Origin of the sequence: Microbacterium nanhaiense (assembly GCF_014646015.1) — a bacterium.
GTDB lineage: Bacteria > Actinomycetota > Actinomycetes > Actinomycetales > Microbacteriaceae > Microbacterium > Microbacterium nanhaiense.
On the sequence record NZ_BMMQ01000003.1, the window covers coordinates 396065 to 449377 of the forward strand.

The 53313-nt window shown below is 68.5% G+C and carries 44 protein-coding genes (1 of these 44 running past the window's edge); 23 read left to right on the forward strand and 21 right to left on the reverse strand.

The genetic code is table 11. The annotated features are described in order from the left end of the window. The 4 genes from IEX05_RS07495 to IEX05_RS07510 all read left to right on the forward strand — a co-directional run. Positions 1 to 1469: the 3' portion of a beta-galactosidase gene (locus tag IEX05_RS07495; RefSeq protein ID WP_188700737.1), read on the forward strand. 559 nt of this gene lie to the left of the window's left edge; 1469 of the gene's 2028 nt are visible here — the last part of the coding sequence; its start codon lies beyond the left edge, outside the window; its stop codon occupies positions 1467 to 1469. 92 nt (positions 1470 to 1561) lie between these two features. Further along, entirely contained in the window at positions 1562 to 2965 is a 1404-nt protein-coding gene (locus IEX05_RS07500) for a GH1 family beta-glucosidase (RefSeq protein WP_188700738.1), read from the forward strand. 80 nt (positions 2966 to 3045) lie between these two features. After that, entirely contained in the window at positions 3046 to 3819 is a 774-nt protein-coding gene (locus IEX05_RS07505; protein ID WP_188700739.1) for a sugar phosphate isomerase/epimerase family protein, read from the forward strand. Next, complete coding sequence (locus IEX05_RS07510) at positions 3816 to 4916, forward strand: Gfo/Idh/MocA family protein (RefSeq protein ID WP_188700740.1); 1101 nt, start codon at positions 3816 to 3818, stop codon at positions 4914 to 4916. Before IEX05_RS07505 ends, IEX05_RS07510 begins: the two co-directional genes overlap by 4 nt. Here IEX05_RS07510 and IEX05_RS07515 read toward each other — a convergent pair. Further along, positions 4904 to 5926 carry a LacI family DNA-binding transcriptional regulator gene (locus IEX05_RS07515; protein ID WP_188700741.1) on the reverse strand — a complete coding sequence of 341 codons (1023 nt, stop codon included), beginning with the start codon at positions 5924 to 5926 and terminating at the stop codon, positions 4904 to 4906. The two genes, IEX05_RS07510 and IEX05_RS07515, sit on opposite strands and share 13 nt — an antisense overlap. A gap of 159 nt (positions 5927 to 6085) precedes the next feature. Here IEX05_RS07515 and IEX05_RS07520 point away from each other — a divergent pair, with 159 nt between their 5' ends. The 5 genes from IEX05_RS07520 (at position 6086) to IEX05_RS07540 (ending at position 12682) form a co-directional block, all read left to right on the forward strand. Then, entirely contained in the window at positions 6086 to 7366 is a 1281-nt protein-coding gene (locus IEX05_RS07520; protein ID WP_188700742.1) for an ABC transporter substrate-binding protein, read from the forward strand. A 3-nt stretch (positions 7367 to 7369) separates the two neighbouring features. Next, positions 7370 to 8344 (forward strand): carbohydrate ABC transporter permease, encoded by a 975-nt coding sequence (locus tag IEX05_RS07525; protein ID WP_188700743.1) that lies wholly within the window; start codon positions 7370 to 7372, stop codon positions 8342 to 8344. After that, positions 8341 to 9207: a carbohydrate ABC transporter permease gene (locus IEX05_RS07530; protein WP_188700744.1), complete on the forward strand. Its 867-nt coding sequence runs from the start codon at positions 8341 to 8343 to the stop codon at positions 9205 to 9207. The genes IEX05_RS07525 and IEX05_RS07530 overlap by 4 nt, the downstream gene beginning before the upstream one ends. A 43-nt stretch (positions 9208 to 9250) precedes the next feature. Further along, positions 9251 to 11467, forward strand: coding sequence for a beta-xylosidase/alpha-l-arabinosidase (locus IEX05_RS07535; protein ID WP_188700812.1), 2217 nt, complete (start codon positions 9251 to 9253; stop codon positions 11465 to 11467). Positions 11468 to 11539: 72 nt separating this feature from the next. After that, positions 11540 to 12682, forward strand: coding sequence for an ROK family transcriptional regulator (locus tag IEX05_RS07540; protein WP_188700745.1), 1143 nt, complete (start codon positions 11540 to 11542; stop codon positions 12680 to 12682). An 80-nt stretch (positions 12683 to 12762) separates the two neighbouring features. On the opposite strand, the gene IEX05_RS07545 is transcribed toward IEX05_RS07540, so the two are convergent. Genes IEX05_RS07545 through IEX05_RS07565 form a run of 5 tightly spaced genes read right to left on the reverse strand, consistent with a single transcriptional unit; the run spans position 12763 to position 18147 of the window. Further along, positions 12763 to 13734 (reverse strand): serine hydrolase domain-containing protein, encoded by a 972-nt coding sequence (locus IEX05_RS07545; RefSeq protein WP_188700746.1) that lies wholly within the window; start codon positions 13732 to 13734, stop codon positions 12763 to 12765. Positions 13735 to 13765: 31 nt separating this feature from the next. Beyond that, on the reverse strand, positions 13766 to 14827 hold the full coding sequence (locus tag IEX05_RS07550; RefSeq protein ID WP_229661179.1) for a mandelate racemase/muconate lactonizing enzyme family protein: 1062 nt from the start codon (positions 14825 to 14827) through the stop codon (positions 13766 to 13768). Continuing rightward, entirely contained in the window at positions 14824 to 15726 is a 903-nt protein-coding gene (locus IEX05_RS07555) for an NAD-dependent epimerase/dehydratase family protein (protein WP_188700747.1), read from the reverse strand. Before IEX05_RS07555 ends, IEX05_RS07550 begins: the two co-directional genes overlap by 4 nt. Then, positions 15723 to 17069: a Gfo/Idh/MocA family protein gene (locus IEX05_RS07560; protein WP_188700748.1), complete on the reverse strand. Its 1347-nt coding sequence runs from the start codon at positions 17067 to 17069 to the stop codon at positions 15723 to 15725. The genes IEX05_RS07555 and IEX05_RS07560 overlap by 4 nt, the downstream gene beginning before the upstream one ends. A 19-nt stretch (positions 17070 to 17088) precedes the next feature. Continuing rightward, positions 17089 to 18147, reverse strand: a complete 1059-nt coding sequence (locus tag IEX05_RS07565) for a M24 family metallopeptidase (RefSeq protein ID WP_188700749.1) — start codon at positions 18145 to 18147, stop codon at positions 17089 to 17091. 86 nt (positions 18148 to 18233) lie between these two features. Between IEX05_RS07565 and IEX05_RS07570 the strand changes: the two genes are divergently transcribed. The 5 genes from IEX05_RS07570 to IEX05_RS07590 are packed head-to-tail and all read left to right on the forward strand — an operon-like array spanning position 18234 to position 24023. Continuing rightward, a complete protein-coding gene (locus IEX05_RS07570; protein WP_188700750.1) occupies positions 18234 to 19751 on the forward strand; it encodes a glycoside hydrolase family 43 protein in 1518 nt (505 codons plus the stop codon). 3 nt (positions 19752 to 19754) lie between these two features. Next, complete coding sequence (locus tag IEX05_RS07575; protein WP_188700751.1) at positions 19755 to 20759, forward strand: LacI family DNA-binding transcriptional regulator; 1005 nt, start codon at positions 19755 to 19757, stop codon at positions 20757 to 20759. Continuing rightward, positions 20756 to 21583 (forward strand): DUF6807 domain-containing protein, encoded by an 828-nt coding sequence (locus IEX05_RS07580; RefSeq protein ID WP_188700752.1) that lies wholly within the window; start codon positions 20756 to 20758, stop codon positions 21581 to 21583. Before IEX05_RS07575 ends, IEX05_RS07580 begins: the two co-directional genes overlap by 4 nt. Further along, positions 21580 to 22713 (forward strand): Gfo/Idh/MocA family protein, encoded by a 1134-nt coding sequence (locus IEX05_RS07585; RefSeq protein ID WP_188700753.1) that lies wholly within the window; start codon positions 21580 to 21582, stop codon positions 22711 to 22713. Before IEX05_RS07580 ends, IEX05_RS07585 begins: the two co-directional genes overlap by 4 nt. Next, positions 22710 to 24023 (forward strand): serine hydrolase domain-containing protein, encoded by a 1314-nt coding sequence (locus IEX05_RS07590; RefSeq protein ID WP_188700754.1) that lies wholly within the window; start codon positions 22710 to 22712, stop codon positions 24021 to 24023. The genes IEX05_RS07585 and IEX05_RS07590 overlap by 4 nt, the downstream gene beginning before the upstream one ends. Before the next feature lie 57 nt (positions 24024 to 24080). On the opposite strand, the gene IEX05_RS07595 is transcribed toward IEX05_RS07590, so the two are convergent. The 10 genes from IEX05_RS07595 to IEX05_RS07640 all read right to left on the reverse strand — a co-directional run bounded on the left by IEX05_RS07595 (position 24081) and on the right by IEX05_RS07640 (position 35892). Continuing rightward, entirely contained in the window at positions 24081 to 25010 is a 930-nt protein-coding gene (locus tag IEX05_RS07595; RefSeq protein ID WP_268237867.1) for a carbohydrate ABC transporter permease, read from the reverse strand. After that, positions 25007 to 25429, reverse strand: a complete 423-nt coding sequence (locus IEX05_RS07600) for a hypothetical protein (RefSeq protein WP_188700755.1) — start codon at positions 25427 to 25429, stop codon at positions 25007 to 25009. Before IEX05_RS07600 ends, IEX05_RS07595 begins: the two co-directional genes overlap by 4 nt. 25 nt (positions 25430 to 25454) lie before the next feature. Continuing rightward, positions 25455 to 26714 carry a glycoside hydrolase family 28 protein gene (locus IEX05_RS07605; RefSeq protein ID WP_188700756.1) on the reverse strand — a complete coding sequence of 420 codons (1260 nt, stop codon included), beginning with the start codon at positions 26712 to 26714 and terminating at the stop codon, positions 25455 to 25457. A gap of 31 nt (positions 26715 to 26745) precedes the next feature. Next, positions 26746 to 28269 (reverse strand): type 2 periplasmic-binding domain-containing protein, encoded by a 1524-nt coding sequence (locus IEX05_RS07610; RefSeq protein WP_188700757.1) that lies wholly within the window; start codon positions 28267 to 28269, stop codon positions 26746 to 26748. A 30-nt stretch (positions 28270 to 28299) separates the two neighbouring features. After that, positions 28300 to 29808, reverse strand: a complete 1509-nt coding sequence (locus tag IEX05_RS07615) for an extracellular solute-binding protein (protein ID WP_188700758.1) — start codon at positions 29806 to 29808, stop codon at positions 28300 to 28302. A 39-nt stretch (positions 29809 to 29847) separates the two neighbouring features. Continuing rightward, positions 29848 to 31353, reverse strand: a complete 1506-nt coding sequence (locus tag IEX05_RS07620; protein WP_188700759.1) for a type 2 periplasmic-binding domain-containing protein — start codon at positions 31351 to 31353, stop codon at positions 29848 to 29850. 17 nt (positions 31354 to 31370) lie between these two features. Then, on the reverse strand, positions 31371 to 32873 hold the full coding sequence (locus IEX05_RS07625) for an extracellular solute-binding protein (protein ID WP_188700760.1): 1503 nt from the start codon (positions 32871 to 32873) through the stop codon (positions 31371 to 31373). Further along, a complete protein-coding gene (locus IEX05_RS07630; protein ID WP_188700761.1) occupies positions 32870 to 33526 on the reverse strand; it encodes a YesL family protein in 657 nt (218 codons plus the stop codon). Before IEX05_RS07630 ends, IEX05_RS07625 begins: the two co-directional genes overlap by 4 nt. Next, positions 33526 to 34515, reverse strand: a complete 990-nt coding sequence (locus IEX05_RS07635; RefSeq protein WP_188700762.1) for an ABC transporter permease — start codon at positions 34513 to 34515, stop codon at positions 33526 to 33528. Before IEX05_RS07635 ends, IEX05_RS07630 begins: the two co-directional genes overlap by 1 nt. A gap of 171 nt (positions 34516 to 34686) precedes the next feature. Then, complete coding sequence (locus tag IEX05_RS07640) at positions 34687 to 35892, reverse strand: DUF1593 domain-containing protein (protein ID WP_188700763.1); 1206 nt, start codon at positions 35890 to 35892, stop codon at positions 34687 to 34689. 187 nt (positions 35893 to 36079) lie between these two features. Between IEX05_RS07640 and IEX05_RS07645 the strand changes: the two genes are divergently transcribed. Beyond that, complete coding sequence (locus tag IEX05_RS07645) at positions 36080 to 38170, forward strand: hypothetical protein (RefSeq protein ID WP_188700764.1); 2091 nt, start codon at positions 36080 to 36082, stop codon at positions 38168 to 38170. Between the two features lie 12 nt (positions 38171 to 38182). On the opposite strand, the gene IEX05_RS07650 is transcribed toward IEX05_RS07645, so the two are convergent. Further along, positions 38183 to 39157 carry an SDR family oxidoreductase gene (locus IEX05_RS07650; RefSeq protein WP_188700765.1) on the reverse strand — a complete coding sequence of 325 codons (975 nt, stop codon included), beginning with the start codon at positions 39155 to 39157 and terminating at the stop codon, positions 38183 to 38185. Positions 39158 to 39185: 28 nt separating this feature from the next. Beyond that, positions 39186 to 39776, reverse strand: a complete 591-nt coding sequence (locus IEX05_RS07655; protein WP_188700766.1) for an SGNH/GDSL hydrolase family protein — start codon at positions 39774 to 39776, stop codon at positions 39186 to 39188. A 196-nt stretch (positions 39777 to 39972) separates the two neighbouring features. On the opposite strand from IEX05_RS07655, the gene IEX05_RS07660 reads away from it, so the two are divergent. From IEX05_RS07660 to IEX05_RS07690, 7 genes are all read left to right on the forward strand, one after another. After that, positions 39973 to 40890, forward strand: coding sequence for a carbohydrate ABC transporter permease (locus tag IEX05_RS07660; RefSeq protein WP_188700767.1), 918 nt, complete (start codon positions 39973 to 39975; stop codon positions 40888 to 40890). Beyond that, entirely contained in the window at positions 40883 to 41785 is a 903-nt protein-coding gene (locus tag IEX05_RS07665) for a carbohydrate ABC transporter permease (RefSeq protein ID WP_188700768.1), read from the forward strand. The genes IEX05_RS07660 and IEX05_RS07665 overlap by 8 nt, the downstream gene beginning before the upstream one ends. Positions 41786 to 41822: 37 nt before the next feature. After that, entirely contained in the window at positions 41823 to 43130 is a 1308-nt protein-coding gene (locus tag IEX05_RS07670) for an ABC transporter substrate-binding protein (RefSeq protein ID WP_188700769.1), read from the forward strand. Positions 43131 to 43212: 82 nt separating this feature from the next. Then, positions 43213 to 44322 (forward strand): Gfo/Idh/MocA family protein, encoded by a 1110-nt coding sequence (locus IEX05_RS07675; protein WP_188700770.1) that lies wholly within the window; start codon positions 43213 to 43215, stop codon positions 44320 to 44322. Next, on the forward strand, positions 44319 to 45230 hold the full coding sequence (locus IEX05_RS07680; RefSeq protein WP_188700771.1) for a DUF6807 domain-containing protein: 912 nt from the start codon (positions 44319 to 44321) through the stop codon (positions 45228 to 45230). The genes IEX05_RS07675 and IEX05_RS07680 overlap by 4 nt, the downstream gene beginning before the upstream one ends. A gap of 2 nt (positions 45231 to 45232) precedes the next feature. Next, the gene (locus IEX05_RS07685; RefSeq protein WP_229661180.1) at positions 45233 to 45946 is read left to right on the forward strand and encodes a cupin domain-containing protein; all 714 of its coding nucleotides are present in this window, start codon (positions 45233 to 45235) and stop codon (positions 45944 to 45946) included. A gap of 1 nt (position 45947) precedes the next feature. Continuing rightward, on the forward strand, positions 45948 to 46973 hold the full coding sequence (locus IEX05_RS07690; RefSeq protein ID WP_188700772.1) for a LacI family DNA-binding transcriptional regulator: 1026 nt from the start codon (positions 45948 to 45950) through the stop codon (positions 46971 to 46973). Between the two features lie 217 nt (positions 46974 to 47190). Here IEX05_RS07690 and IEX05_RS07695 read toward each other — a convergent pair whose 3' ends face one another. The 3 genes from IEX05_RS07695 to IEX05_RS07705 are packed head-to-tail and all read right to left on the reverse strand — an operon-like array spanning position 47191 to position 52621. Further along, positions 47191 to 47826 carry a TetR/AcrR family transcriptional regulator gene (locus IEX05_RS07695; protein ID WP_188700773.1) on the reverse strand — a complete coding sequence of 212 codons (636 nt, stop codon included), beginning with the start codon at positions 47824 to 47826 and terminating at the stop codon, positions 47191 to 47193. Then, positions 47823 to 50018: a YhgE/Pip domain-containing protein gene (locus IEX05_RS07700; RefSeq protein WP_188700774.1), complete on the reverse strand. Its 2196-nt coding sequence runs from the start codon at positions 50016 to 50018 to the stop codon at positions 47823 to 47825. Before IEX05_RS07700 ends, IEX05_RS07695 begins: the two co-directional genes overlap by 4 nt. Continuing rightward, complete coding sequence (locus IEX05_RS07705; protein ID WP_188700775.1) at positions 50015 to 52621, reverse strand: YhgE/Pip domain-containing protein; 2607 nt, start codon at positions 52619 to 52621, stop codon at positions 50015 to 50017. Before IEX05_RS07705 ends, IEX05_RS07700 begins: the two co-directional genes overlap by 4 nt. A gap of 51 nt (positions 52622 to 52672) precedes the next feature. Here IEX05_RS07705 and IEX05_RS07710 point away from each other — a divergent pair, with 51 nt between their 5' ends. Next, positions 52673 to 53179, forward strand: coding sequence for a helix-turn-helix transcriptional regulator (locus IEX05_RS07710; RefSeq protein ID WP_188700776.1), 507 nt, complete (start codon positions 52673 to 52675; stop codon positions 53177 to 53179). The last annotated feature ends 134 nt before the right edge of the window (positions 53180 to 53313 follow it).

The following is a 53313-nucleotide window of genomic DNA, read 5'->3' on the forward strand; positions in this document are numbered from 1 at the left end:
CGCAGGGCTACGGCGCCTGGGAAGAGATCCTGCCGCCGCGTGACACGCAGTACCTGCACAACCCCGCGCAGTCGATCGACTTCCGGCGCTTCTGCTCCGACGAGATGCTCGCGGCCTATGGCGAGCAGCTCGCCGAGATCCGCGCGACGGGATCCACGGCGCCGGCAACGACGAACTTCATGCTGCCGACCTGGAATCACCTCGAGCAGTGGACGTGGTCGGACGCGCAGGACGTCGTGTCGATCGACCACTACCTCGACACCCGGGGTCCCGACGGCGAGGCCCACGTGGCCTATGGGGGAGACCTCACGCGTTCCTGGGGCGGCGGGCCGTGGCTCCTGATGGAGCAGAATGCGACGGGCATCAGCGCCGACGGCCGCTGGTACACGAAGTCGCCCGACCGCACGATCCGCAATTCTCTCGGCTACGTCGCGCGGGGATCCCAGAGCTCGCTGTTCTTCCAGTGGCGCCAGTCGGCAGGCGGCTCGGAGCAGTGGCACGGCGGTCTCGTGCCGCACGCCGGCGGATCCAGCCGCGCCTTCGCGACGATCGAGCGACTCGGTGGGATCCTCGAGTCGATCCGTGAGGTCGTCGATCCTCCCGCCGACGGCCGGCTCTCCGATGCCGAGGTCGGCATCCTGTGGCATGCCGACGGATGGTGGGCGCTCGAAACGCCGCAGATGCCGAACGACGCTCTGAGCTACTCCGACGAGGTGCGTTCGACGCACCGCGCCCTGTGGCGCTCCGGCATCGAGACCGACTTCGTTCGGCCGGGCGCGCCGATAACCCGTTATCGCGTGATCGTGGTGCCGTGCCTGTATCCGATGAGCGAGGAGACGGCCGCGTGGCTGCACGACTACGCCGCCTCGGGCGGAACCGTCGTCGTCAGCTATCTCTCCGGCGTCTCGGATGAGAACCTGCGGATCGTCGGCGGGGGCTTCCCCGGCCGCTTGCGCGACCTGCTCGGAGCCAGCAGCGAACAGATCGACGTGCTGGGACCGGGCGAGGTCGTCGACCTCGGCGACGGACTCGCGGGCACCGAGTGGAGCGAGCTGATCCACCTGCGTGGCGCTGAGGCGCTGCACGTGTACCGGAACGGGTCGATCGCCGGTCTCCCGGCGATCACGTCGAACACCGTCGGCGCGGGGCGCGCGATCTACGTGTCCACCAAGCTCGATCAGGCCTCCCGCGACCGCTTCTTCGCCGACATCGTGGCACGGGAAGGGCTGAGCGAAACGGCCCCCGGTGCCGTCGCCTCAGGCATCGAGGCCGTGCGGCGCAGGGGGCGGAGCGCCGACTACCTGTTCCTCCTGCACTACGGCGACGAGCGCGTCGTCGTCGAGGGCGAGGGTGTCGACCTCGTGTCGGGGACCGACATCGCCTCGGGTCTTGAGCTTGGCGCGGGCGAGGTCGCCGTGATTCGGGTCGATCGCGGCCGCACCGCACGGATCCGAGGGCGCCGCGCATGACGGCGGCCGCGTCCAGGGTGTGCGTCGCCCGCGAACCCCATAGAATGTAAGCGCTTCCGGAAACCTTCCGGCCGGATCACTGGAGACCCGACATGACCGACTACCGCACCGTCCCGCTCGACTTCCCGCGTGAATTCCTCATCGGATCCGCGACCGCTTCCTACCAGGTGGAGGGGGCCGCCCACGAAGACGGGCGCACCCCCTCCATCTGGGACACCTACTCGCACACCCCCGGGCGCGTGTGGAACGGCGACACGGGCGACATCGCCTGCGACCACTATCACCGGCTGGAGGAAGACCTCGACCTCATCGCGAGCCTCGGCCTCGAGGCCTACCGCTTCTCCATCTCGTGGTCGCGCGTGTTCCCGAACGCGGGCAGTGCGATGAACCCCAAGGGCATCGACTTCTATGCGCGGCTCGTCGACGGCCTGCGTGCGCGCGGTATCAGCCCGGTCGCGACCCTGTACCACTGGGATCTGCCGCAGGAACTCGAAGATGCCGGCGGCTGGGCCAACCGCGATACCTCCTATCGCTTCATGGAGTACGCCGCGCGTACCGTGGAGAAACTTGGCGACCGCGTCGACACATGGACGACCTTCAACGAGCCGTGGTGCTCCGCGTATCTCGGTTACGGATCCGGCGCGCACGCGCCCGGCCGCACGAGCGGTGCCGACGCGCTCGCCGCCGTGCACTACCTGAACCTCGCGCACGGTCTCGCGGTTCCGGAGATTCGGCGCGAGGCCACGAACGACCCCGACGTATCGGTCACCCTGAACTTCCACGTCGCTCGGGGCGAGCGCGAGGCCGCCCGGCGCGTCGAGGCGCTCGCAAACCGCGCGTTCACGAGCCCCATGCTGCTCGGCCGCTACGACGACGACCTCCTGGAGTTCACGAGCAGCGTCACGGACTGGTCGTTCGTACGGCCCGGCGACCTCGAGCAGATCCACCAGCCGCTCGATGTGCTCGGCGTCAATTACTACTCGACGGTCACGGTGCGCATGTGGGACGGGGCGGGCGAGAAGGTCCGCAACGACGGGCACAAGGACGTCGGCGGTTCGCCGTGGCCGGGGCTCGACGACGTGGAGTTCCTGCCGCAGGACGGGCCCTTCACCGACATGGGATGGAACATCGCGCCGGACGGTCTCGAGGAGCTCCTGCTGTCGCTGAAGGAGCAGTTCCCCGAGCAGCCGCTCATGATCACCGAGAACGGCGCGGCGTTCCCCGACCGGGTGACGGAGGACGACGAGGGCCGGCACGTGCACGACGAGCTGCGCACCGACTACCTCGCGCGCCATTTCGGCGCCGCCCGCCGTGCCATGGACCAGGGCGTCGACCTGCGCGGGTACCTCGTGTGGTCGTTGCTCGACAACTTCGAATGGGGTTACGGCTATTCGAAGCGTTTCGGAATCGTCCGCGTCGAATACGACACCGGCGAGCGCCTGCCGAAGGACAGCGCGTACTGGGTGCGCGAGCAGATCCAGCGCAAGAACGGCTGACGCGCAACTTTTGATTGTTAGGCGGTAAAAGCCTCTCTAGGATGAGAGCACCGCATTCCACCTCGATGAAGAGAGAGACCATGCCCGGAACACCGTCGATTGCGCTGCAGCTCTATTCCGTTCGCGAGGCCGCGGGGGAGGACCTTGCCTCGACGCTCGCGCGCGTCGCCGAGATCGGCTTCACACAGATCGAGCTGTACAACCTCGTCGGCTGGCGCGCAGAGCTCGCGAAGCACCTGGCAGACAACGGACTGACTGCGCCGACGGCTCACGCGCCGCTGTCGAACGCGAACGCCGAGGAGGCGTTCGAGGCCGCCGCCGAGCTCGGGGTGAAGACCCTCATCGACCCGATGATCGCGCCCGAGCGTTGGACGAGCCTCGACGACATCGCCCTCAACGCGGAGCAGCTCGCCGGCCACGCCGAACTCGCCCGTTCCTACGGCCTGGGCTTCGGCTACCACAACCACTTCTGGGAGGTGGAGAACACCTTCGGCGGGCGGACGGCGCTCGAGATCCTCGCAGAGCAGCTCCCGGCCGAGGCGACGCTCGAGGTCGACGCCTATTGGGCCGCGGTCGGCGGTGCCGACGTGGCCGGCCTGCTGACGACGCTCGGCGACCGCGTGCGGCAGCTGCACATCAAGGACGCGCCGGAGGCCGAGAACGGCCTGAGCAAGGACCGCTTCGACCAGCTTCCCGCGGGCCAGGGCGCCATCGCGTGGGGGCCCGTGCTCGCCGCGGCGCCGCAGGCCGAGCTGCTCGTCGTCGAGTTCGACGAGTACCGCGGCGACATCTTCGAGGGCATCGCACAGGGGCTCGCGGGCACCCGCGCCCTCCTGGAAGGGGGAGAGCGATGACGCAGCGCGCCATGGGGATCGGCTTCGTCGGGGCCGGAATGATCTCCGACACCTATCTCGAGCATCTCGCGCAGTTCCCCGAGGTCGAGGTCGTCGCGGTCGGCGACATCGACGCCGGGCGCGCGGCGGTGCAGGCCGCGAAGCACGACGTCCCGGTGTCGGGCACGCCGGACGAGGTGCTCGCGCACCCGGACGTCGAGCTCGTCGTGAACCTCACGATCCCCGCGGTGCACGCCGAGGTGTCGCTCGCCGCGATCGAGGCCGGCAAGCACGTCTGGAGCGAGAAGCCCATCGCCACGGCCTTCGCCGATGCGCAGCGGCTGCTCGCGCGCGCCGAGGAGAGGGGGCTGCGCGTCGGCATCGCCCCCGACACTGTCCTCGGTCAGGGCGTGCAGAGCGCGCTGCGCGCGATCCGCTCGGGCGTGATCGGTCAGCCGATCGCGGCCTACACGGCCATGATGACGCTCGGGCCGGACAAGTGGCACCCGAACCCGGACTTCTTCTTCCAGCCGGGCGCCGGGCCCGTCCTCGACATGGGGCCGTACTACCTCACCACGCTGGTCAACGTCTTCGGCTCGGCGGCGCGCGCATCGGCCTTCGGGCTCGCGTCGACGCCGACGCGCCGGGTCGTGGAGGGGCCGCGCGCGGGCGAGGAGTTCCCCGTTCTCATCCCCACTCACGTGAACGCGAACCTCGAGTTCGTCGACGGCGGCACCTCGTCGAGCGTCTTCAGCTGGGAGTCCTCGCTCGTGCGCATGGGCGTGGTCGAGATCACCGGCACCGAGGGCACCCTGTCGATCCCGGATCCCAACATGTTCGAAGGTCCGCTGCGGGTCATGCGTCCGGGATCCGAGCAGCGCTGGGAGGATCTGCCCGTCGAGGGCACGATCGGCGGGCGCGGCCTCGGCGTGCTCGACATGGTGCGGGGGATCCGGTCAGGCCGCCCCCACCGGGCCTCCGGTGAGATCGGCCTGCACGTGCTCGAGACCATGCTCGCGATCGAAGAATCGGTTCGCACGGGGCAGACGATCGATATCGCCAGCCGCATCGACCGTCCCGAGCCGATCCCGGAGGGGTGGACGCCCTACGAGGCGTAGGGAGCCGTCGTACCCCGCACGATGAGTTCGCTCGGCATCCGCACGTGCTCCGCGGGTGCGCCGTGGTCGATCATGCGCACGAGCAGTTCGACCGCGGCGTGCCCCATCTCGGTGAGCGGCTGGCGCACCGTCGTGAGGGGCGGATCCGTGGCCACGGCCGCGGGGATGTCGTCGAAACCGACGATCGAGAGGTCTTCGGGGATCCGGATGCCGCGCTCGCGCGCCACGGACATCGCCTCGATCGCCGACACGTCGTTGGCGGCGAAGATCGCGGTGGGGCGCTCCGGTGCGTCGAGCAGGCGCGCCGCCGCCCGCGCGGATTCCTCGGGGGAGTAGCCGCCCTGGGCGACCAGTTCCTCGTCGAGGGCGATCCCTGCGGCCGCGAGGGCCTCCCGGTAGCCGACGGCGCGCAGCCGCGCAGACTCGAGGTCGTCGCGGCCGCTGAGGTGCGCGATGCGCGTGTGTCCGAGGCTCAGCAGGTGCTCGGTCGCCCGGGCGCCGCCGCGGCGGTTGTCGACGTCGACGACGGCGGGCCCGACGGGGCCGGTGTGCGGGTCGATCGACACGATCGGCACGCCCGCGCCCGGCAGCGCGACGGTCGGGGTGACGACGATCGCGCCGTCGATGAGGGTTCCGCCGAGGCGCGACAGTGAGCGCGCCTCCCAGCCCTCGTGCGAGCCGGATGAGACGGCACCCGCGTAGGCGAGGACGTCGTAAGCGGTGCCGCTCAGCGACTCGGACACGCCGCGCAGCAGCTCGAGCGCGAAGGGTTCGAACTCCGCCACGAGCACGCCGATGACGTGCGTGCGCTGTCTGCGCATCGACGTGGCGACGAGCGAGCTGGCGTATCCGAGCTCCGAGACGACGCGCATGACGCGTTCGTGCGTCGCCGCGGCGACGCCGTAGCGCCCGTTGATGACCTTCGACACCGTGGCGACCGAGACGTCGGCGGCGCGCGCGACGTCGGTGATCGTGGCGCGCCCTCGGGGGGCGTCATCGGGGCTGCTCATAGTTCCTCCACGCTAGTCGGCAGCGGCGCGTGGCGCGGGAACCGCCGTATGTAAAACGTTATCGATAACGTTTGACATCGTGCCACACTCCTGTCAGAGTCGTACAGGCACGGCGGCCGTCCGCCCCGTGCGCACCCGCACTCAACGAGGAGAACTGCAATGAACGTGCGAAAGACCTGGCTCGCCGCACTCGCGACGGCGTCCGTCGCGACCCTCGCCCTCGCCGGTTGCTCCGGCGGGAGCGAGCCCGCCGATGACAACGCCCTCGAGATGTGGCACAACTCGACGACCGGCGACGGCAAGGCCTATTGGGACGAGGTCGCGGCCGCCTTCGAGGAGGAGACCGGCGTCAAGGTCACCATGACGTCCGTGCAGAACGAGGACATGGACGGCAAGCTCCAGACGGCGTCGAACTCGGGCGACATGCCGGACGTCTTCATGGCTCGCGGAGGCGGCAAGCTCGCCGACTTCGTCGACGCCGGCGTCGTGAAGGATCTCACCGAGCTGATCTCCGACGACGCCCACGCCGCCTATGGCGAGGCGTCCTTCAGTGCCTTCACGGTCGAGGGCGCGACCTACGGTATGCCCGTCGCCGTGCTCCCGCAGGGCATGTTCTACAGCGAAGACCTCTTCGCCGACGCCGGCATCACCGAGGAGCCCGCGACGATCGACGAGCTGAACGACGCGGTCGAAAAGCTCAAGGCGTCGGGCGTCGAGCCCATCGCCCTCGGCGCGAAGGCCGCATGGCCGGCGGCGCACTGGTACTACGGCTTCGCGCTGCGCGCCTGCGCCGAGGACGTCCTGCAGAACATCGCCGTGGATCTCGACTTCAGCGACCCGTGCTGGCTCCAGGCGGGGCAGGACCTCGTCGACTTCGCCGCGACCGAGCCCTTCAACAACGGCTTCCTCACGACCGACGCGCAGGAGGGCGCGGGATCCTCGGCGGGCCTGATCGCCAACCACAAGGCCGGCATGGAGCTGATGGGCGGCTGGAATGCGGGCGTCATCGGATCCCTCACGCCCGACGGGCAGCCGCTCGCCGATCTCGGCTGGTTCCCGCTTCCCGCAACCGACGGGGGAGCGGGCGACCCCACGGCGATGATGGGCGGCGTCGACGGCTACGCCTGCTCGGCCGACTCGCCCAGCACCTGCGAGGACTTCCTGAACTTCTTCGCTCAGGCGGAGTGGCAGGAGAAGTACGCCGACGCCTTCGACGCGATTCCCGCATCGAAGGAGGCCCAGTCGGCCGTGACCGACCCGGCCCTGCAGGAGATGATGGCGGCCTACAACGAGGCCAGCTACATCGTGCTCTGGCTCGACACCCTGCTCGGTCAGAACGTCGGCAACGCGCTCAACGCGGCCGTCGTCGAGACGCTGGCCGGATCCGGCACCGCCGAGTCGATCGTCGACGCGGCCACGCAGGCGGCGGCGCGCGGTTAAGCAATGACCGAGACTGCAACACTCGTGGCACCGGCCGGGGCGGCTCGACGCGCCCCGGCCCGGCCGGACTGGCGGAAGCGGGGTGAGATCACTCTGCTCGCGGGGCCCGCGATCATCGTCTTCGTCACCTTCGTGATCCTGCCCGTCGTGATGGCCGCCTTCTACGGCTTCTTCCGCTGGAAGGGCTTCGGTTTCCCCGACGACTTCGTCGGGCTCGACAACTACATCGCCATCCTGCAGGACCCGACCTTCCGCTCGGCGGTCGGCCACAACTTCTTCATCGTCATCGCGTCGCTGATCCTGCAGGGCCCGCTCGCGATCCTCTTCGCGCTCCTGATGAACCAGAAGATGCGCGGGCGCAGCCTCATCCGCGTGCTGATCTTCGTGCCCTACGTGATCAGCGAGGTCGTCGTCGGCACGGGCTGGTCGCTCATGCTGCAGGACGCCGGTGCCCTGAACTCGCTCCTCGAGAAGGTCGGGCTGGGGTCCTGGGTGCAGTCGTGGATCGCGAGCCCCTCCATCGCGATGGGCACGCTCATGTTCATCATCAGCTGGAAGTACATCGGCTTCGCCGTGATCCTCATGCTGGCGGGCCTCCAATCGATTCCCGAGGAACTGTACGAGGCGGCGGCGATCGACGGCGCCAGCTTCTGGCAGACCCAGTGGCGGATCACGCTGCCGCTGCTCGCGCCGACGATCCGGATCTGGGCGTTCTTGTCGATCATCGGATCGCTGCAACTCTTCGACCTCGTCAACATCATCTGGGGCCAGTACGTCGCGGCGACGGCCGGCACCTCGACGATGGCGACCTACATGTACCTGAACGGGCACCTCGCCGGAAACTACGGCTTCGGCAACGCCGTCGCGGTGCTCCTGTTCCTCATCTCGCTCGTCGTCGCCCTCGTCTACCAGCGATTCGCGCTGAATCGCGATACGGCGGGCGCGCTCACGGGCGACGGCGGAAGGAAGAAGCGATGACCGCGACCGCAACCGCGATCCGTGCCGTGCGGCCGCGCCGTGGCACGGCCCACACCGCCGGACCCTGGGTCTACCTGATGGCGACGATCCTCGTGGCGATCTGCATCGGACCGGTGCTGTACGTCATCATCGGCGGCTTCCGCACGAACGCGCAGATCACGCAGGATCCGTCAGGCTGGCCCTCGCCGTGGGTGCTCGGCAACTACGGCGATGTGCTCGCGAGCGGCGAGTTCTGGCTCGCAATGGGCAACTCCACGATCTCCGCGGGCGTCACGACGATCGGAACGGTCGTGCTCGGCGTCATGGCGAGCTACGTCATTGCGCGCTACGACTTCCTCGGCAAGGGAGCGATGTACTCGCTCTTCGCGGCGGGCCTGATGTTCCCCGCGACCGTGGCGATCACGCCGCTGTACCTGCTGATCCGCAACCTCGGCCTCGTCAACTCGCTCGGCGGCATCATCCTGCCGCAGATCGCGTTCGCGCTGCCGACAACGATCATCATCCTCGTCCCCTTCCTCCGGGCGATTCCGAAGGAGCTCGAGGAGGCCGCCGCGATCGACGGCGCGAGCCGTCTCGGCTTCTTCTGGCGCATGGTCATTCCCCTGAGCCTGCCCGGGGTCATCACGGTCGCGATCCTCTGCTTCGTCACGACCTGGAACGGGTACATCCTGCCGCTGTTCATCCTGAGCGACCAGTCGCTCTTCACACTGCCGCTCGGCGTGCAGAACTTCGCCTCGCAGTACTCGGTCGACACTGCCCGGGTCCTCGCCTACACCTCGCTGTCGATGATCCCCGCGCTGGTCTTCTTCAGCCTCTTCGAGAAGCGCATCGTCGGCGGCCTCACCGGCGCCGTGAAGGGATAGTCCAGTGACCGTATCGACCCGCGTGCAGGATCTGCTCGCACGGATGACGCTCGACGAGAAGGTCGCGCAGCTCGTCGGGTTCTGGCTCGACCAGGACGGTGAGGTCGTGGCGCCGCTCGCCGACGAGATGGCGACCGCCGACGGGCGCTCCCTCGCAGACATCACCCGCCACGGCATCGGGCACTTCACCCGCGTCTACGGCACCCGACCGGTGGATCCGGCGGCGCGCGCCGCGTGGCTCGTCGACGAGCAGCGGCGGCTCGTGCGCGAGACGCGGCTCGGGATCCCCGCACTCGTGCACGAGGAGTGCCTGACGGGGCTCGCGGCGTGGAAGGCCGCGACCTTCCCGACGCCGCTCGCCTGGGGCGCCTCCTTCGACGCGGCCCTGGTCGAGGAGATGGCGACGTCGATCGGCGAGTCGATGCGCCGACTGGGCGTGCACCAGGGGCTCGCGCCCGTGCTCGACGTCGTCCGGGATCCGCGGTGGGGTCGCGTGGACGAGTGCATCTCCGAGGATCCGTACCTCGTAGGCACGGTCGGAACGGCGTACGTGCGCGGCCTGCAGGCGGCGGGCGTGCACGCGACGCTGAAGCACTTCCTCGGCTATTCGGCCTCGCAGGCCGGTCGCAACCACGCGCCTGTGCACGCCGGTCCGCGCGAGATCGCCGATGTGTTCCTGCCTCCCTTCGAGATGGCGCTGCGCGACGGCGGGGCGAAGAGCGTGATGAACAGCTACACCGAGATCGACGGGGTACCCGTCGCCTCCTCCCCGGAGCTGCTCACCGATCTGCTGCGCGGTGAACTCGGATTCGAGGGGGTGGTGGTCGCCGATTACTTCGCCGTCGCGTTCCTGGAGAAGACCCACGCGCTCGCGGCGGACCGCGGGGAGGCCGCGGCGCTCGCGCTCGCCGCGGGCATCGACGTCGAGCTGCCGTCGGGCGACGCGTACCTCGAGCCCCTGATCGAGAAGGTGCGGGCGGGCGAGGTGCCCGAATCTCTCGTCGATCGCGCCGTGCTGCGCGTGCTCGCGCAGAAGGAGGAGCTCGGTCTGCTCGATGCCGAAGCCTTCGACGCCGACGCCCCCGCGACGATCGACCTCGATACCCCGCGCCATCGCGACATCGCGCGCCGGCTCGCCGAGGAGTCGGTCGTGCTTCTCGCCAACGACGGTGCGCTTCCGCTCGCGCCGGGCGCGCGCGTCGCCGTCATCGGTCCGAACGCCGACCGCGCCGAGGCCCTGCAGGGGTGCTACTCGTTCGCCAACCACGTGCTGGCTCATCACCCGGGCACCCCGATCGGTGTCGAGATGCCGACCGTTCGGGAGGCGCTCGCCGGTGCCTTCGAGGTCGAGTACGCGCTCGGCTGCGAGGTCGAGGGCACCGACCGCTCGGGATTCGCCGAGGCGGAGGCGGCCGCATCGGCGGCCGATGTGGCGGTCGTCGTCGTCGGAGATCAGGCGGGACTCTTCGGGCGCGGCACGGTCGGCGAGGGAAACGACGCGGAGTCGCTGGATCTGCCTGGCGTGCAGCGCGAACTCGTCGAACGACTCGTCGCAACGGGCACGCCGGTTGTCATGGTGCTGTTGACGGGCCGTCCCTACGCGCTCGACTGGGCGCTCGGCGCGGGTGGGCCCGCTGCCGTCGTGCAGGCGTTCTTCCCCGGAGAGGAGGGCGGAAGCGCCCTCGCGCGGATCCTCTCCGGTGCGGTCTCGCCCTCGGGGCGCCTCCCCGTCAGCCTGCCTCGATCGGCCGGCGCGCAGCCCTATGGCTACCTCCATCCGCCGCTCGCCGGGCCGTCCGGGGTCACGTCGACCGACTCGACTCCTGTGCGACCGTTCGGCTTCGGCCTGTCCTACGCCTCCTTCGAGTACTCGGAGTTTGCCTGCTCGGTCGCGGAGTCGATCACGGCGCGTGTGACCGTGACGAACACCTCGGACGTGGCGGGCGTCGAGGTCGTTCAGCTCTATGGGCACGACGTGGCCGCCTCCATCACGAGGCCCGTGGCACAGCTGCTCGGCTTCGCGCGCGTGCCGCTCGACGCCGGAGAGTCGCGCGTCGTCACCTTCGACGCGCCGCTGTCCCGCTTCGCGTTCCATGACCGCTCCATGGAGCGCGTGGTCGAGGCGGGCGCGGCCGAGGTGTGGATCGGCTCCGACGCGGCGACGGATGCGATCCCGCGCGTCACGATCGAGCTCCCGCAGCGCGCCATCACGGCAGCGGATCGACGGCTCGTCGAGGTGACGCTGTCCGAGGCGCGCTGACCCCCGGGGCGCCGCCGCACGGGCGGCGCCCCGGGCCGCGATAAGCTTTCGCTCACAACCAAAGGGAGAGCGATGGCGAGCGGATCGAGTGTCGAGGGCGTGCGGCGTGCGAATCTCGGGGCGATCCTGCGTCTCGTCCACCACCTCGGCCCGCTTTCGCGGGCGCGGCTCACGTCCGAGACGGGACTGAACCGGTCCACGATCGGCGGCCTGGTCACGACGCTCGCCGAGCACGGTCTCGTCCGCGAGCAGGATCCGGATCCCACGCGCCGCGTCGGGCGACCCTCGCCGACCGTCGTGCCGACCGACGACGTCGTCGCGATCGCCGCGAACCCCGAGGTCGACGCGCTCGAGATCGGCATCGTCGGCTTCGGCGGGCGCGTCCGCCAGCGCGTGCGGCTCGATACGGACTCCGTGCCGAGCCCCGAGGAGACCGCAGAGCGCATCGCGCTGGCGATCGACGGCTGGTCGGCGGGCGCGCTGCGCGGCGCCCGGATCCTCGGGATCGGGATCGCCGTGCCGGGCCTCGTGCGGGCCGCCGACCGGATCGTGCGAAACGCCCCGCATCTCGGGTGGCGGGACGTCGACCTCGCGCGCATGGTGACGGAGCGGACGGGCCTGGTCGCGGAGGTCGGCAACGACGCCTCGCTCGGAGCCGTCGCCGAGTGGGTGTTCGGTGCCGCGCGTGGGCACGACGATGTCGTGTACCTCAACGGCGGTGCGAGCGGCATCGGTGGGGGCGCCATCCTGGGCGGTGTGAGCGTCGGCGGTGTCAGCGGCTATGCCGGCGAGTGGGGCCAGAACCGGCCGAGCGTCGACGACGCCATCGACCGATGCGTCCCCGGCGGCACGCTCGAGGACGAGGTCAATCGCGGCCGGCTCTTCGACGCCTACGGAGTGAGCGACGATCCGTCGCTTGCCGCGGGCCTCGCCCGGCTGCTGTCGGCCGAGGCCTCGCGGCAGCGGCGGATCCTCGCGTCGACGCTCGCGAACGCGGCGAACACGCTGAACCCCTCGCGGATCGTGCTCGGCGGTTTCCTCGCCGCGCTGCGCGAGGCGGACGCCCGTGCCTTCGACGAGTCGGTGCGGGGGCAGATGCTGGCCGCACCCGCGGAGGACCTGACGCTCGCGCCGGCCGCGCTCGGCGCCGATCGCCTGCTGATCGGGGCCGCCGAGCTCGTCTTCGAAAGGCTGCTCGCGGATCCGGTCGTCTGAGCGTCTTCTGCCGCGGACGAACCGAGAGCTCGCGGTCGACGCGAAACGGCGTCACCCGCGGCGATCGGCGGAGGAGCGGTTCAGACGCCGGCGACCACCGCGTTGTCGAGCTGGTCGGTGTCCGCGCCGACCCGGCCGGCCTTGGCGGTCAGCAGCACCCAGGCGACGCCGTGCTCGGGGTGCACGTAGAACTCGGTACCGGCCCATCCGCCGTGCCCGAATCCATCCGTCGAGATGAGCCCCGGCGCGCGGTTTCGGAGGTTGACGGTGAAGCCCCAGTCCTGTCCGCGCTCCAGGGGATACGGCTCCAGGCGGGCCATGCCCTGGGTCACGGGTCGCCGCATGAAGTCGAGCCCCGCGGGCGTCAGCACGCCGGGCGTGCCGTCCCGGAGGGTGCGTAGCAGGTCGGATCCGAGCAGCAGCAGGTCCTCGGCGCGCGCGAACAGTCCCGCGCCCGGGTCGCGGTTGGCGACGAACTGCTCGACGTCGAGACCGGCCTCCCGGGCGCCCTCGACGGGCACGTGCTCGTCCGGATCGAGGGTGAGGCCGTCTGCCCCGATCGTCGATGCCCACTCGGCCACGCCCGCATCCCACGCCTGGCCCGTCGCATGCTCGTAGAGCGCGGCGATGCCGGTGTAGGCGAGGGTGGAGTAGCGAGAGGCCGTGCCGGCACGGAAGTCGCGGCCGCGCGTGACGAGCTCCTCGGCGAGCGGGACCGCCGTGTCGAGCGGCGGCTCCGAGATGCCGGAGGAGTGGCTGCCGAGGTGCCACAGGCGCACGATGTCGTCGCGCGTGCTTCCGAACCCGGGAACGGCGTCCGCGAGGGGAGTGTTCGGGGTCAGCAGCCCCCGCTCGATCGCGCGCGTCGCCGTGATGCCGGTCAGGATCTTGGTGATCGAGAACAGGGGATAGCTCGCGTCGACGGGCACGCCGCCGAAGCTGTCGAGCGCGACCGTGCCGTCGGCGTCGGCGATCCCGAGCACGGCGTTTGGCAGTCGGCCATCGCCGACGTGCCGCCGGGCCCAGTCGAAGGCGGCGGTGTATACGGTCATGATGTCTCCGGTGACGACAACGGGGGCGGGCTCAGCGGAAGCGGATGCCCAGCCCCAGCGTAGGGCCACCCGACGCGACGCCGTCGGCGATCGTCAGGCCCGTCGGCTCGACGAGGGCGCCGAGCTGGGCGAAGCCCGCGTCCTCGACGTCCTCCACCCAGGTCGCGAGCGGCAGCGCGTACGCCAGCTGGCTCGACAGTTCCGGAAGCAGGTGCGGGGCGAGCCCGACGCCACGATCCGCCGCGAGCGCCGCAATCTCGCGGAACGGCGTGATGCCGCCCACCCGCACGATGTTCGGCTGGATCACGTCGACCGCGCCGGCATCGATCGCGTCGCGGAACTGGTACACCGTGTGGCGGTTCTCGCCGAACGCGATCGGCACATCGATGCGCCGGCGCAGTTCCGCGTGGCCGGCGATGTCGTCGGCGCGAAGCGGTTCCTCGATCCAGGCGGGCTCGAACGGAGCGAGCTGCGCCATCGCGGCGGTCGCCTTCTCGAGGTCCCAGCGCTGATTCGCGTCGATCATGAGGGTGCGGTTGGGGCCGAGCACCTCGCGGACCGCCGCGACACGCTCGACGTCGCGGGCGATGTCGGGGCTGCCGACCTTGAACTTCACGGCCTGGAATCCGTCACTCACCCAGCGTTCCGCCTGGGCGACGAGCTCGTCGAGGGTGTAGTGCAGGTTGACCCCGCTGCCGTATGCCGGAAGCGAGGTGTGCCTGCGGCCGATGAATTCGGTGATCGACTGTCCCGCGCGGCGCGCCTGCAGATCCCACAGCGCCAGGTCGAGACCCGCGAGCGCGATCGTCGTGATGCCGCCGCCGCCCGCCTCGTGCAGGTGGGTCCAGGCGCTCGTCCAGATCTGCGGATCCGCGTCCTTGCCCAGCGCGAAATCGGTGATGTCGTGCGCGAGCAGCTGGTGCACGGCGTGCGCGCCGATCGTCGGCGTCCACGAGAAGCCGAAGCCCGTCGCGCCGTCCGAGTCGGTGACGATGACCTCGATCACGTGGATCTCGGTCACGTCGGCGCCCCAGGGGCGCGACAGCGGGATCCGGATCAGGCGGGTATCGACGGCGGCGATCGTCGCGCTCACGCGACCGCCTCCTCGCGCACGAGCTCGTCGCGCCACAGACGCGTCGCGCGCCAGCCGAGCAGCGTCGCGGCGTTCTCGCTCGAGAACATCGACTGCGTGCCGGACAGCTGCTCGGCGGCGCCGGCCGCGGCCGGCAGATACTGGCGGATCCCGTCGGCCGTGTCGCCGTCGTACAGCGCGTCGGGCGCGCCGACGAAGAAGGTCGAACCGTTGGGGACCTCGTCGGCCTTCCGGATCCACGCGTCGACGAAGGCACCCGCGTCGCGCGCGTCGACGTAGTTGAACAGCGCCACGGCCGACAGCTCGGGGTTCGCGATGCGTTCGGCGACCGTGTGGCCCTGCTGCGTCGGCGCGCCGGCCCATTCCTCGGGGGCGATCACGTAGCAGGGGCGGAAGGCGCCGAAGCGCATGCGGTGACCGTGTTGGCGCACGGCCATCTGCACGATCTGCTCCATCGCGACCTTCGACGTCCCATACCCGTTCCAGGGCGCCGTCGGGTGCTTCTCATCGAGCGGCAGGTACTGCGGCTCCCATCCGCTCGGCGAACCGTAGCCCATGACGGTGGGGCTCGACGCGAGCAGCATCTTCCGCACACCCGCGTCGAGCGAGGCCTGCAGCACCGACCACACGAGCTGCGTGTTGATCCGGTAGATGTCGGGATCCGGCAGCGCGCCGGGCACCGCGATCGCCGCGAGATGCACGACGGCGTCGGGCGCGATCTCCGCGAATGCCGACGACGCGGCCTCGAGGTCGAGCAGGTCGACCGCGATCTGCTCGGCGGGCAGCCCCTCGAGCGTCGCCTGATCGATCGAGACGACCTCGTGCCCGGCCTCGGCCAGGGCGGCCACGACGCTGCGGCCGAGCCGGCCCGCGCCTCCCGTCACGACGACGCGGCTCATTTCGATTCTCCGTTCAGGGCGCGGGCCGCGGGGCCCAGGTCGAGGTCGGCCACGCGCACGGCCTGACTGGTCTCGAGCGAGAGGTTGCCCGCGACGCCGACGACGACGCTGCGCACGCCGTCGGTCCAGTCGGCGGTGAAGCCCAGCGGATCCTCCGCCGCGCCGTAGAAGACATCATTCAGCAGTTTCTTGTCGCCGCCGCCGTGGCCGCCCTCGCTGTTGACGATCTCGATCTCGTAGGCGGGCTGGAAGTGCTTCTGCACGACGAGCTTCTCGAACTCGGGGCGCGTGTCGTTGCTCTCGACGTCGTCCGGGTTGGCGCTCGGGTCGACGACCGTGCCGCCGGACTTGCTGCTGTGCACCATGCCGCGCTCGACGACCGTCAGCTCGGCGCGCCCCTTCGTGCCGTTGACGGCGACCGTGTAGCCCTCCCACGGCGAGTGGGCGTTGAGCGAGTAGCTCATGGTGGGGCCGCCGACGTAGTCGACGACGAGCGAGAGGTTGTCCTCGATCGAGATGTTCTCATCGAACACGTCGCGGTCGCGGATGTAGCCGTCGTGGCCCTCGTTGTCGAAGTAGAGGCCCTTGAGCTTCTCGTCGGCGCGCATGTCGAGGCTGAACGCGTCGGTGCGCGGGTCGTCGACGGATCCGCGGCTCGCGCGCTCACCGAGGCCGCGACGGGCCGCGTTCTCGGCACCGTAGAAGCGCAGACCGCCGGACGCGTACACGCGCGAGGGCACGTCGTCGATCCACCAGTTGACGAGGTCGAAGTGGTGGCTCGACTTGTGGATCAGCAGTCCGCCCGAGTGCTCCTTCTCGCGGTGCCAGCGCCGGAAGTAGTCCGCGCCGTGGGCAGTGTCGAGCACCCACTCGAAGTGAACGCTCGTGACCTCGCCGATCTCGCCGGACGCGATGACCTTCTTCAGCTCGGCGTTGCGGGGCGAGTAGCGGTAGTTGAAGGTGATGGTGACCTTGCGGCCCGTGCGTTCGGCCGCCTCGGCGATCGCGCGGATGCCCTCCTCGTTGATCGTGAGGGGCTTCTCTACGATGGCGTCCGCACCGGCCTCGAGCGCGGCGACGACGTACTTCGCGTGGAGGTAGTCGGGCGTCGTCACGATGACGGCGTCGATGTTCTCCTCCGCGACGATGGCGTCGAGGTTCTCCGGGTCGAAGCGGCGCGGCTGGCCGATGCCGGGCGAGGTCTTCTCGTGCCAATCCTGGCGGCCCGGGTTGGTGTCGGCCCAGGCGACGAGCGTGCCGGCGTCGGCGTGGCTGTCGGCGAGCGCGCCGATGTACATGCCGGCGCGTCCGCCGGTACCGATGAGTGCAAAGCGACGAGTCATGCGAATCTCTCCAGGGGGATCAGGTGCGGGCGAGGGGCAGGGGGCGGATGCGGCCCCGAACGGTGGTGGACGGCCACTCGGGGTCGAGGCTCAGAACCTCGACGCCGTCGGCCGTGACGAGAACGGTGTCTTCGAGCTTGGCGCCGGGGACCCACGGGTTCCACGCGACCGCGTGGTGCGCGCCGATGGTGTCATCGAAGCCGGGGGTGACCTTCGGGTCGCGCCCGAGGTAACCGGTCGGCCCGCCCTGGTGGTGGCGGGTCCACGCGTCGTCGCCGAAGCCGTGGCGCGCGTAGGCGGCGCGCAGTTCATCGAAGACCGCGCCGAAGCTCGACCCGGGCACGGTCGCGTCGAGGATGTCGGCCTCGACCTCGCGCAGGCGCGCCTCGGTGTCGGCGAAGCGCTCGTGGTCGGCGAAGGTGACCCAGCGCGTGGCGCTGACGTGCAGCCCGTCGCGCACGGTCGTGATGACCGCCATGGCGCGGTCGCCGAGCGGTGCGTCGGTCGGGATCGGGTGCTGCACGGATCCGCGCGACGCGCCCGCGACCAGGAGCACGGCGGGTTCGGCGCCGATGCCGTACGCGCTCTCCGCGAGATACCCGGCGAGCTGGCGTTCGGTCCAGCCGGGCTCCGCGGCCTTCAGGGCGGCCGACATCGCGCGGGCCGTGTCGGCTCCGAGCGCTCGGTAGCGCTCAATCTCGCTCGGGAGGAGATCGGCGCGCGCGGCGCGCAGCCGTGCCGCGACGTCCGCCTCGGCGACGGCGTCTCCGGGCGGCGAGGCGAGGTCGCCATACCAGGGGATCTCGCGCCAGAGCAGCTCGCCCGCGAGCTCCTCGTCGCGGAGGCGCTCGATCTCGTTGGCGAGCGCCGTGATCGTGACGGATCCGTCTGCGGTGACGGTCGCCGAGAAGACGGGCGCGCCGCCGAGCGGGACGGCCGTGCGCGGGCCGTCGAGGAGCCAGGCGAGCGAGGCCGCCGTCGTGAGGTGGACCGCGGGGGCGCCCAGATCGGACAGGATCCCGCGGATCCTGTCGATCTTGCTCGAGCGGTCTGGGGTCGCGTCGTTGCGATGAGCCATGTGTCCTCGTGCGTTTCGAGAGGGAGTGGTCTGATGTCTTGCAAGAAACCATAGCAGAAACCGGTTTCTGATGTAATCTTACTGTTATGGACCACCTCAATGGCGAGAGCACATACCGGAATCCGATTCTCGATGCCGACCTGCCCGACCCCGACGCGATCCGCGTGGGAGAGCGCTACGTGATGATCGGTTCGAGCTTCAACCGCGCGCCGGGGCTGCCCGTGTACGCCTCGACCGACCTCGTGAACTGGGATCGCGTCGCCGACGCCCTCCCGGCGGGGAACGAACCCACGGCCTGGTTCGAGCTGCCGCGGCACGGGCAGGGCGTGTGGGCGCCGTCGATCCGCCACCACGACGGAACGTATTACATCGTCTATCCCGACCCGGATCAGGGGATCTTCGTCGTCACGGCGCCCGAACCCGAGGGTCCGTGGAGCGCTCCCCACCTCCTGCTCGCGGGTCTCGGCCTGATCGACCCGTGCCCGCTCTGGGACGACGACGGCCGCGCCTACCTCGTGCACGGCTGGGCCAAGTCTCGCGCGGGGAAGAAGAACATCCTCACGGTCGTTCCGGTCGACGAGTCGCTTCGCACCGCGACCGGCCCGGCGCGCGACGTGATCGACGGCGCCGATATCGACGGGTGGGGCACGATCGAGGGCCCCAAGTTCTACAAGCGCGACGGCTGGTACTGGATTTTCGCACCCGCGGGGGGCGTGGCGACCGGCTGGCAGGCGGTGTTCCGCTCGCGCGACGTGTACGGGCCGTACGAAGAGCGCAACGTGCTCGAGCAGGGATCCACGCCGGTCAACGGCCCGCACCAGGGCGCCTGGGTGACGGCGGTGGACGGCCGCGACTGGTTCCTGCACTTCCAGGACCGGGGCCCTTTCGGGCGCGTCGTGCACCTGCAGCCGATGGCGTGGGGCGACGACGGCTGGCCGGTGATGGGTAAGGCAGTCGACGGCGGGCCGAGCGAACCCGTTCTCGAGTACCCCGCGCCGCACGGCACGCCGCAGCTCTACCGCACGATCGCCCGCAGCGATGACTTCGCCGGGGGAGTGCCAGGGCCCAGCTGGGTGTGGCAGGCCAACCCGTCGGGCGACGCGCTCGTCCCGGGCGAGGGCGGCCTGCGGATCCGATCGGGCGAGGAATCGGGCAACCTGCGCACCCTCTCTCGCGTGCTGGGACAGCCCCTTCCGGGCATGGCCTCGCGATCGAGCGTTCGCGTCGCGCTCGACGGCGAAGCGGGAACGCGCGCCGGCCTCGCGGTGCTCGGCTACGACTATCTCTGGGCCGGTCTCGCGCGCGGTGAGCGCGGAGCCGACGCGGTCGTCGCCGTGCGCACCCGAGACGACATGAGCGAGCGTATCATCGCCCGGATCCCGGTGGATGGCCCCGTCGAGGTCGCCGTCGAGTGCGCCGCCGACGCGGCCCTCGTCGTCGAGCTGACGATCGACGGGCGCGCGCTCCGCATCGATCCCGGCTTCCATGCGTCCGAGGGACAGTGGATCGGCGCCGAGCTCGCGCTCTTCGCCGGTCACCCCGTCGGCCGGGCTCCGGCGGTGGGCGCCTTCAGCTCCTTCCGCGTCGATCTCGATCAAGATTGAGCCATGACTGCGAAGAAGACCGGGCGCGAGATCACGATTTCCGACATCGCCGCGGCGGCGGGGGTGTCGAAGGCCACGGTGTCTCGCGTGATGAACGGCGTATCGACCGTGAACGAGCAGATCGCCGAGCGCGTGCGCGCCGCGGTCGCCGAGCTCGGATACTCGCCCAGCGCGGCCGCGCGCTCGCTGTCGCTCGGTGAGAGCCGGACCATCGGCGTCGTCGTGCCGGACCTCGCCAACCCGATGTTCCACCAGGTGCTTCACGGCCTGAATTCCGCCGCGGAGCGCGACGGCTACCGGGTGCTCGTCGCCGACACGCGCGAGCATCGCGAGCGCGAGGTGGAGATCGCGCTCGACATCCGCAACCGCACGGACGCGATCGTGCTCTTCGCGCCCCGCATGGACCGTCTGACGATGCTCGACCTCATGCCCAAGATCGATCCGGTCGTCATTTTCAACCGCACGACCGGTAAGCGCGCGGGTGCCGTCCTGATCGATTACGCCGAAGGGATCGGCGCCGTCGCGCGTCATCTCATCGAGCTGGGGCACACGAAGATCGCCTACCTCGCCGGCCCGCCGCAGGCGCGGTCGAACATGGCCCGTCAGGACGGCCTCGACATCGTCCGCGGCGAGCATCCGGAGGTCGAGATCGTCAGCGTCGACTGCGGATCGTCCTTCGAAGACGGCTACGCGGCCTGGCCCGCCGTGCGCGAGACCGGCGCGAGCGCGGCGATGGCGTTCAACGATGTCGTCGCGCTCGGATTCCTCGGTCGCCTCGCGGAGGAGGGCGTGAGCGTGCCCGACGAGCTCTCGGTCGCCGGATTCGACGACATCCCGTTCTCGCAGTACTCCTCGCCGAGCCTCACCACGATGACCGCCCGCCTGGGCGACGTCGGGGAGAAGATCTGGTCGACGCTGCTCGAGCAGATCCGCGGAACGGCCGATCTCGAACCCACGACCTTCGCGCCCCAGCTCACGGTGCGCTCCAGCACAGGGAAGAAGAAATGACAACGATCCTCCGCAACGGCGCGGGTCAGCCGATCGTGACGCTCCACTCGGGCGACGACGTCGACCCCGGACACGCCCCGAGGCCTTACGCGACGGTAACCACGCCGGCCGGCGTCGAGGTCACTCAGACCCGCCCCTCGGATCACCTGCACCACCTCGGGGTCAGCGTCACCACCCCCGACGTGTCGGGCACCAACTTCTGGGGCGGGAGCACCTACGTCCGCGACGTCGGCCCGCAGATCCTGGACAACCACGGGCGCCAAGTCATCGAGGCGGAGTCCGCCGAGGTGAATCGTTACAATTCAACGATCCTCTGGCGCGACCGCGACGACGAGCCGGTGATCTCGGAGGAACGCGAGATCCGGGTGGACGACGTCGGCGGCACGACCGTGATCTCGTGGCGGTCCACCCTCACGGCGCTGCGCGACGGTGTGAGCATCGGCAGCTCCCAGACGAACGGCCGCCCCGGTGCCTTTTACGGCGGTATCTTCTGGCGCGCCCCGTTCGGATCGGCGGACGTGTTCAGCGAGGCGGGTGCCGGAACCGAGAACGCGCACGGATCCACCTCGCCGTGGCTCGTCGTCGTGGGCGCCGACGCGGGCCTCGTCGCCGCGTCGAGCTCGCGCCTGCCGTGGTTCGTGCGGGCGGAGGGATACGTTGGTTTCTGTCCCGCTCTCGCGCACGACGAGCGTCGCCACCTCGAGCCGGGCGAGCCCCTCGCCCTGGATCTCGTCGTCGCGCTCGTCGACGCCCCGGACGACAACACGATCGAACGCGCTCTCGCGAGCGCACTCACGCTGACGACATCGGAGGTCGCCTCTTGAACGCCCCACGACTGGCACTCATCGGAACCGGTGGACACGGCCGCACCCACGTCGAGAAGGGCCTGCGGCTGCACGAGGAGGGCCGCGTCCAGCTGGTCGCCGTCGCCGATCCGGTACCGCCTGCCGCCGACGCCCTGCCCGCGGGCGTGGCGAGGTTCACCGATGGCGCCGAGCTCATCGCGGCGGGCGGCTTCGACGTCGTCGTGATCTGCACGCCGATCAACACGCACTTCGACTTCGCCTCGGCGGCGCTCGAGGCGGGCGCCGACGTCATGCTGGAGAAGCCGACGACCGCGACCCTCGACGAGTTCGAGCGCCTGCTCGCGATCGCCGAGCGCACGGGCGGGCTCGTGCAGGTCGGCTTCCAGAGCCTCGGCTCCGAGGCTCTCGACATCATCCGGGCCCGCGTCGCGGAGGGCGACATCGGCGAGGTCGTGCGATACAGCGCCACGGGCGCCTGGGTGCGGAACGAGGCCTACTACGCCCGTTCGGCGTGGGCCGGACGCCGCACCCTCGACGGCCGCGTCGTCGCCGACGGTGCCCTGACGAATCCGCTCGCGCACGCCACCGCCACCGCCCTGGCGCTCGCCGGCGCGACCCGGCTGGAGGACGTGAAGTCGCTCGAACTCGACCTGTGGCGAGCGAACGACATCGAGGCCGACGACACCTCGGTCGCCGTCTTCGATCTCGAGGGAGACGTGCGTTTGACGACCGCGGTGACGCTGGCGGCATCGCTGCAGAAGGATCCGTACGTCGAGGTCGTCGGCACGAACGGCGCGCTACGCCTGTGGTACACGAAGGACGACATCGAGCTCCTCGACGCGAACGGGTTCGTCCTGGAGACGCAGCACACGGGGCGCCGCGACCTGATCGAGAACCTGCTCGCGGCGCGCGAGGGCGCGGAGGCGCTGTTCTCACCCCTCGCTGGCACCGGCGCGTTCATGCGACTAGTGGAGGGCGTGATGCAGGCGCCCGCGCCGCGGCTCGTCGCGGAGGGATCCGCGAGGGTCGTCGACGATGAGGCCGGCCATCACCTGGTCATCGACGGCGTCGAGGAGGAACTCGAGCGCGCTCTGCGGCTTGAGTCGACCTTCGTCGAGCTCGACAGCCCGTTTACGCGCGTCCGATGAACGGCTCCTTCGATCGGCTGATCGCCGAAGCGGCCGCCCACGACATCTCGATCCACTCGATCGAGGTGTCGCGGGGCGGCTCTCTCGTATACAGCGCCGGCGCGGCGGGCATGGGGCCCGAGGTGCCGCACCGCCTGTACTCGGTCTCGAAGACGTTCACCGCGATCGCCGTGCTCTCCCTCGCTCACGAGGGCAGGCTCGCCACGGGCGACGCCCTGATGGATCACTTCCCCGAGAAGCGCCCGGTGCATCCGCTTCTCGAACTCGCGACGATCGACGACCTCCTTTCGATGCGCACGCCCTATGTCGGCACGACGTACACCGAGGGTTCGCCGGAGTGGCTGGACAGCTTCTTCCGCACGATGCCGTCGCACCGACCGGGCACCCTGTTCCACTACGACACGAGCGCCTCGTACGTGCTCGCCGCGCTCGTGGAGCGCATCGAGGGGCGGTCGTGGGAGGACGTCATCCGCGAACGGGTCTTCGCACCGCTCGGGCTCGGCGAGGGCATGCGCATGATCACGAGCCCCGAGGGCATCGCCCACGGCGGCAGCGGCATGGTCGCCCGCCCGCACGATCTGCTCGTGATCGGTGAGATGCTGCTCGGCGGCGGAGCGCGCGGCGATGTCCGCGTGCTTCCGCGCGAGGTCGTCGGCGAGCTCGTGAGGCACCGCGCCGACACGAGCATGCTCACGTGGGGCTCGACGAACCGATTCGGTTATGCGGCGCAGACCTGGTTGCCCCCGCAGGGCGGGTGGATGATGGTCGGCCTGGGCGGCCAGTACGTCTACGGCGATCCCGCACGCGACCTCGTCGCCGTGATGACGGCGAACGCGCAGGGGTGCAACGCGGGCGATCAGCGCCTCAGCACGATGCTCCTCGAGGCGCTCGACGAGCCGATGGGGGAGGCGCCGGCGTCGATCGCGTGGCCCGCGCCCGTGCACGACGCCCGGCACGCGCGCGCGGTGAGCGGTTCGCTGCGCGCGGTGACCGGATCCGGGCTGCGCTCCCGCGTCTCGCTCGAGCTCACGACCGAGGGCATGCGGCTCGACGCCGGCGCGTTCGCGTTCACGGCGCGCGCGGGGGAGGAGCTCGCCGTCGACGCGCCGGGAGTCGGGCACGGAGTCGTGACGGGCGGTTGGTGCGCGCCGGGGATCTTCGACGCGCGCGTCGACGTGATCGGGGACGACATCGCCCGCCAGCGCGTGCGCATCGTCGTCACGGACGATGGCCTCGTGACCCTCGAGGCGCAGGGCTTCGGTCCGGGCGCGCCCGCGGGATGGACGGGGCAGGGCACCTTCCAGCAGTAGCGCACGCAGAAAGATCGCCGCGACCGAATCGGTCGCGGCGATCTTTCTGCGTGCGGATCAGCCCTTGACGGATCCGATCAGCGCGCCCTTGACGAAGAAGCGCTGCACGAACGGGTAGACGATGAGCATCGGCAGGGTCGCGACGAAGATGACCGCCATCTTGATCGACTGCGCCGGCGGCACGACATCGACCGAGGACTCGTCGGCGTTCAGCCCGCTCGCCACGATCACGATCTGGCGCAGCAGCACCTGCATCGGCCACTTGGTCGAGTCGTTGATGTAGAGGATCGCGCTCTGGTAGGTGTTCCAGTAGTAGACCGCGTAGAACAGGCCGATCGTCGCGATCGACGCGAGCGAGAGCGGCAGCACGATCCGCAGGAACACGCCGAACTCCGAGCAGCCGTCGATGCGCGCGGCCTCCTCGAGGCTCTCCGGGATGCCCTGGAAGAAGCTGCGCATGATGACGAAGTTGAAGGCGTTGATCGCGACCGGCAGGATCAGCGACCACAGCGAGTCGATGAGGCCGAAGGCGTTGACGACCATGAAGGTCGGGATCATTCCGCCGGAGAACAGCATCGTGAACACGACGAGGAAGTTGATGACGCGGCGGCCCTTGAGGTGCTTCTTCGACAGGGCGTACGCCATGAACGCCGTCAGCACGAGGCTCACGAAGGTGCCGACGATGGTGACGAAGGCCGAGACGCCCATGGCGCGAAAGATCGTCGGCGTCGAGAGGATGTACTTGTAGGCCTCGAGCGTGAACGTCTTCGGGAAGAGGATGAACGGCGTCGTCGCGATCTCACCCGGGGTCGCGAGCGAGCTCGCGAGCACATTCACGAAGGGCAGCACGCAGATCAGCGCGAAGGCCGTCAGAACGATGCCGTTGATGACGTTGAAGACGCGGCGGCCAGGCGTCATTGCGCGGCTGCCCCGTCCCTTGCCCCGGAACTTGATCGGCACGGTGGCCGGCGAGGTGGTCGTTGTCATGATGTAGATCCTTGCTGCGTCGAACGGACCGCGAACAGTGCGGCCGCGAGGAAGAAGAAGAAAGCGACGGGGTACAGCACGAGCTGCGTTCCCACGAGGCAGATGAGACCGGCGCCGGCGAACCACCATCCGGTCGAGCGTCGCTCGGGGCGGCGCGATGCGATGAACAGCCCGACGACGCACAGCGCGAGGACGATGATCAGCGAGAAGCCGAACCATGCGGCGAGCGTGCGTGCACCTTCGTACGCATCGCCCGTCGGCTGCATCCCCGCCGCCTGCATCGCCGGGAGGATCTTCTCGGTGAACTCGGCCTCGCTCGATGCGTTAACCGTGAGAGTGAATCCGCCCTGCAGCAGGCCCGCGAGAGCGAGCCCGATGCCGGAGATCCATTTCTCAGGCCGTCGAGAAACCGGTTTCATGCTCACCATCATACGCACAGGAGCGTCAATTGCCATAGGTGGCGACCTCTGCCGTGAGATTCTCGACACCGGCGCCGCCGATGATCGCGTCGCCGACCAGACCGGAGAGGCTGACGCCCTCAATCCGCGAGTTCTTCACGAAGTCGATGTAGAAGCCGGCCGCCGCCATCTCGTCGATGCCGAACGCCATCGCGGGCACCGAGGGAACGGGATCCTTCGCGAAACCGATCGACACGTCCGTGATCGTGATGTCTTCGAACGGCATCTCGGGAAGGCCCGAGATGAAGCCCGCGCAGGAGGACACCTCGGTCGCCGAGACGTTCGAGATGAACACGCGGCGGATGGTCGGGGTGCCGTCGTCGACGGGCAGGGGGTTGCGGTCCGAGACGCGGGGGAGCTTGCCCTCGGGGCCGCAGAAGTAGAAGGGGTTGAAGACGAAGGGAACGGCGACGTTCCGCATCACGATGTTGGAGATGCGCAGGTCTTCGACGACGCCGCCGCGCCCGCGCCGCGTCTTGAGACGCACGCCGCGGTCGGTGCCGTCGAACACGCAGTCGCTGATGACGACGCCGCGCACCCCGCCCGACATCTCGCTGCCGATCACGACGCCGCCGTGGCCGGCGAGCATCGTGCAGCCCGTGATGACGATGTTCTCGCAGGGCGCCGGGTCGGCGTTCGACGCCTCCGTGCCGGCCTTGATGGCGATGCAGTCGTCGCCGACGTCGATGTGGCAGTCGGTGATGCGCACGTTGCGGCACGACTCGGGGTCGATGCCGTCGGTGTTCGGCGAGTCGGCCGGGTTTTTGATCCGGACCCCGGAGACGCGGACGTCGTCGCATCGGTAGGGGTGCACGGTCCACGCGGGGGAGTTCTCGAGCACGACGTCGCGGATCGTGACGCGCGACGAGTGCCGGAAGCTGATGAGGGTGGGGCGGGCGGCCTCGAGACGTGTGCCCGTGCGGACCGCCTCCCACCAGGAGGAGCCGCCGCCGTCGATTGTGCCGAGGCCCGTGACGGAGACGCCCTCCTCGCCGTCGGCGAAGATGCACGGCTGGTGGATCCTGGCCGGTGCGCCCTCCCACGAGGCGTCGATGATGGGGTAGAGGGCGGGGTCTGGAACGAACTCGAGCCGGGCCCCGCTCTCCAGGTGAAGCTCCACGAAGGAGCGCAGGCGCAGAGCACCCGTGCGGTGTACGCCCGCGGGAATCGTGACGACCCCGCCCCCGGCGCGTGCCGCGTCGTCGATCGCCGCCTGGATCTGGGCGGTCTCGATGGTGTAGCTCATGCTCTGCTCCTGCGCTCCTTTGTGGTGGGTCTTAGCCGTTGGAGGCGGCGTACGCCTCGGTGTATTCGGCCTCGATCTTGCCGAGGTCACCCGCACGAAGCTTGTCGATGACCTCCTCGTAGCCGGCCATATCGATCTGGCCGACCATGTACTTGTTGTAGGCGTCCTTGGCGGCGGTCACGACCTCGCTCCAGCGGGTGTCGTAGGTGTCGGACTGGAGCGACTGGACGGGGTTCGTGATCACGAACTCCTCCTGCTCGGCCATCTTCTCCGCGGCCTCGTTGACGTAGGGCGCGCTGCTTGGGAAGTCGACCAGGTTCTGCGTGATGCGCGACGACTGGTACGGCTGAACCTCGGCGGCCCAGACGCCCTCGTCGATCGTCTCGATCTCGCCGTTCGCACCGATGTTGTAGTGCTCGCCCTCGATGCCGTTCGTCATGATGCCGAACGCCTCTTCGGAGTTGATGTCGTTGACGAACTGCAGCACCGCGCGCAGCTCGTCCTCATCCTTCACCTCGGACTTCGGGAAGACGTACCAGCCGCCGATGCCGCCGCGCGTGTCGGACAGCGTGCGCCGCTCGACGTCGCCGTACGTCATGTCGTTGATGAGCGCCCACTCCATCGGCGTGTCGGGGTTCGCGCTCTCGGCGAGCTGCATGAAGCCGCGCGCCTCGAACAGGCCCGTCGAGACGATTCCGCCCTTGCCCTGCGCGATGGCGTCGTACTGGTTCTGCTTCTGCACGGTGACGAACTCGTTGTTCACGGCGCCGTCCTCGTACACGCCGCGGTACCACTCCATGGCTTCCTTGAACGGATCGGTCGTGAAGCTCGCAACGACCTCGTCGTTGTCGTTCAGCTCGAAATCGCTGCCCGCGCCGAAGAATCCGGCGATGTTGCGGAAGCCGAGGTCGAAGCTCTCGAGGCGATCGATGAATCCGGTCGTGTCGTTCTGGCCGTTGCCGTCGGGATCCTGCGTGGCGAAGGCCCGAGCGACCTCGCCGAGCTCCTCGACGGTGTGCGGAACCTCGAGCCCGAGGTTGTCGAGCCAGTCCTGGCGCACGAGGATGCCGTAGCGGGCCTTCTCCTTCACCTGGGGCATGCCGTAGAGGCGGCCCTCGATGCTGGAGTCGGTCTTGACCTGGTCGCTCAGGACCGCGGCGAGGTTGGGGTAGTCGTCGAGGTAGTCGGTGACGTCCCAGAACTGCCCGGACTTCATCGCCTGGCGGATCGTCGGCGACGTGAAGCCGAGGCTGCTGACCGTGACGATGTCGGCGAGGGTGTCCGATGCGATGGCGGCGGTGAGCTTCTCGCTTGCGTTCGCGGCGGGGACCCACTGGAAGGAGAGGTCGTAGCCCGTGAGCTCCTCGAGGGCGGTGTGCACGGGGCCGTTCGCGTCCGGGGTGGTGGGGGAGTGCAGGATCGACATCCAGGTGATGGACTTCGATTCCTCGACGCTCGCACCGTCGTCTCCGCCGCCCGTGCCGCAACCCGTGAGGGCGAGGCCGGCGACGGCGACGGAAGCAACGCTGATTCCGAGTCGGCGGTTCAGTTTCATGATGTTCTCTTTCTTAGGGGGAATCCGAAGTCAACCGTTGACTTCGGCGTATGCGGCGGTGAACTCCGCCTCGATCTTGCCGAGGTCGCCCGCGCGTTCCTTCTCGACGGCGGCCTCGTAGTCTTCCATCTCGTACTGGCCGACCATGTACTTGGTGTAGGCGTCACCGATCGCGGTGTTGACCTCGTTCCAGCGCGCGTCGAAGGTCTCCGAGGACAGCGACTGGGCCGGGTTCGTGACGACGTACTGCTCCTGCTCGGCCATCATCTCGTCCGACTGGTTCACGTACTTGACGTTGCTCGGGTAGATCACGAGGTCGTCGGACATGCGCGACGAGAGGAAGGGCTGAACCTCGCGGTCCCATAGGCCCTGGTCGAGGATCGTGACGGCGCCGTCCGCGTCGTACTCGAAGTGCTCGCCCTCGACGCCGTTCGTCATGATGCCGAACACCTCTTCGGAGCTCATCTTGTCGAGGAAGTCGAGGATCGTGCGGAGCTCGTCCTCGTCCTTCACCTCGGACTTCGGCATGGCGTACCAGCCGCCCACGCCGCCCGCCGTGTCGGTGAGGATCCGGCGCGGCACGTCGTCGTAGGTGATGTCGTTGATGAGCGCCCAGTCCATCGGGGTGTTCGGGTCGGCGCTCTCGGCGAGGGCCTGGAAGTTGCGCGCCTCCCAGATGCCCGTGACGACGATGCCGCCCTTGTTCTGCGCGATGGCGTCGTACTGGTTCTGCTTCTGCAGCGTCACGAACTCCTGGTTGACGGCGCCCTCGTTGTAGAGGCCGCGGTACCACTCCATCGCTTCCTTGAACGCGTCGGTCGTGAAGCTCGCGACCATCTCGTCGTTCTCGTTGAGCTCGAAGACGCTGCCCGCACCGAAGTAGCCGGAGAGGCTCCGGAGGCCCACGCCGAAGCTCTCCTGGCGGTCGACGAAGCCGGTGGTGTCGTTCTTGCCGTTGCCGTCCGGGTCTTCGTTCGTGAATGCCAGGGCGACCTCGGAGAGCTCCTCGATCGTGTGCGGCACCTCGAGGCCGAGGTTGTCGAGCCAATCCTGGCGCACGAGCACGCCGTAGCGCGCCTTGATCTTCTGCATCGGCACGCCGTAGAGCTTGCCGTCGATGCTTGCGTCGGTGCGCGTCTGCTCGTCGATCTTGGCGAGGTTCGGGTAGTCGTCGATGTAGTCCGAGATCTCCCAGAACTGCCCGTCAGACAGGGCCTTTCGGATGGGGGAGGAGGTGATGCTGTTGAGCGTGACGACGTCCGCGAGCGTGCTGGACGCGATCGCCGATGTCAGCTTCTCGCCGGAGCTGGCCGCCGGGACCCAGGTGAAGTCGATCTGGTAGCCGGTGGCCTCCTCGATGGCGGTCTCGATGGGGCCGTTCGCCTCGGGCGTCGAGGGCGTGTGGACGACCGTCATCCAGCTGATCTCTTTGGAGTCCGCAGCGCTTTCGCCGCCGCCGCCCGCGCCGCAGCCCGTGAGGGCCAGGCCGGCGATGGTGACGGAAGCAACGCTGATTCCGATCCTGCGGTTGATTTTCATGGGGTGCTTTCCTCGTGCTGTGGGGAAGGGGACTGGGGGTCAGCCGTTGACGGCCCGGTATGCCTCGGTGTATTCGGCCTGGATCTTGCCGAGATCTCCGGCGAGCAGCTCGTCGATGGCGGCCTCGTAGCCGGCCATGTCGATCTGCCCGACGATGTACTTGTTGTACGCGTCCTGAGCGGCCTGCTCGACCTGGGTCCAGCGTGCGTCGAAGGTCTCCGACGTCAGCGGTTGAGCCACGTTCGTGATCGCGTAGTCGTCGTTCTCGGCCGTGAGCTCGGCGCCCTCGTTCACGTAGGGATCCGTGTTGGGGTAGGTCACGAGCGTGTCGGAGGGGCGCGACGACGCGAAGGGCTGCACGTCGCGCTCCCACGCGGCCTGGTCGAGCATCGTGATCACGCCGTCGGCGTCGACCTCGTAGTGCTCGCCCTCGATGCCGTTCGTCATGATCCCGTACGCCTCCTCATCGAGGAGCTTGTCGATCATGCCGAGCGCCACGCGCAGCTCGTCTTCGTTCTGGATGTTGGACTTCGGGAAGCTGAGCCAGCCGCCGAAGCCGCCGTTCGTGTCGGTGAGGATGCGCCGCGGTACGTCCTTGTAGGTCATGTCGTTGACCATCGCCCACTCCATCGGCGTCTCGGGGTCGACCGAGCGTGCGGTGGCGATGTAGTTGGGCACGGCGGTGAAGCCCGCCATCGCGATGCCCGCCGCGCCCTTGGCGATGCCGTCCTGCTGGTGCTGCTTCTGCAGGGTCACGAACTCCTGGTTGACCGAGCCGTCCTCGTAGAGGCCGCGGTACCACTCCATGGCTTCCTTGTATGCGTCGGTCGTGAAGCTCGCGACGACCTCGCCGTCGTCGTTCAACTCGAAGTCGGCGCCCGCCCCGAAGTATCCGGAGAGGATCCGGAACCCGATGTAGAAGCTCTCGTCGCGGTCGTACATCCCCTCGGTGTCGTCCTTGCCGTTGCCGTCCGGATCGTTGTGCGCGAACGCGTGGGCGACCTCGGTGAGCTCCTCGATCGTATGCGGCACCTCGAGCCCGAGATTGTCGAGCCAGTCCTGGCGGATGACGACGCCGTAGCGTGCCTTGGGCTTCTGGATCGGAACACCGTAGAGGTGGCCGTCGAGCATCGCGGCCTCGACGATCTGCGGGTCGATCTTCGACAGGTTCGGGAACTCGCTGAGGTACTTCTCCACGTCCCAGAACTGGCCCGAGGCGAGGGCCTTGCGGATCGACGAGGAGTCGATCTGCTGCAGCGTGACGATATCCGCCAGCTTGTCGGACGCGATCGCCGCGTTGAGCTTCTCGGAGGCGGACGCGGCGGGGATCCACTGGAAGTCGAGCCCGACACGGGTGTGCTCCTCGAGCGCCGTCTCCACGACACCGCCGGGTTCCGGCGTCGTCGGCATGTGGAGCATCGCCATCCAGGTGAGCTCGTCGGGCGAATCGCTGTCCGCCGCCCCGCCGGCCCCGCACCCCGTGAGGGCGACGCCGGCGATGGCGAGGGAAGCGACGCTGATTCCCAGTTTGCGATTGATCCTCATGATGTCCTGTCTCGTGGTCAGCCGTTGACCTTGGCGTACGCCTCGGTGAATTCGTCTTGGATCTTGCCGAGGTCGCCCGCGAGGAGGTCGTCGACGACCTTCTGGTAGCCGTCGATGTCGAGCTGGCCGACCATGTACTTGTTGTACGCGTCGCGTGCGCTCTTGAGCACCTCGGTCCAGCGCGAGTCATACGTGTCCGAGGTCAGCGACTGCGAGACGTCGACGATTGCATAGTCGTCGTTCTCGGCCATCTTCTCGGCGGCCTCGTCGACGTACGGCGTGCTGCTCGGGAAGGTCTTGATGGTCTCGGACATACGCGACGAAGAGTAGGGCTGCACTTCCTGCTCCCACTTCGTCTGGTCGGTGATCGCGACGGCGCCATCGGCTTCGTACTCGAAGTGCTCGCCTTCGATGCCGTTCGTCATGAGGTCGAAGGCCTCCTCGGAGAGCAGCTTGTCCAGAACTCCGAGCACGACCTTGACCTGCTCCTCGTTCTTCACGCTCGACTTCGAGATCGCGTACAGACCGCCGATGCCGCCGTTGGTGTCGGAAAGGATCCGGCGAGGCACGTCTTCGTGAGTCATGTCATTGACGAGGGCCCATGCCATCGGCGTGTCCGGGTCGCTGCTCTGCGCCAGAGCCATGTAGTTCTTCGCCTCGAACAGGCCCGTCAAGACGATGCCGCCCTTGCCCTGAGCAATCGCGTCCTGCTGATTCTGTTTCTGGATGGTGACGAATTCCTGCGTGACGGCGCCGTCCTGGTACAGCTCGCGGTACCACTCCATCGCCTCGATGAACGGCTCGGTCGTGAAGCTCGCGACGACCTCGTCGTTGTCGTTGACCTCGAAGACGCTTCCGGCGCCGAAGTAACCGGCGAGGCTGCGGAAGCCGAGGTCGAAGCTCTCCGAGCGGTCGAGGATGCCGGTCGTGTCGTCCTTGCCGTTGCCGTCCGGGTCTTCGTTCGTGAAGGCGCGTGCAACCTCGGCGAGTTCCTCGGTCGTGTGCGGCACCTCAAGGCCGAGGGTGTCCAACCAGTCCTGACGGATCAGAACGCCGTAGCGAGCCTTGGGCTTCTGCGCCGGGACTCCGTAGAGGACGCCGTCGATCTTCGACGCTTCGAGGATCTGTGGGTCGATCTTCGAGAGGTTCGGGAAGTCGGCGAGGAAGGGCTCGATGTCCCAGAACTGGCCCGACGTCAGAGCGCGACGCGACGTCGACTCGGTCAGGCTCAGCGGCACGATGTCGGCGAGGTTATCCGATGCGATCGCGGCGTTGAGCTTCTCGTCTTTCGACGCTGCCGGGATCCACTGGAAGTCGAGGCCCTTCCCCACGACGTCCTCGAGCGCCGTTTCGATCACGCCGCCCTTTTCAGGAGTGGTCGGGGTGTGCAGCAGCGCCATCCACGAGACGTTGTCCTTCGAGGCATCCCCGGCACCGCCGGAGGCGCCGCACCCCGTGAGGGCGAGGCCGGTGACGGCGAGGACTGCGGATCCGAGGGCGAGCTTGCGGTTGAACTTCATGAGGAGATTCCTTGCGATGCCGGTGCGTGAGATGTGGTGTCGTTGATGTCGTCGTCGGCGACGAGCTGACGGAAGACGGATCGTGTGATGAGGCCGATGGCGGTCGCGGGCACGACCATGGCGAAGAGGGGAAGGATGGGGAGGGCGAAGGTGTACAGCAGCCACACCCACCCGGCGGTCGCGGCGGCGGCGATAATCGTCCAGTGCAGCGAGCCGATCCCGACGAGGAACGCCGCGGCGAAGCGGCGGTGAATCGCGACCTGGTCGGTGGCGACCGCAATCGGGAAGACATACGCGCCCGCGACGAAGAGAAGGAAGAGCGCGACCACGTTTGCGAAGCGGAGCTCCCAGCTCGACGCCGAGAAGATGTTCGTTCCGATGATGGTGCCGGCGACGATGAGCACCCAGCCCATCGCCGCCGAGCGCCAGAACTCGGCCCGGACCTTCTGGAAGAAGGTGCGGGTGATCGGCGGCTGGTCGCCGAGGCGGAACCAGCCATCGATGTATGCCGCGAGCGCGTACGACGCGGGGCCCAGACCGAAGATGATCAGGCCGGCCAGCGTCGTCACCAGCCACAGCAGGGTGAGGTACACCATGCGGTACACGCCCGTCAGGAACGAGTTCAGCCGCATGAGTCCCTCGTAGGAGAACATCAGTAGACGCCTTCCTCGCCGAACTTCTTCGCGAGCTTGTTCGCCATGATGACGAGGATCAGGCCGACCAGGCCCTTGAACAGGCCGACCGCTGCGGCGTAGCTCATCTGACCGTTCTGGATACCCGTGACGTACACGTAGGTGTCGAAGATCTCGCCGACTTCGCGGTTGAGCGAGTTCAGCACGAGGAACATGTGCTCGAATCCGAGCTCGAGGAAGTCACCGATCGCGAGGATGAAGAGAACGATGATGGTCGGGCGGATGGCAGGGAGCGTGATGTGCCACGTCTGACGCCAGCGTCCGGCTCCGTCGAGCTCGGAGGCCTCGTAGAGTTCGGTGTCGACAGCGGTCATCGCCGCGAGGTACACGATGGTTCCCCATCCGGCGCTCTTCCAGATCTCCTGGAAGACGTACATGGGGCGGAGCCAGGCGGGATCGGTCAGGAAGCCGATCTTCTCGAAGCCCCACGACTCGAGGAGGTTGTTGATGCTTCCGCCGTCGGTCGTGAACAGCACGTAGAACAGCGACACCACGATGACCCACGACATGAAGTGCGGTAGGTAGATGACCGTCTGCACGGAGCGCTGGAACCACTTCGTGCGCACCTCGTTGAGCAGCAGCGCGAGGATGATCGGAATCGGGAACGAGAAGATCAGCAGCAGCAGCGACACGATGATCGTGTTGCTGAGCAGCATGAAGAACGTTTCTTCGGTGAAGAAGCGGATGAAGTGCTCGAAGCCGACCCAGTCGCTGCCGAAGAGACCGAGATAGGGCGTGAAGTCCTGGAAGGCCATGATGAGGCCGCCCATGGGGAAGTACTTGAAGACGATGAAGTACGCGATCCCGGGCAGCGCCATGAGGTACAGCGCCTTGTGGCGCCAGATGTACGATTCGCGCCAGCCCTTCTTCCTCGGCGTGACGGTCGGGGCCGCTGTCGTGAACAGGTGCTCAGTCGTCGGCTTGACCTGAGGAATGGTGGGACCGCTCATCCCAGGGCCTCCGGGCCGTGCATGGTCGAGTTCATCGAAAGGGCGCCTCTCTGCGTGCGATTCGGGGACCGGTTTCCTGGTGGCCCACGACCGTGTGGGGCACCATCGGGGAACCGGTTTCTGACAGGGTAACAGCTTGCCCAGGGGCGAGCAAGTGCGGTGATCTGACCGTTAGGAGCGGGGGATCGTCCGATCGAGTCGGGCCGCGAAATCGATCATGAATTCGTGCCGCCACTGCGATACCGTGCGGGCGCCCGGCCAGCCCTCGATGGCGACCTCGGGCGCGCCGTCGTCGCACCACCAGTTTCGATAGGCCTGCGAGGGGATCGACCACCTCTGGGCGGGCGGAAGCTCGGCGGTGAAGGATCCGGACTGGCCGTCGAGCGCGGGGTGGGTGCTGCGGATCTCATACCCCATCGGGCGGATGTCGCGCGGTGAGAGGCGGAAGCGCAGCAACTCGCCCTCGACCACGGGCTCGGGGAAGGGGCCCTGCAGGCGCCCGTCGAAGAGGAGGTTGGCGTGGTGCTCGTCGCTCCAGTCGGCCGGCTTCGGGACGAGGATCTCGACGACGCCGAACGCCTCGACGACGTCGGCCTCGGTAGCGGGGTGCGCGAGACGGGTCTTTCGTCCGTCCCACAGCGGCACGAACTTCCCGCCCCAGCTGGGCTCGTCGGGGCGCTGGGTGCCGTGCAGCACCCAGGTGACGGTCGGCGTGTCGCCCATCTTGACCGCGGGCAGCTGCTTCTCGAAGAACGCGCCGAGTGCGCCTCGACCGATGACGTGCTCGCCGATGAAGCGCGTCGGGGAGAGATCGTCGTCCGGAGCGCCCATGAAGAAGCCGCGATAGGTGTTGTTCGACTCGATCAGCGTCACGTCGCGGTGGTGTGTCTCGATGTAGTTGTATGCGTCGACGCCCCACGTCTTGTTGGGGCCGCCGATGTAGTGCACGACGATCTTGTCGGTGATGTCCGGCGCGTCGTGGAGCGCCTGGGCCACGTCGTCGATCCCGCCCCAAACGAGCACGTTGAGCGGTCGCGGGTCCTCGCGCCGCGCGCACGCCACGAGCCATTCGGATCCCTCGGAGGGGTCGGAGAAGCCGGCGTCCGGTGCGACGTCGACGGCGCCCTGTTTCACGAGCGATCGAAGCGCGTCGGGCATGGGGTAGTCCGCGTGCGACGACAGTGCCGCGTAGTCGCTCTCGTAGGCGTCGATGACGGCGTGGATGTCGCGCGCCCGACCGTCGCCGTAGGGCGACGACACGAGCCCCTCGATGTCGAGCACATCCGAGTAGAGAAGCAGGTGCACCATCGACTGGAAGTCGTCGGGGTCGGTTCCACCGATGTCCGTCGAAACGAGGACGCGGGGCAGGGCGGTCATGGTCAGCTCTCTTTCGTTGCTGCGCGGCGTCTTTGCCGCGCAGATGAGTGGTGACGGGCGCTCAGGGCGGCGACTCGTCGAACCGGTTGACCAAATTAGCACCGTTCGCCGTTGTAAGAAACCGCTTTCTCACGATATCTTCAGTCGGGGCATCGACGCCCGACGAGACATCGCGAGGGAGCGGGACATGACTCAGGCCACGATCGATCGACGCGCCGTCATCGAGCGGCACGACGTGCGGCAGACCACCCTCGACGGACGCAGCCCGGTCTCCGTCGGCAACGGAGAGTTCGCCTTCACCGTCGACCTCACGGGCTTGCAGAGCTTCCCCGATCACTTCCCGGTGGAGCGCCGCCCGAACGAGCCGGATCGCGACGCGCCGGGCACGCTGCTCGGCACGCAGGCCCAGTGGGCATGGCACTCGATCCCGGGGGAGCGCGAGTACGAGCTCTCCGAATCGACGCGCTGGTACGACATCGACGGACGCCCGACGCCGTACCTCGAGGAGGTCAAGGATACGGCCGAGAGCGCGGATGCCACCCGGTGGTTGCGCGCGAACCCGCACCGCCTCGATCTCGCGAGGATCGGTTTCGTCGATGCGGGCGGCGAGGCGATCCGCCCGGCCGAGCTCGAGCGCGCGGAGCAGACGCTGTCGCTCTGGGAGGGCGTCGCCCGGAGTTCGTTCGAGCGCGGGGGTGCGCACGTCGACGTCGTGACCGCGGTGCACCCGGATCGAGACGCCGTCGGGATCGAGGTGCGGGGAGCGCGCGCGGCGGGCCTCGCGATCCGCGTCGCCTTCCCCTACGGATCCGGCGATTGGCACAACGCCGCCGACTGGGGCCGGCCGGATCGGCACTCGACGATCGTGATCGAGCGCGAGGACGGGTGGCTCGTCGAGCGCGAGCTCGACGGCTCGCGCTACACCGCGCGGATCCTCGCCCCGGGCGCCGCCCTCGAACGCGTCGGCGAGCACGAGGTGCTGCTGCGCGTGAGCGACGATGCGCGCGTCTCGATCGAATTCGCGACGGACGGATCCGGCGACATGGTGAGCATCCCGGGCCGGGAGCCCGGCCGGGATCCGCTGGATGCCGGAGACATCGTGCGGGCGGCCCGCGAGCACTGGGCGCGGTTCTGGACGACGGGATCCGCGATCGCGCTCGCGAGCGACACCGACGCGCGCGCCGCCGAACTGGAGCGCCGCATCGTGCTCTCGCAGTACGTGACGGCCGTGAACTGCTCCGGATCCCTCCCGCCGCAGGAGACGGGCCTCGTCTGCAACTCCTGGCGAGGAAAGTTCCACCTCGAGATGCACTGGTGGCACGCGGCCCACTTCCCGATGTGGGGCAGGCCCGAGCTGCTGCGCCGCAGCCTCGGATGGTACGTCGACGCCCTCGAGCTCGCGCGCGAGACGGCCTCGGCGCAGGGCTTCGCGGGGGCGCGCTGGCCGAAGCAGCTGGGATCCGCGATGCGCGATACGCCCAGCACGATCGGTGTGTTCCTCATCTGGCAGCAGCCCCACCCCATCGCGCTCGCCGAGCTCGTGTACCGAGCGAGCGCCGATCGCGCCGTGCTCGACCGCTTCGCCGAGATGGTCTTCGAGACGGCGGAGTTCATGGCCGATTTTGCCAAGGAGGTCGACGGCCGATTCGTGCTCGGGCCGCCCCTCATTCCGGCGCAGGAGAGCTACGGGGCCGATCGCCTGCGCATGTCGAACCCGCCGTTCGAGCTGGCCTACTGGCGGTGGGCGCTTCGCGTCGCCGCCGAATGGCGCGCCCGGCTCGGCCTCGAGCCCCGGGCCTCGTGGGAGCGCGTCGCGGAGGGGCTCGTGGAACCGCACGTGCGCGGCGGTGTCTATACCGCCGTCGACGTGGATCCGTTCACGATCCGCGAGGATCACCCGTCGATGCTGGGCGCCCTGGGCTTCGTGCCCGACGTCGGCATGATCGATCCCGCGGTCATGCGGGCGACCTATCTCGACGTCGTGCGCGAGTGGGATTGGGCGTCGACCTGGGGCTGGGACTATCCGCTCATGGCCATGACGGCGTCGCGCCTGGGCGAACCCGCATGGGCGATCGATGCGCTGATGAACGACGCCGGCAAGAACGAGGTCGTCGCGAGCGGGCACAACCACCAGAACGGCTCGCTGCCGCTCTACCTGCCGGGCAACGGAGGTCTGCTCGCGGCGATCGCGGTGATGGCCGACCGGCACCAGCGCTCGGGGGACGGGTTCCCCGCGGACTGGAGCGTGCGGCTGGAGGGCTTCGGCGTCACGATGTGACGCCGAGGGCGCTCAGCCCGCGAGACGGTCGAAGAGCTCGGCCCAGCGCGGATCCGTGACCCGCCGCGTCGCGTCGGCGTCGCGCCACTCGATCATCTCGCGCGCGCCCTCGTGGAAGGTGACCACCGGGTTGAACTCCGGGACGAGCGAGCGGATCTTCGTGTCGTCGAAGACGACCGAGTGCGCGCGGTCGCCGAGCACCTGGCCGCCGACGATGGGGGAGGCCGCCTCGATATCGTCGCTGGTCACGTGCAGGATGTCGGCGGTCGTCCCCGCGGCGTTCGCCATGATGCGGTAGATCTCGTCCCACGTGTACACGAAGTCGCTCGTGATCTGGAAGGTGTCGCCGATCGCGAGGGAGTTGCCGAAGAGCCCGACGAAGCCGACCGCGAAGTCGTCGGCGTGGGTGAGGGTCCACAGCGAGGTCCCATCGCCCTGCACGACCACCTTCTTTCCTGCCCGCATGCGCTCGATGTTCGCCCAGCCTCCGAGGAGCGGGATCATCTGCTCGTCGTAGGTGTGCGAGGGCCGCACGATGGTGACGGGAAAGTCGCGCTCGCGCCAGGCCTCGTTCAGCAGCGTCTCGCAGGCGATCTTGTCGCGGGAGTACTGCCAGTGCGGGTTCTTCAGCGGGGTCGACTCGGTGATCGGGAGCCGCGCGACGGGCTTCGCGTACGCCGATGCGGAGCTGATGAACACGTACTGCGCGGTCCGGCCCTCGAAGCGCGCCAGGTCGCGTTCGACGTGCTCGGGCGTGAACGCGATCATGTCGACGACGACGTCGAACTCGCGCGCGCCGAGCGCGTCGTCGACCGCGGTGGGATCGTTCACATCCGCGACGAGGACCTCGGCGTCGGGGTGCGGGGTTCGGGAGGACGTGCCGCGGTTGAGCAGCGTGACGTCCATTCCGCGCTCGACGGCGAGGTCGCTCGCCGCCGAGGAGATCGTGCCGGTACCGCCGATGAACAACACCTTTGTCGCAGTCATAGCGCCCACGATAGCGGTTGTGCCCGCATCAGGCCGAGCGGTACACCTCGAGCCAGGCATCCGCGATCAGGCGCGCGCCCTGGGCGGACGGGTGCACGCCGTCGGGCGCGATCGATGCCGGATCCGCTCCCGCGGCCGCCGTGAGGAGGGAGTGCAGCGGGACGAGGCCCGCGCCGATCTCGGACGCGAGCCCGTCGACGACCGCGCGCTTGGCGTCGAGGTCCTCGATCCATCCGCGCTGATCAGCCGTCACGGGGAGGAGGAACGGCTCCACGAGGATGACGCGGGCGCCTCGCACCACCTCGGTGTCGAGCAGGCGCCGGAGGCTCGCCTCGAAGTCCTCCGCGGAGGTTGCGTCGTCGCGATCGAAGCGCCGCCAGGTGTCGTTGATCCCGATGTAGATCGTGAGCACGTCGGGGGAGGTGGGGACAACGTCCGTCGCCCAGCGTGCCTCGAGATCCACGGCGCGGTTTCCGGAGATTCCGACGTTGACGATCTCCGCCTCCGGAAGCTCCGCGGCGATCTGCGCGACGTAACCGTCGCCCAGCGAGCGGGCGTCATCGCGGTCCCGGTGCGAATCGGTGATGGAGTCTCCGACGAAGACGAGGCGAGCGGTCATGGTGGTCCTAACGGGAGGCGGAAGCGACCGCGACGGTGCGGTGCACCCCGATTATCTCGGATCCGTAACTGATTCGGAAAGCGGTTGCCGGAAGCTTGCAGATTGTTTCGGGCTGCCTTAGTGTGAACGTTCATATGGGAAACGAAGAAGTTTCGATGTGTCCAACGCATCGTTCAATGTTGAAAGGTGGTGCTGAATGAGCGTCGTCAGTGAGCTGCGCGAACTGAAGAGCTCCCCGAAGGGCGGGGGCGACGGCAAGGCCGCGTTCTGGTTCCTACTGCCGTGGTTTATCGGCCTGTTCGCGATCACGGCCGGCCCGCTGGTTGCGTCGCTGTTCCTCTCCTTCACCGACTACAACCTGCTCCAGGCCCCGAGCTTCATCGGCGTCGAGAACTTCGTGCGCATGTTCACGGACGAGCGCCTGCTGAAGTCGCTGGGCGTGACCTTCCTCTACGTGATCGTGTCGGTTCCGTTGCAGCTCGCGTTCGCGCTGGCGCTCGCGATCTTCCTCGACAGGGGAGTGCGCGGCCTGTCGTTCTACCGCTCCGTGTTCTACCTGCCCTCGCTCATCGGCGGATCCGTCGCGATCGCCGTGCTCTGGCGCGTCGTGTTCGGCACGGAGGGCCTCGTCAACCAGTTCCTGGCGTTCTTCGGAATCGCGGGCAAGGGGTGGATCTCCTCGCCCGACACGGCGATCTGGACGCTCATCCTGCTGAACGTGTGGGCCTTCGGTGCCCCCATGGTCATCTTCCTCGCGGGCCTCCGCCAGGTTCCCGCCTCGCTCTACGAGGCCGCCCAGATCGACGGCGCGGGCAAGTGGCGTCAGTTCCGCAGCGTCACGCTGCCGATGCTTAGCCCGATCATCTTCTTCAACCTCGTGCTGCAGATCATCCACGCCTTCCAGTCGTTCACGCAGGCCTTCGTCGTCTCCGGCGGTACGGGCGGCCCGGCGGACTCGACGATGCTGTTCTCGCTGTACCTCTATCAGCGCGGCTTCCGCAACTTCGACATGGGCTACGCCTCGGCTCTGGCCTGGCTGCTGGTGCTGATCATCGGCGCCTTCACCGCCATCAACTTCTGGGCCTCTAAGTACTGGGTTTTCTACGATGACTGAGACTTCCGTAATCCTGAACGCCCCGACGCGGGCGACCCGCACCCCTGCCGGAAGCGCGCGCGAGGTGCGCCGCAAGATCGGCCCCGTCGTGAAGCACATCGTGCTGATCCTCGTCGGCCTGATCATGCTGTACCCGGTGCTCTGGATGGTCGTCAGCTCGCTGCGGCCGAACGACGCGATCTTCGGCGACCCGAGCCTCATCCTCAAGACCTTCGACATCGACAACTACGTCAACGGCTGGAACGCACTGACGTACCCGTTCGGCAAGTACCTGATCAACTCGATGATCATCGTGCTCGGCTGCATCGTCGGCAACCTCGTCTCGTGCTCGCTCGCCGCGTACGCCTTCGCGCGCCTGAACTTCAAGAGCAAGCGCTGGTGGTTCGGCGCAATGCTCGTGACGATCATGCTGCCGATCCACGTCATCATCGTGCCGCAGTACATCATGTTCAGCCAGATCGGGTGGGTCAACACCTACCTGCCGCTGATCGTGCCCAAGCTGCTGGCGACCGACGCCTTCTTCGTGTTCCTCATGGTGCAGTTCATCCGCGGCATTCCGCGTGAGCTCGACGAGGCCGCGCGCATCGACGGGGCCGGCCACGCCCGCATCTTCTTCCAGATCATCATGCCGCTCATGGTTCCGGCCCTGGGTACGACGACGATCTTCACCTTCATCTGGACGTGGAACGACTTCTTCAGCCAGCTGATCTACCTCACGAAGCCCGAGATGGCCACGGCATCGCTCGCCGTGCGCCAGTTCGTCGACGCCCAGTCGGCGACCGACTGGGGCGCCGTGTTCGGCATGAGCATCGTCTCGCTCCTGCCGGTGTTCCTGGTCTTCCTCTTCGGTCAGCGCTTCCTGCTCCAGGGAATCGCCACGACCGGCGGCAAGTAACCCCTCCCTCGCATCACACATTTCTTATAGGAGAAACATGTTCTCGACGAAGAAGAACATCGTCCGCTTCGGCGCAGCCGCCGTCGCGACGGTCGCGGTCGGCGCCCTGGCCGGCTGCTCGGGGGCCTCGGACGCCCCCGCCGAGCTCAGCGACGGCGACGTCACGATCTCGCTCGCCTACTGGGGCGGCGACACCCGCGTCTCGCAGACCGATCAGGTCATCGAGGCCTTCGAGGCGAAGTACCCGAACATCACCGTTCAGGCCGAGCCCGCCGACTGGACGGGATACTGGGACGGCCTCGCCACGCGCACCGCGGCGAACGACATGCCCGACGTCGTGCAGATGGACGAGCTCTACCTCGCCTCCTACGCCGACCGCGGCGCACTCGCCGACATGGGCGAGCTCGACATCGACACCACGAACATCGAGGAGTCGGCCCTCGCGACGGGTCAGATCGACGGCACGCAGTACGCCTTCCCGCACGGCATCGCCACCTACGCGATCGTCGCGAACAAGGATCTTTTCGACGAGTACGGCGTCGAGCTGCCCGACGACGAGACCTGGACGTGGGACGACTTCGCCGACCTCGCGAACGAGCTCTCGGAGAAGAGCGGCGGCGCCGTGATGGGTGCCGACCAGATCGGCGGATTCGACGTGGGAAGCGTCAAGCACTGGGCGCGCTCCGAGGGCAACGAGCTCTTCGGCGAGGACGGCGAGGTCACCCTCGACCCGGCCGTGCTCGCGAAGATGTGGCAGTTCCAGATGGACCTGCAGAAGTCGGGCGGCATGAACTCGCCCGAGGCGATCACCGAGTCGTTCAACGCCGGCATCTCCGGCAACGACATGGCGACCGGCAAGGTCGGACTCGCATCGGCGTGGAACACCCAGCTCACCGCACTGAGCGACGCGAGCGGCGCGAACCTGGTGCTGCTGAAGGTGCCGGAGCCCGAGGGCGTCGACCCCTCGTCGTACAAGCCCTCGATGTTCTGGTCGATCGCCTCGACGAGCGAGCACCCCGCGGAGGCGGCGCTGTTCATCGACTTCCTTGAGAACAGCGAAGAGTCGGCGGACATCATCCTGACCGAGCGCGGTGTGCCCGCCAACGACGTGATCCGCTCGGCGATCGCCGACAAGCTCGCGCCGACGGACCAGGCCGCGATCGAGTACCAGGACCGCGTCACCCCCGGCGAGGTCGTGCCGGTCGTGACCCCGAACGGCGCCTCGACGATCGAGGCCATCCTGCAGCGCTACACGCAGGAGGTCTTCGCGGGCCAGTCGACGCCGGAGGACGCCGCGCAGGCGTTCGTCGACGAACTCCAGACCGAGATCGACAACGCGCGATAAGCGCGACACACCAGCTCTCTGCGATGGGGGACGGCCCTCGGCCGTCCCCCATCCGTCGCATATTCAAAGGAACGTTCACATCATGACCTCGAAGGCCCGCTACCGCGCAGCCATCATCGGAACCGGCGCGATTGCGCACGCGCACGCGCAGGCCCTGACCCGATTGTCGGACCGCGTCGAGCTCGTCGCCGTCGCCGACGTCGACGCGGACCGCGCGCGCGGCTTCGCCGAAGAGTACGGAGTCGGCACCACCTACACCGACGCCGCCGAGCTGCTCGCCGCCGAGACGCTCGACATCGTGCACGTGTGCACGCCGCCCGGATCCCATGTCCCGCTCGCAATCCTCGCGATGCGCGCCGGCGTACCGGTCCTCACCGAGAAGCCCACGGCGCTCAGCCTCGCCGAGCTCGACACCCTTGCCGAGGTCGAGCGCGAGACGGGCGTTCCCGTCCTGACGGTGTTCCAGCACCGCTTCGGCCGCGCCGCTCGCCGCCTCGCGCAGCTCGCGTCCGACGGATCCCTGGGCCGCCCCCTCGTGGCGACCTGCGAGACGCTCTGGTACCGCGCCGACAGCTACTTCGACCTGCCCTGGCGCGGGAAGTGGGCCGTCGAGGGCGGCGGCCCGACGATGGGCCACGGCATCCACCAGTTCGATCTTCTGCTCGCGATCCTCGGGCCGTGGACGTCGGTCAGCGCGATGGCGGCGCGGCAGACGCGCCCCACCGACACGGAGGACGTGTCGGTGGCCGTCGCCCGATTCGACAACGGCGCTCTCGCGACCATCGTGAACTCGATCGTGTCGCCGCGCGAGACGAGCCGACTGCGCTTCGACTTCGAGCACGCCACGGTCGAGGTCGAGCACCTCTACGGCTACACCGACGCCGACTGGCGGTTCACCCCCGCCGAGGGCCGCGACGACCTCGCCGAGGCATGGGACCTGAGCGACGACGGCGAGACGTCGAGCCACGTCCACCAGCTCGCCGCGATCTTCGACGCGTTCGACGCGGGCACGGATCCGGAGGTGTCGCTCGCCGACGCGACCCGTACGCTGGAATTCGCCGCCGCAACGTACGCGTCGGCCTTCCGCGGCAAGCCGATCGCCGCGGGCGAGATCACGACCGACGACCCGTTCCGCCGCAGCATGGACGGCGGGCTGGTGCCGTGGGCACCCGTGAAGGAGACCACCCGATGACGAACCTCACCATCACCCACGAGATCGACCGCGAGATCGTGGTGCGCGACGGCGACGTCGAACTGTTCCGCTACGTCTACATCCCGGACAACCCCCAGCTCGAGTCGCCCCGGCCGTACTTCTACCCGATCCGCACGCGCGCCGGGCACGACACGGGCCTGTACCGCCCCCACGACCACGTGTGGCACAAGGGCATCACCTGGTCGCTTCCCGTCGTCAACGACGAGAACTTCTGGGGCGGACCGACCTATGTGCGCGACAAGGGCTACCAGCAGCTGCCGAACAACGGCACCCAGGGGCATCGCCGCTTCACCGAGCTGAGCCAGACCGCCGACCGCGTCGTCATCGCGCACGAGCTCGACTGGACGACGGAATCGGGCCAGGCGTACTTCTCCGAGACGCGCCGCATCACCGCCCAGGTGACGGGCGAGAACTCGTGGACCCTCACGTTCTCGACGAGTCTCGAGAACGTGTCGGGCGCGCAGATCGCGATCGGATCCCCGACGACGAAGGGGCGCGAGAACGCCGGCTACGGCGGCCTGTTCTGGCGGGGGCTGCGCTCGTTCACGGACGGGAGCCTCGTGACGACCGACACGATCGGAACGGGCAACGACGTGCGCGGCCAGCGCCACGAGTGGATGGCCTTCGAGGGCAAGCACGACCACATCGACGCCACGTCGCTCGTGCTTATGCTCGACGACACGCGCAACCCGCACCACCCGCCGCAGTGGTTCGCGCGCTCGGAGGAGTTCGCGGCGCTGAACCCCGCGCCCTTCTTCAGCGAGGAAGTGGTGATTCCAGCGGGCGAATCGGCGACATTCCGCTACGGTGTCGGTATTGCCGACGGCGTCGCCGCTGACGCCCCCGCGCTGGCAGAGGCCGTGCGCGGCATTCTCGCGAAGGACTGATCATGAGCACGTTTCCCGGTGGCACCTCGCTGTCGTTCCTCGACGTCTACGACTCGCCCGCGCCCGACGGCATCTGCGGGGGCAGCCCGCACATGCACACGGCCTCGACCGAGTGCTACATCGCGATCGGTGGGCGCGGTCAGCTGCATTCGCTGACGAGCGAGGGCTACCGGGAGACGGATCTCGAACCGGGGCGGATCACCTGGTTCACGCCGGGCACGATCCACCGCGCCGTCAACCTCGACCACGCGCGACTCGTCGTGCTGATGTCGAACGCCGGCCTGCCCGAGGCCGGCGATGCGGTGATGACGTTCCCGAGCGAATATCTCCAGAGCGCCGAGCGCTACCGCGAGGCGGCCGCGCTGCCCGCCGGCGGATCCGAGGACGAACTCGCGGTCGCCGCCGCGAAGCGGCGCGACCTCGCCGTCGAGGGGTACCTCGCGATCCGCGACGCCCTGATCGCGGGAGACGATCGTCCCCTGCGGCAGTTCCGCGAACGCGCCGCCGAGATCGTCGCCGACCGCCTGTCCGGCTGGAGCGGCATCGTCGAGCGCGGACCGCTCGCGCAGGCGCAGGGCACGCTCGACGTGCTCGCGCGCATGGCCGCGGGAGACGCCTCGCACCTCGAGGAAGCGGCGGTCGCGCCGGGGCTCGAGCCGGCACACCGATTCGGAATGTGTGGCCGGCTGCGCGCCTACGACGTGGCGGCCCACTGAGATGAGCCTGCTCGAGGGGCGGCGTCCGACGCTGAAGGACGTGGCGAAGCTCGCGAACGTGTCGCACCAGACGGTGTCGCGCTTCGTGAGCGGCGATCCGGCGATCCGCGAGGAGAACCGCGCACGGATCCAGGCCGCCATCGACGAGCTCGGCTACCGCCCCAACATCGTCGCGCGTTCGATGCGGGTGCGGCGCACGGGACTGCTCAGCGTCGTCGTGCCGGCGACGGCCGCGCCGTACACGCCCGCGAAGATGATGTCGGCGACGACCGCGGAGGCGCACGCGTTCGGCTACGAGGTCGAGGTCGTGCACGTAGCGGGCGGCATGCACGCGCGCACCGACCGGGCGTTCGAGCTGGCCGATTCCGGCTGGGTCGAGGGCGTGCTCTCGCTCGCGAGCTTCGACGACCGCGTGCGGTCGGGAACCCGCCCCGGCGGTGTCCCGATCCTCGAGTTCCCCGTGTACGACGACAATCTCCACGGCGCCGGGATCATGCTCGATGCCTCGCCCATGATCGAGATCGTCGGTCGTCTCGCCGAGCTCGGCCACCGGCACTTCTTCCACGTCGGCGGTCCCGTCGGTCACCCGGCCTCGAACGAACGCCAGGCGGTGTACGAGAGGGCGGTCTCGGCCCGCGGACTCGTCTCGCACGGCGCCTCTCGCGGCCCCTTCGACGGATCGACCGGCGTCGACGCCGTCGCGGCCCTTCCGGAGGACACGCCCGTGACCGCGATCGTGTGCGCCAACGACGAGCTCGCGGCCGGCGTGCTGATGGGCGCGAGCCAGCGCGGGTGGGCGGTTCCCGATCGGCTGAGCGTCACCGGCTGGGACAACCGCCAGGTCGGCCAGTACATGCCTCCCGGGCTCACCACGGTGATCGTCGACCACGAGCTCGTGGGCCGCACCGCGATGGGCAAGCTCATCGCCACGCTCCGCGGCGAGCAACCGCCGGTGGAGGACTTCCGGGCGCTCAACGCCGTGGCGTGGCGGGGATCCACGGGCCCGGCGCCCGAAGCCCGGCCCTAGGCCGTGTTGATCAAGAGGTTTCGCTCCCGGCTGGGTGAGTCTTAAGCGGTGACGCGACAGGAGATCTCTGACGAGGTGTGGGCCGTGAGCTTCGCGCTGGCATGGGCGACGTAATGCATCAGGACTCCGCGGAACCGATCCTGTGTGGAGACCCAGACCGATCCCGGGGCCCTCACCTCATCGCATCAGTCCACGCTGCGGATCCGCAAGCGGCCCCTCAGCCCGCCGCGACGATCTCCGGGTGTGCCTCGAGCAGCGCGACCTGCTCGGTCCAGGGCACGCCGACGATGCTCAGCACGACGCGAACAACCGTGGAGGCGCCATCCTTCGACGTCAACCAGCGCTCGCGGAGCGTCGCGCGCGCCGTCTCCTCCACGAGAAACGCGAGCACCCGATCCGACATGTCGCCGCGGAAGGCTCCGGACTCGATACCGGCCTTGACGAGCGCGCGCACGCGGCGGCGCAGCGGCGCCAGCGCACGCACGGTGCCGAGAACGTGTGCGTTCTCGAGCGCGATGTTCGCGGCCGCCCGCACGGCCGAGGCCTCGCGCCACAGCCGCGCCGCGAGCCCCGCGATCGCGACCCGCGGATCCGGATCGTCGGTCTCCTCCGCCACGGCGTTGATACGCCCGGCGCCGCGCACGATTACCTCGTCGAGCAGGCTCTCGCGGTCCGGGAAGTGGCCGTAGAGCGCTCGGCGCGACAGCTTCGCGGCCTGCGCGATAGCGTCGAGCGAGGCGTTCGGATCGACCGCGAGCAGCGACTGCGCCGCGCTGATAAGCGCCTCGCGGTTCGCGGTCGCGTCGCTGCGGCGCGGCCGCGCCGCGACAGGCTCCGTCTCTGTAGCGGTCATGACGGCGACATCAGCTTCGTCGACTCGATGGCCTTCGACAGGCCCTGCGTGAACGACATCAGCGGGCGGCGCAGCACGAGCCCGACCAAGAGGGCCGGGATCACGAAGAGCGCGAGGGCGCCGAGCGAGATCCAGAAGTCGCTCGCGTAGACGCCGGCGATGGCCGAGCGTAGCGCGGCGACGGCGTGCGTCGCGGGAAGGAACGGCGAGATGTTCTGGAACCACTCGGGCAGCAGCTGCAGTGGGTACGCACCACCGGATCCGGAGACCTGGATGACGAGCGCCAGCACCGCGAGCGCCTTACCCGCGTTTCCGAGCGCGACGACCGCCGTGTAGATCAGCAGCGTGAACACGAGCGACGAGACCCACCCGGCGAGGATCAGCAGGAACGCGTGCGCCGGCTCGATCTGGATGAACAGGATGAGCCCGAGAGTCACGAGCGTGCTCTGTGCGAGCCCGATCAGGCCGAAGATGCCGTAGCGGCCGAGGTACTTCTTCGTCGGCGAGAGCTCCGGGCGATCAGGCAGGGTATCGGCGTTCACGTCGACCCGGATCGCAACCGTCATGAGCAGCGCACCGACCCAGAGCGCGAGCACCGTGTAGAGAGGCGCCATTCCCGCGCCGAAGCTGACGATCGGGAAAACGGCGGTGCGGTCGACGCGCAAGGGCTGCGCCAGCGAGGTCGCGAGCACGCTCGGATCCGAACCGATGATGTCGTTCAGCGCGCTGAGGTCGCCGGTCTTGGCGGCGTCGGCGAGGGCCGCCTCAACCTTGTCGAAGGTCTCGGCCGTCTCGGTGAGCGACTCCGAGATCCGCTGGGTGGATTCCTGGGCGCCCGTGAGGGTGTCGCGCAGGCCGCCCGCCGAGCCGGCCAGCCGATCGGCGGCGGCCGACAGGTCGTCGCCGATCGACGACACATCGGATCCGATCACCGAGAGGGTCGCGGCGAGCTCGTCGAGCTTCGGCTGCAGCGAGCCCGTGTACGAATCCTGCGCGCTCTGCAGCGCCTGCTTCGCCGCGTCGATCGACGCGGTGATCTCGTCGTGCTTCGCCTGGCGTTCCGCGGATCCGTCGGCGATGTCCTGCCCCGCCTGAGCGACGCGGTCGTGCGCCGACTGCTGGGCGGCGATCGCGGCGTCGATGCGCTCGAGCACCGCGTTGAAAGCATCCTGCGCCTCGTCCGGCAGGATCGGGCGGACCTCGTTCTCGAGCCGGTTACGCAGCTCGGTGTAGTGGTCGATCTGGTCCTGCATGCGGCCGGCCAGCGTGTCGATCACCTGCACCTGGCTGTCGCTGAGCTGCGCGCCCTGCGCGAAGAGCTCGTCGATGCGCGCTCCGACGGCGTCGTAGCCTGCGGCCGTGCGCGAGATCGCGTCGGAGAGCGCCTGCGTCGACGACGCGAGCACGTCGCCGAGCTCGTCGACCGCGGCCGCTCCGCCGCCCACCGCGCTGGACGCGTCCTCGAACGCGGATCCTGACGAGGTGATGAGAGACGAGGCCCCGTCGACGAGCGGGATCGTCGACTCGAGCAGGCTCGTGAACATGTCGGCCGTCTGCGCGCCGCCGCGCAGTTGCGTGGCCACGCCGCCGATGCGGGCCTCGAGGCGGGTGAGCGCCGCCTGCGTGTCGGCGTCGGTGAGGTAATCGGACAGCGACGAGACGACGCTGAGCGCGATGTCGCTGAGAGTCTCGGTGAAGACCTCGTTGATCTGCTGCGAGACGCCGTCGGCGCCCTGATCGGTGATCTTCGGCGCGAGCGCGTTCTTCTTCTCGTTCGTGTAATACGCGAGGCTGGTGTGCTCGACGTCGTCCGAGTAGAACGTCATCATGTCGGTGCTGAACGATGCCGGCAGCACGAGGGCGGCGTAGTACTCGCCCGACTTCGTGCCGTCGATCGCGTCGTCTTCCGTCGTGATGACCCAGTCGAGGTCGTCGTTGGCGCGAAGCTCCGAAAGAACCTGATCGCCGATGTTGATGCGGATCGGGACGAGGTCGTTCAGGTACCCCTCGTCGGCGCTCGCGACGGCGACCTTGAGGCCCTTCGTGTTCGAGAACGGATCCCAACTGGCGATCACGTTGAACCACGTGAACAGCGACGGGATCACGACCAGGCCGAAGATGACGATCACGGCCATCACGCTCGAGGTGGCGCGCCGGATGTCGCGGCGGGTCAGATGCAGGATGTCCCTCATGCGCGGTCTCCTCCGTCTGTGGCCATCTCGGGTATGACGGATCCGTCGGCGCCCGCGGCAACGCGAGTGCGGGATCCTTCGCTCACCACCGCGCGGCGGAGCTCGTCGTCGCCGAGCGACGCGACCTCGCCCGCGCGGGCGAAGCTCTGCTTGAAGTATTCGAGGGTCACGAGCACGCCGATCACGAGCAGGCTCCAGAGCAACCACACGCCGAGCAGGCTCGCCTTGCCGCCCGGCACGAGCCAGGCGATAATGCCGATCACGACGAGGCCGCCGAGGCCGGCGATCACGGTCGTGCGCAGCAGCGCCGGGTACCGGCGCGTGAACGGTTCGGCGCGGCGGGACAGCTCGTCGCGGTACTCCTCGCGGTTGGCGAGCGCGTGGATCAGGTCGGGCAGGCGGTAGCCGCCGCCGACGATCTGCACCTTTTCGCCGACCAGCAGATCGGTGGCGACGACCTCGCGGTTGAAGACCGCGTTGAGGCTGGCGAAGCGGCGGCGCACCACGAGGCCGACGATAAAGGCGCCGAGCACGAACACGGCCAGCACGCCGAGGAACTGCCAGTAGTCGCTGCCGTAGAAGCCGGCGATGGTCTCGCGCATCGCGTCGATGCCGTAGGTAAAGGGCAGGAACGGGTAGATCGCGCGGAAGAATCCGGGCATCATCTCGATCGGATACAGGCCCGAGGCGCCCGGGATCTGCATGATCACGAACAGGATGCAGAGGCCTCGGCCGACGTGGCCGAAGGCGACGCAGAGGGCGTAGACGATGCTGACGTAGGCGAGGGCGACGAGCACGCCCGTGCCGACGAACGCCGCCGCGCTCACCACCTGGATCCCGATGACGAGGTTTCCGATGCAGACGATCAACGCCTGGACGACCGCGAGAATGGCGAAGAGGAAGAAGCGGCCGAAGTAGGCCTGCCGCACCGTGAGGCCCTCGAGCCCCTCGGTATCAACCTCGGTGCGGAAGATGACCATGAGTACGAACGCGCCGATCCATAGCGACAGGTTGGTGAAGAGCGCGGCCATGGCCGAGCCGTAGGTCGAGACCGGGAAGACAACGTGTGTAGACACCTCGACGGGCGAGGCGACGAACTTCGCGATCTGGGCCGAGTCGAGGCCGGTGATCGTGCTGAGCGCGCTCCACTCCGACGCCGCGCTGAGGGCGGAGATGTCGGTGCGGGCGAGCTGGAGCTCGTCCTGGATCCCCGCGAGGTTGCCGTCGAGGGCCGTGAGCGCCTCGGAGGTCGAGACAAGCTGGGTGTCGAGCTCGGACAGCAGCTGCTGCGCCTGGACCAGCTGGTCGCGCTGGCCGTCGATCGCGGCGGAGAACTCGCCCGCGCTCGTCGAGAGCGACGACATCGCGCTGTTGAGCGCCGGCACCGTCGAGGTCAGGGCCGAGCGGAGGTCGGTCGCGGCGCCCTGCGCCTCATTGACCGCCTGAGTGACCGAATCTGCGGACGCCTGGATAGCGTCGGCCATGCCGCTCGCCGAGTCGTTGAGGTTCTGGAGGTCGGCGAGGAGCTGCTGATCGGTCTCGTTGCGCTGCTGGAGCGTGTCGATGACCTCGGTGAGCCGCTGGGTCGCGCCCTCGTCGAGCCCGGCGCCGTCGACAAGCTCCTGCAGCCGCGCGATCGCGGTGGCGTTCGCCTCGACGACGGCGCGGATCTGCTCGATGGCGCCGTCGACGCGGAGGCCCACCTTGTCGGCGACCTCGCTGAGGTCGGTCACGACGAGGTTCGCCGCGGCCGCAGCGTCGGCGAGCTGCGTCGTGCCGTCGACATAGGCCGAGGTCGCGGCGTCGGTGAACGCGATCACCTGATCCTGCGCCTCGACGATGAGCGACTTCGCCTGCTCGATCGCGACCTGCACGTCGCCGAGCGTCGTGTCAACGTCGGAGAGCGTGGAAGACGCCGAGGCCAGCGAACCGCGGGAGTCGTCGAGCGAGGCGGCCTGCCCGGTGAGCTCTTCGCGCGCCGAATCGATCGTCTGCATCGCCTCGTCGAAGGCGTTGAGGGAGTCGGTCTTCGCGCCCTCCAGGCGCCCCTCGGTGTCGTCGCCGGCCTCCTTGAGCGCGTCGGAGACGGCCTCGGCGACCTGCTCGGTGAACGAGCTCGTGATCTGCGCGTCGAGCTGCGAGGCGCCGACGTCGGTGATCTTCGGCGCGATTGCGCTCGCCTTCTCGTTCACGTAGTACTGCAGCGCGGGCTGCGTGAACTCGTCGGTCGTGATGCTGATGAGGTTGGTGCTGAAGTCGGTGGGGATGACGATCGTGGCGTAGACGTCGCCGCGCTTTACCGCGTCCTGCGCCTCGCCCTCGTCCATGAAGACCCAGCCGAGCTCGTCATTCTCTTTGAGCTGCGCGACGACCTCCTCGCCGACGTCGAGCGGGCCGGTGAGGTCAGAATCGGCGCCCTCGTCGAGATTGACGACGGCAACTCGTACGCTCGAGGTGTTCGAGTACGGATCCCAGAACGCGTTGATGTTGAACCACGCGTACAGCGCAGGCGTGATAAGCACACCGATGACGATGACCCACACCCTGCGCTGACGGACGAGTCGCATCGCGTCGCGCCACAAGATCTGCAAACTCTTTCTCACGCGAACGAGTATACGCACAAGGTGCACATTGATGTGTAATTTACTTTCAGCGTGGCGCCGCAGGGCGCGATTTGGCCGATGTTCTATTTACAGCACATCGGCGCGGTGGTACATTTTCCGAACAACATAACCATGTGTCATTTTTCGAACAAGATTGGGGTGGCCGACGTGAAGCTGCAAACACCATCGGATCTCGCCCGCCTGGTCAAGAATGCCCGTGTCCAGCGCGACCTCACCCAGCAGGACGTCGCTGGCACGGTCGGCATCACCCGCCAGTCTCTCGCCCGCCTCGAGCGCGGCGACGGCGGCACCTCTTTCAACACGGTGCTGCTCATCCTTGACTACCTCGACGTCCGCCTGGACGCCCTCGCCGAACGCCGCACCAGTGTTCCCGCCGCTGCTGCCACCGGGAGCGCCGCCGAGGCCGCGGCCGGCGCGCTCGCGAAGCGCATAGCCTCTCGCAGATTCTCCGGGCACCTCGTTGTCCCCGGATCCGTCGTCGTTCCGCCGGGAGCGACAGAAGTCGGGCCCCCGGCCAATGCAAGAGGTGCCGAATGACCCGCGCCCTAGGCCGTGTTGATCAAGTCTGATTTGATCCAGATGAGCGTCGCGGCGAGGCTGACGGCGGCTCGGTAGCTGCGGAGGAGCTTGTCGGAGCGCATCGCGATGCCGCGCCACTGCTTGAGCCGGTT

Bases quoted from the DNA above. Each gene is read 5' to 3' on its own strand.
- IEX05_RS07605 (WP_188700756.1), bottom strand. From the start codon at position 26,714: ATGAGCTACACCATCGAGACCGCCCAGATCCAGGCGGCGATCGACGAC.
- IEX05_RS07620 (WP_188700759.1), bottom strand. From the start codon at position 31,353: ATGAGGATCAATCGCAAACTGGGAATCAGCGTCGCTTCCCTCGCCATC.
- IEX05_RS07615 (WP_188700758.1), bottom strand. From the start codon at position 29,808: ATGAAAATCAACCGCAGGATCGGAATCAGCGTTGCTTCCGTCACCATC.
- IEX05_RS07670 (WP_188700769.1), top strand. From the start codon at position 41,823: ATGTTCTCGACGAAGAAGAACATCGTCCGCTTCGGCGCAGCCGCCGTC.
- IEX05_RS07625 (WP_188700760.1), bottom strand. From the start codon at position 32,873: ATGAAGTTCAACCGCAAGCTCGCCCTCGGATCCGCAGTCCTCGCCGTC.
- IEX05_RS07645 (WP_188700764.1), top strand. From the start codon at position 36,080: ATGACTCAGGCCACGATCGATCGACGCGCCGTCATCGAGCGGCACGAC.
- IEX05_RS07675 (WP_188700770.1), top strand. From the start codon at position 43,213: ATGACCTCGAAGGCCCGCTACCGCGCAGCCATCATCGGAACCGGCGCG.
- IEX05_RS07640 (WP_188700763.1), bottom strand. From the start codon at position 35,892: ATGACCGCCCTGCCCCGCGTCCTCGTTTCGACGGACATCGGTGGAACC.
- IEX05_RS07610 (WP_188700757.1), bottom strand. From the start codon at position 28,269: ATGAAACTGAACCGCCGACTCGGAATCAGCGTTGCTTCCGTCGCCGTC.
- IEX05_RS07555 (WP_188700747.1), bottom strand. From the start codon at position 15,726: ATGAGCCGCGTCGTCGTGACGGGAGGCGCGGGCCGGCTCGGCCGCAGC.
- IEX05_RS07570 (WP_188700750.1), top strand. From the start codon at position 18,234: ATGGACCACCTCAATGGCGAGAGCACATACCGGAATCCGATTCTCGAT.
- IEX05_RS07525 (WP_188700743.1), top strand. From the start codon at position 7,370: ATGACCGAGACTGCAACACTCGTGGCACCGGCCGGGGCGGCTCGACGC.
- IEX05_RS07565 (WP_188700749.1), bottom strand. From the start codon at position 18,147: ATGGCTCATCGCAACGACGCGACCCCAGACCGCTCGAGCAAGATCGAC.
- IEX05_RS07660 (WP_188700767.1), top strand. From the start codon at position 39,973: ATGAGCGTCGTCAGTGAGCTGCGCGAACTGAAGAGCTCCCCGAAGGGC.
- IEX05_RS07510 (WP_188700740.1), top strand. From the start codon at position 3,816: ATGACGCAGCGCGCCATGGGGATCGGCTTCGTCGGGGCCGGAATGATC.
- IEX05_RS07515 (WP_188700741.1), bottom strand. From the start codon at position 5,926: ATGAGCAGCCCCGATGACGCCCCCCGAGGGCGCGCCACGATCACCGAC.
- IEX05_RS07685 (WP_229661180.1), top strand. From the start codon at position 45,233: ATGAGCACGTTTCCCGGTGGCACCTCGCTGTCGTTCCTCGACGTCTAC.
- IEX05_RS07590 (WP_188700754.1), top strand. From the start codon at position 22,710: ATGAACGGCTCCTTCGATCGGCTGATCGCCGAAGCGGCCGCCCACGAC.
- IEX05_RS07530 (WP_188700744.1), top strand. From the start codon at position 8,341: ATGACCGCGACCGCAACCGCGATCCGTGCCGTGCGGCCGCGCCGTGGC.
- IEX05_RS07600 (WP_188700755.1), bottom strand. From the start codon at position 25,429: ATGAAACCGGTTTCTCGACGGCCTGAGAAATGGATCTCCGGCATCGGG.
- IEX05_RS07540 (WP_188700745.1), top strand. From the start codon at position 11,540: ATGGCGAGCGGATCGAGTGTCGAGGGCGTGCGGCGTGCGAATCTCGGG.
- IEX05_RS07700 (WP_188700774.1), bottom strand. From the start codon at position 50,018: ATGAGGGACATCCTGCATCTGACCCGCCGCGACATCCGGCGCGCCACC.
- IEX05_RS07535 (WP_188700812.1), top strand. From the start codon at position 9,251: ATGACGCTCGACGAGAAGGTCGCGCAGCTCGTCGGGTTCTGGCTCGAC.
- IEX05_RS07520 (WP_188700742.1), top strand. From the start codon at position 6,086: ATGAACGTGCGAAAGACCTGGCTCGCCGCACTCGCGACGGCGTCCGTC.
- IEX05_RS07560 (WP_188700748.1), bottom strand. From the start codon at position 17,069: ATGACTCGTCGCTTTGCACTCATCGGTACCGGCGGACGCGCCGGCATG.
- IEX05_RS07500 (WP_188700738.1), top strand. From the start codon at position 1,562: ATGACCGACTACCGCACCGTCCCGCTCGACTTCCCGCGTGAATTCCTC.
- IEX05_RS07650 (WP_188700765.1), bottom strand. From the start codon at position 39,157: ATGACTGCGACAAAGGTGTTGTTCATCGGCGGTACCGGCACGATCTCC.
- IEX05_RS07695 (WP_188700773.1), bottom strand. From the start codon at position 47,826: ATGACCGCTACAGAGACGGAGCCTGTCGCGGCGCGGCCGCGCCGCAGC.
- IEX05_RS07635 (WP_188700762.1), bottom strand. From the start codon at position 34,515: ATGAGCGGTCCCACCATTCCTCAGGTCAAGCCGACGACTGAGCACCTG.
- IEX05_RS07545 (WP_188700746.1), bottom strand. From the start codon at position 13,734: ATGACCGTATACACCGCCGCCTTCGACTGGGCCCGGCGGCACGTCGGC.
- IEX05_RS07580 (WP_188700752.1), top strand. From the start codon at position 20,756: ATGACAACGATCCTCCGCAACGGCGCGGGTCAGCCGATCGTGACGCTC.
- IEX05_RS07665 (WP_188700768.1), top strand. From the start codon at position 40,883: ATGACTGAGACTTCCGTAATCCTGAACGCCCCGACGCGGGCGACCCGC.
- IEX05_RS07505 (WP_188700739.1), top strand. From the start codon at position 3,046: ATGCCCGGAACACCGTCGATTGCGCTGCAGCTCTATTCCGTTCGCGAG.
- IEX05_RS07630 (WP_188700761.1), bottom strand. From the start codon at position 33,526: ATGTTCTCCTACGAGGGACTCATGCGGCTGAACTCGTTCCTGACGGGC.
- IEX05_RS07655 (WP_188700766.1), bottom strand. From the start codon at position 39,776: ATGACCGCTCGCCTCGTCTTCGTCGGAGACTCCATCACCGATTCGCAC.
- IEX05_RS07595 (WP_268237867.1), bottom strand. From the start codon at position 25,010: ATGACAACGACCACCTCGCCGGCCACCGTGCCGATCAAGTTCCGGGGC.
- IEX05_RS07575 (WP_188700751.1), top strand. From the start codon at position 19,755: ATGACTGCGAAGAAGACCGGGCGCGAGATCACGATTTCCGACATCGCC.
- IEX05_RS07680 (WP_188700771.1), top strand. From the start codon at position 44,319: ATGACGAACCTCACCATCACCCACGAGATCGACCGCGAGATCGTGGTG.
- IEX05_RS07690 (WP_188700772.1), top strand. From the start codon at position 45,948: ATGAGCCTGCTCGAGGGGCGGCGTCCGACGCTGAAGGACGTGGCGAAG.